This window comes from Marinobacterium litorale DSM 23545 (genome assembly GCF_000428985.1).
Lineage (GTDB): Bacteria > Pseudomonadota > Gammaproteobacteria > Pseudomonadales > Balneatricaceae > Marinobacterium_D > Marinobacterium_D litorale.
Window position 1 is genome coordinate 57,672 of record NZ_AUAZ01000018.1, and the last position, 41,996, is coordinate 99,667.

42 protein-coding genes and 1 pseudogene (1 of these 43 only partly in view) are annotated in these 41,996 nt (G+C 56.8%); 16 read left to right on the forward strand and 27 right to left on the reverse strand.

All coding sequences use genetic code 11. The features are described from left to right. Nucleotides 1-1,126: the 3' portion of a sigma 54-interacting transcriptional regulator gene (locus G403_RS23365; protein WP_036233851.1), read on the forward strand. 260 nt of this gene lie to the left of the window's left edge; only the last 1,126 of its 1,386 coding nucleotides appear in the window; its start codon lies beyond the left edge, outside the window; its stop codon occupies nt 1,124-1,126. Here the strand turns inward: G403_RS23365 and ybaK are convergent. From ybaK to G403_RS0113785, 3 genes are read right to left on the reverse strand one after another with little or no spacing between them, the layout of a single operon-like run. After that, nucleotides 1,123-1,596: a Cys-tRNA(Pro) deacylase gene (gene ybaK / locus G403_RS0113775; protein ID WP_027854498.1), complete on the reverse strand. Its 474-nt coding sequence runs from the start codon at nt 1,594-1,596 to the stop codon at nt 1,123-1,125. The two genes, G403_RS23365 and ybaK, sit on opposite strands and share 4 nt — an antisense overlap. A gap of 10 nt (nt 1,597-1,606) precedes the next feature. Continuing rightward, the gene (locus G403_RS24570; protein ID WP_051299028.1) at nt 1,607-2,134 is read right to left on the reverse strand and encodes a hypothetical protein; all 528 of its coding nucleotides are present in this window, start codon (nt 2,132-2,134) and stop codon (nt 1,607-1,609) included. Between the two features lie 38 nt (nt 2,135-2,172). After that, nucleotides 2,173-2,385, reverse strand: a complete 213-nt coding sequence (locus tag G403_RS0113785) for a DUF3820 family protein (RefSeq protein ID WP_027854499.1) — start codon at nt 2,383-2,385, stop codon at nt 2,173-2,175. A gap of 89 nt (nt 2,386-2,474) precedes the next feature. Between G403_RS0113785 and G403_RS0113790 the strand changes: the two genes are divergently transcribed. Both G403_RS0113790 and G403_RS23375 read left to right on the forward strand, forming a co-directional pair. Further along, nucleotides 2,475-3,875, forward strand: coding sequence for a tetratricopeptide repeat protein (locus G403_RS0113790; protein ID WP_027854500.1), 1,401 nt, complete (start codon nt 2,475-2,477; stop codon nt 3,873-3,875). Then, nucleotides 3,872-4,672, forward strand: coding sequence for an MOSC domain-containing protein (locus G403_RS23375; protein WP_036233878.1), 801 nt, complete (start codon nt 3,872-3,874; stop codon nt 4,670-4,672). The genes G403_RS0113790 and G403_RS23375 overlap by 4 nt, the downstream gene beginning before the upstream one ends. Here G403_RS23375 and G403_RS23380 read toward each other — a convergent pair. The 3 genes from G403_RS23380 to smrA form a co-directional block, all read right to left on the reverse strand. Beyond that, a complete protein-coding gene (locus G403_RS23380) occupies nt 4,662-6,779 on the reverse strand; it encodes a tRNA(Met) cytidine acetyltransferase TmcA (RefSeq protein WP_051299030.1) in 2,118 nt (705 codons plus the stop codon). The genes G403_RS23375 and G403_RS23380 overlap by 11 nt on opposite strands. After that, a complete protein-coding gene (locus G403_RS0113805) occupies nt 6,776-7,507 on the reverse strand; it encodes a hypothetical protein (RefSeq protein WP_027854501.1) in 732 nt (243 codons plus the stop codon). Before G403_RS0113805 ends, G403_RS23380 begins: the two co-directional genes overlap by 4 nt. 126 nt (nt 7,508-7,633) lie before the next feature. Next, nucleotides 7,634-8,230 carry a DNA endonuclease SmrA gene (gene smrA, locus G403_RS0113810; protein WP_084404038.1) on the reverse strand — a complete coding sequence of 199 codons (597 nt, stop codon included), beginning with the start codon at nt 8,228-8,230 and terminating at the stop codon, nt 7,634-7,636. A gap of 175 nt (nt 8,231-8,405) precedes the next feature. Here smrA and G403_RS24575 point away from each other — a divergent pair, with 175 nt between their 5' ends. The 3 genes from G403_RS24575 (at nt 8,406) to G403_RS0113825 (ending at nt 11,685) form a co-directional block, all read left to right on the forward strand. After that, on the forward strand, nt 8,406-9,152 hold the full coding sequence (locus tag G403_RS24575; RefSeq protein WP_027854503.1) for a hypothetical protein: 747 nt from the start codon (nt 8,406-8,408) through the stop codon (nt 9,150-9,152). A 40-nt stretch (nt 9,153-9,192) separates the two neighbouring features. After that, entirely contained in the window at nt 9,193-9,810 is a 618-nt protein-coding gene (locus G403_RS0113820) for a glutathione S-transferase family protein (protein ID WP_027854504.1), read from the forward strand. Nucleotides 9,811-9,960: 150 nt separating this feature from the next. Next, nucleotides 9,961-11,685 carry a DEAD/DEAH box helicase gene (locus G403_RS0113825; protein WP_027854505.1) on the forward strand — a complete coding sequence of 575 codons (1,725 nt, stop codon included), beginning with the start codon at nt 9,961-9,963 and terminating at the stop codon, nt 11,683-11,685. A 203-nt stretch (nt 11,686-11,888) separates the two neighbouring features. On the opposite strand, the gene G403_RS0113830 is transcribed toward G403_RS0113825, so the two are convergent. The 9 genes from G403_RS0113830 to G403_RS0113870 form a co-directional block, all read right to left on the reverse strand. Next, nucleotides 11,889-12,164, reverse strand: a complete 276-nt coding sequence (locus G403_RS0113830) for a hypothetical protein (protein ID WP_027854506.1) — start codon at nt 12,162-12,164, stop codon at nt 11,889-11,891. Nucleotides 12,165-12,372: 208 nt separating this feature from the next. Beyond that, nucleotides 12,373-13,557: an acetyl-CoA C-acyltransferase gene (locus G403_RS0113835; protein ID WP_027854507.1), complete on the reverse strand. Its 1,185-nt coding sequence runs from the start codon at nt 13,555-13,557 to the stop codon at nt 12,373-12,375. Beyond that, complete coding sequence (locus G403_RS0113840; RefSeq protein ID WP_027854508.1) at nt 13,554-14,828, reverse strand: ArgE/DapE family deacylase; 1,275 nt, start codon at nt 14,826-14,828, stop codon at nt 13,554-13,556. The genes G403_RS0113835 and G403_RS0113840 overlap by 4 nt, the downstream gene beginning before the upstream one ends. Continuing rightward, entirely contained in the window at nt 14,825-15,472 is a 648-nt protein-coding gene (locus G403_RS0113845; protein WP_027854509.1) for a 3-oxoacid CoA-transferase subunit B, read from the reverse strand. Before G403_RS0113845 ends, G403_RS0113840 begins: the two co-directional genes overlap by 4 nt. Beyond that, nucleotides 15,459-16,154: a CoA transferase subunit A gene (locus G403_RS0113850; protein ID WP_036233854.1), complete on the reverse strand. Its 696-nt coding sequence runs from the start codon at nt 16,152-16,154 to the stop codon at nt 15,459-15,461. The genes G403_RS0113845 and G403_RS0113850 overlap by 14 nt, the downstream gene beginning before the upstream one ends. Further along, nucleotides 16,154-16,909 carry an amino acid ABC transporter ATP-binding protein gene (locus G403_RS0113855; protein ID WP_027854511.1) on the reverse strand — a complete coding sequence of 252 codons (756 nt, stop codon included), beginning with the start codon at nt 16,907-16,909 and terminating at the stop codon, nt 16,154-16,156. Before G403_RS0113855 ends, G403_RS0113850 begins: the two co-directional genes overlap by 1 nt. A 2-nt stretch (nt 16,910-16,911) precedes the next feature. Next, nucleotides 16,912-17,574 (reverse strand): amino acid ABC transporter permease, encoded by a 663-nt coding sequence (locus tag G403_RS0113860; RefSeq protein ID WP_027854512.1) that lies wholly within the window; start codon nt 17,572-17,574, stop codon nt 16,912-16,914. A gap of 12 nt (nt 17,575-17,586) precedes the next feature. After that, nucleotides 17,587-18,351: an ABC transporter substrate-binding protein gene (locus tag G403_RS0113865; protein ID WP_051299032.1), complete on the reverse strand. Its 765-nt coding sequence runs from the start codon at nt 18,349-18,351 to the stop codon at nt 17,587-17,589. Nucleotides 18,352-18,380: 29 nt separating this feature from the next. Beyond that, entirely contained in the window at nt 18,381-19,697 is a 1,317-nt protein-coding gene (locus G403_RS0113870) for an aminotransferase family protein (RefSeq protein ID WP_027854514.1), read from the reverse strand. Between the two features lie 196 nt (nt 19,698-19,893). Here G403_RS0113870 and G403_RS0113875 point away from each other — a divergent pair, with 196 nt between their 5' ends. Beyond that, on the forward strand, nt 19,894-20,796 hold the full coding sequence (locus tag G403_RS0113875; RefSeq protein ID WP_027854515.1) for a LysR family transcriptional regulator: 903 nt from the start codon (nt 19,894-19,896) through the stop codon (nt 20,794-20,796). Here the strand turns inward: G403_RS0113875 and G403_RS0113880 are convergent. Next, nucleotides 20,782-21,105 (reverse strand): GIY-YIG nuclease family protein, encoded by a 324-nt coding sequence (locus G403_RS0113880; RefSeq protein WP_245578335.1) that lies wholly within the window; start codon nt 21,103-21,105, stop codon nt 20,782-20,784. The two genes, G403_RS0113875 and G403_RS0113880, sit on opposite strands and share 15 nt — an antisense overlap. A gap of 33 nt (nt 21,106-21,138) precedes the next feature. On the opposite strand from G403_RS0113880, the gene G403_RS23390 reads away from it, so the two are divergent. Continuing rightward, entirely contained in the window at nt 21,139-21,891 is a 753-nt protein-coding gene (locus G403_RS23390; RefSeq protein WP_051299035.1) for a tRNA1(Val) (adenine(37)-N6)-methyltransferase, read from the forward strand. 212 nt (nt 21,892-22,103) lie between these two features. Continuing rightward, complete coding sequence (gene nhaD, locus G403_RS0113890; RefSeq protein ID WP_027854517.1) at nt 22,104-23,345, forward strand: sodium:proton antiporter NhaD; 1,242 nt, start codon at nt 22,104-22,106, stop codon at nt 23,343-23,345. A gap of 38 nt (nt 23,346-23,383) precedes the next feature. Here the strand turns inward: nhaD and G403_RS0113895 are convergent, their stop codons facing one another. Next, nucleotides 23,384-24,274, reverse strand: a complete 891-nt coding sequence (locus G403_RS0113895; RefSeq protein WP_027854518.1) for a LysR family transcriptional regulator — start codon at nt 24,272-24,274, stop codon at nt 23,384-23,386. A 137-nt stretch (nt 24,275-24,411) separates the two neighbouring features. On the opposite strand from G403_RS0113895, the gene G403_RS23395 reads away from it, so the two are divergent. The 3 genes from G403_RS23395 to G403_RS0113910 all read left to right on the forward strand — a co-directional run bounded on the left by G403_RS23395 (nt 24,412) and on the right by G403_RS0113910 (nt 26,507). After that, nucleotides 24,412-25,620: a YbfB/YjiJ family MFS transporter gene (locus G403_RS23395; RefSeq protein WP_051299037.1), complete on the forward strand. Its 1,209-nt coding sequence runs from the start codon at nt 24,412-24,414 to the stop codon at nt 25,618-25,620. Beyond that, nucleotides 25,617-26,219 carry a glutathione S-transferase family protein gene (locus G403_RS0113905; RefSeq protein WP_027854519.1) on the forward strand — a complete coding sequence of 201 codons (603 nt, stop codon included), beginning with the start codon at nt 25,617-25,619 and terminating at the stop codon, nt 26,217-26,219. Before G403_RS23395 ends, G403_RS0113905 begins: the two co-directional genes overlap by 4 nt. An 81-nt stretch (nt 26,220-26,300) precedes the next feature. After that, entirely contained in the window at nt 26,301-26,507 is a 207-nt protein-coding gene (locus G403_RS0113910; protein WP_027854520.1) for a heavy-metal-associated domain-containing protein, read from the forward strand. Here G403_RS0113910 and cueR read toward each other — a convergent pair. The 3 genes from cueR to G403_RS0113925 all read right to left on the reverse strand — a co-directional run bounded on the left by cueR (nt 26,497) and on the right by G403_RS0113925 (nt 31,355). After that, nucleotides 26,497-27,015, reverse strand: coding sequence for a Cu(I)-responsive transcriptional regulator (gene cueR, locus G403_RS23400; protein ID WP_051299039.1), 519 nt, complete (start codon nt 27,013-27,015; stop codon nt 26,497-26,499). The two genes, G403_RS0113910 and cueR, sit on opposite strands and share 11 nt — an antisense overlap. Nucleotides 27,016-27,056: 41 nt before the next feature. Then, nucleotides 27,057-29,540, reverse strand: a complete 2,484-nt coding sequence (locus G403_RS0113920) for a heavy metal translocating P-type ATPase (protein ID WP_027854521.1) — start codon at nt 29,538-29,540, stop codon at nt 27,057-27,059. A 144-nt stretch (nt 29,541-29,684) separates the two neighbouring features. Next, nucleotides 29,685-31,355: a flagellar assembly protein A gene (locus tag G403_RS0113925; RefSeq protein WP_027854522.1), complete on the reverse strand. Its 1,671-nt coding sequence runs from the start codon at nt 31,353-31,355 to the stop codon at nt 29,685-29,687. Between the two features lie 377 nt (nt 31,356-31,732). Between G403_RS0113925 and G403_RS0113930 the strand changes: the two genes are divergently transcribed. From G403_RS0113930 to G403_RS24990, 3 genes are all read left to right on the forward strand, one after another. Next, nucleotides 31,733-32,377, forward strand: a complete 645-nt coding sequence (locus tag G403_RS0113930; RefSeq protein WP_051299041.1) for a HupE/UreJ family protein — start codon at nt 31,733-31,735, stop codon at nt 32,375-32,377. A 19-nt stretch (nt 32,378-32,396) separates the two neighbouring features. Continuing rightward, entirely contained in the window at nt 32,397-32,987 is a 591-nt protein-coding gene (locus G403_RS0113935; protein ID WP_027854524.1) for a hypothetical protein, read from the forward strand. A gap of 213 nt (nt 32,988-33,200) precedes the next feature. Then, nucleotides 33,201-33,605 carry a VOC family protein gene (locus G403_RS24990; protein ID WP_084404040.1) on the forward strand — a complete coding sequence of 135 codons (405 nt, stop codon included), beginning with the start codon at nt 33,201-33,203 and terminating at the stop codon, nt 33,603-33,605. Here the strand turns inward: G403_RS24990 and G403_RS0113945 are convergent. From G403_RS0113945 to G403_RS0113960, 4 genes are all read right to left on the reverse strand, one after another. Beyond that, nucleotides 33,602-34,303: a helix-turn-helix domain-containing protein gene (locus tag G403_RS0113945; RefSeq protein ID WP_027854526.1), complete on the reverse strand. Its 702-nt coding sequence runs from the start codon at nt 34,301-34,303 to the stop codon at nt 33,602-33,604. The genes G403_RS24990 and G403_RS0113945 overlap by 4 nt on opposite strands. Before the next feature lie 92 nt (nt 34,304-34,395). Beyond that, nucleotides 34,396-35,046, reverse strand: a complete 651-nt coding sequence (locus G403_RS0113950; RefSeq protein ID WP_027854527.1) for a LysE family translocator — start codon at nt 35,044-35,046, stop codon at nt 34,396-34,398. A 68-nt stretch (nt 35,047-35,114) separates the two neighbouring features. Next, a complete protein-coding gene (locus G403_RS0113955) occupies nt 35,115-35,918 on the reverse strand; it encodes a class I SAM-dependent methyltransferase (RefSeq protein ID WP_027854528.1) in 804 nt (267 codons plus the stop codon). An 89-nt stretch (nt 35,919-36,007) separates the two neighbouring features. Beyond that, nucleotides 36,008-36,613: a transglycosylase SLT domain-containing protein gene (locus tag G403_RS0113960; RefSeq protein WP_027854529.1), complete on the reverse strand. Its 606-nt coding sequence runs from the start codon at nt 36,611-36,613 to the stop codon at nt 36,008-36,010. 340 nt (nt 36,614-36,953) lie between these two features. Here G403_RS0113960 and rsgA point away from each other — a divergent pair, with 340 nt between their 5' ends. Continuing rightward, nucleotides 36,954-38,024 (forward strand): ribosome small subunit-dependent GTPase A, encoded by a 1,071-nt coding sequence (gene rsgA, locus G403_RS0113970; protein ID WP_027854530.1) that lies wholly within the window; start codon nt 36,954-36,956, stop codon nt 38,022-38,024. Nucleotides 38,025-38,035: 11 nt separating this feature from the next. On the opposite strand, the gene cysG is transcribed toward rsgA, so the two are convergent. From cysG to G403_RS25480, 3 genes and pseudogenes are all read right to left on the reverse strand, one after another. Further along, a complete protein-coding gene (gene cysG / locus G403_RS0113975) occupies nt 38,036-39,442 on the reverse strand; it encodes a siroheme synthase CysG (protein WP_027854531.1) in 1,407 nt (468 codons plus the stop codon). 49 nt (nt 39,443-39,491) lie between these two features. Beyond that, nucleotides 39,492-41,618 carry a hypothetical protein gene (locus G403_RS0113980; protein WP_027854532.1) on the reverse strand — a complete coding sequence of 709 codons (2,127 nt, stop codon included), beginning with the start codon at nt 41,616-41,618 and terminating at the stop codon, nt 39,492-39,494. Nucleotides 41,619-41,734: 116 nt separating this feature from the next. Then, nucleotides 41,735-41,996: pseudogene (locus tag G403_RS25480) on the reverse strand (group II intron reverse transcriptase/maturase); the annotation flags it as partial.

Below are 41,996 nucleotides of genomic sequence, written 5' to 3' on the forward strand. Positions count from 1 at the left end.
GATGCCTGAAGCACTGGAGGCAACGGCCCAGGGCGCCTTCGGTATTCTGGCGCCCCCTTATGATCCGGCTCACCTGCTGGACACGGTGCGGGCAGCGCTGGATACCGCCCATCAGAGACGCGACCAGCGTTGGCGCGAGCGTATTGTTGGCCGCAGTGCGTCCATGGAACACCTGCTAGACCAAGCACGCCGAGTGGCGGTATCCGATGTTAACCTGACTATTTCCGGCCCTCTGGGCAGCGGCAAGGAGCTGCTGGCGGAGGCCGTTCATCGCGCCAGTCGCCGTTCCGAAGGCCCTCTGGAAGTAATCAGCTGCAGTGAACTGCCCCAGCAGATGCTGGAAGCCGAACTCTTTGGCCATACGTCGGGCGCGATCAGTGGGTCCAGCAGCCAACAGCCCGGATTACTGACCCGAACCCGGGGCGGAACACTGATTCTCAACGAAATCTGCGACCTGTCACCGGCGCTGCAAAGCAAGCTGCTGATGGCGCTGCAAACAGCACGCAGCCGCGCTCTGGGTGCTGACCGGGAGGAATCCCTCGATGTCCGTATTATTGCCACATCGAGCCGAAACCTGGAGCACGCCATGCTCGGTGGTGAGCTGAATGACGAACTTTACTACGAACTCAGTGGAGTCAGCCTGGAGATACCCGCGCTGCAGGAGCGCGCAGAGGATATACCGGTGCTGGCACGCCACTTTCTGAAAGAAGCGGCCCTGCGTCATAACCGCCGGGTAAGAAACCTCTCCCCCGGTGCTATTCACCTGCTGGGCCTGTCGGCCTGGCCCGGTAATGTGACCCAGCTTAAGGGCGTCATTGAACAGGTTGTTGCTCAGAGTGGATCACCGGTGGTTTCGGAAGCGCTGGTAGCCAAGGCGCTGGATAATCAGGAACGGGTCATCCCATCGTTCAATGAAGCCCGCGCCGAGTTTGAGCGCCGTTACCTGATCAAGCTTCTGCAGATCACTGAAGGGAATGTGACCCATGCAGCCCGTATCGCGCAGCGTAACCGGACCGACCTGTACAAGCTTCTGGGCAAGCACGATCTGGAACCGGCACGTTTCAAAGTAAGACGCAGCCGCACCAGCCGTAAACAGAATGCAGGCCGTACCGGCACCAGCGGCTAACGCGTCAATTGAGCATAGTGAGCGCCGGTCAGCTCGCACAGAGCTGTCGGCGCTAACTCCAGATCCAGCCCGCGCCGGCCGCCGCTAATCAGTATCGTCTCCTGGGGTTCTGCAGAACTGTGCAGCAGCGTCGGGAGCCGTTTCTTCTGTCCCAGCGGGCTGATGCCGCCGACAATATAACCGGTGATACGCTCTGCATCAGCCGGTTGCGCCATCGCCACCTTCTTCACCGATAGCGCCGCCGCTACGGCTTTTAAATCAAGCATCTCCGCCACCGGGATAATCGCAACAGCCAGACGGCGGTTATCCCCCTCCAATGCCACCAACAGCGTTTTGAACACCTGCTCTGCGGGAAAGCCAAGCTTCTCTGCGGCTTCCAGCCCGTAGGCCGGAGCCGCCGGGTCGTGCTCATATTCATGGATGGAAAAAGAAACTTTCTTGCGCTCCAGCGCTTTAATTGCCGGTGTCATCCCCAGGCGCTCACTCCATCAAATCGATAACTTTATCGGTTAACACAACCACATCCAACACCGTTCCTCGCCCCTCCATGACACGAACAATACGGTCCCCCAGACGCAACAGCTCTATACCATCATCCCGTCCGGTAATTTTGTTCAACAGGTCAGAGGGCAGATGCTCCGCTTCGCGGTAAAGGTCGTAATCCATATCCCGTCCGCGCGCCAGCTTATCCTGCCAACCCGGCGGCAACGAGCCGCCCCGGGCCAGCTTTTTCTGCAACCCCGGCGGCAAACTCTTCACCCCGCTCCCCACGTGCGGCGCTTCAACGCCGTAATGCCTGAGTACTTCCAGCCGCAGACGTTCACGCTCAGAGTGAGTCAAGGCGTCCGGCAGGCTCTGGTGATTGTTACCACGTTCAGTGGTACCCGCTGTCTGTTCGGGCACTCGATCCTCGGCTTTCTGCTTCTGCTTTTGCTCCACCCACTGCGGTTTTTCCGCCTGTACGCTCGTTACTACCAGTAAAAGCAGTGCGCCCCATATCGATTTCATGATCACCTCCACCCGCTAGCCATTACGCTCACTGTCCATCACCGATTGCGTAGTGGATCAAGCAGGGATTCAAGTCCGTTTAACTTGATCTCATAGATCAGTGCCATCCGCTCTCCCAGCTTTCCTGCCGGAAATCCCTGACCCGCAAACCACACCAGGTAGGGCTCCGGCAGATCCGCCAGCACTCGCCCCTTGTACTTGCCAAAGGGCATCTCCATACGCACCAGATCAGCCAGTATTTCAGTATCCATCTCTATCCGTCTTACTCTGGAAATAACGCCCAACTTAGGGTTAGCATCCCGCGTTCTAACGGTAAAGTATACGCACCGGGAACAATTCGATGACAGCCTCTCCCTTACAATACGCGCTGCAGCTGATGCAGCGGCAATCATTCGACCAGGCCGCGGCACTTTGCCAACAGGTGCTGAAAGCCAACCCAAAGGATTTTAACGCACAACACCTGCTCGGCGTAATTCAGATGCAGTCGGGCAACCTTGATGAGGCCTGCGCCTCATTAAAAGTCGCCAGCCAGATGAGTGTTGCTTCAAGGTATAAGGCGCAGGCGCTGAGCAATCTATCCCTGGCACTGAAACAGAACGATGCTTTGGGAGACGCATTGATCGCGGTGGAGCAGGCGATTACGCTGTTGCCTGATGAGCTGGCATTTCGCGTAAATCGCCTGAACATTCTGGAGCTCGAGCAACAGTGGGACTTGATTGTAAAGGCGACCGCTGAAACGCCGGCGCTTAACCAGGAACCTGAACTCCAGTGCCTGCTGACCAGAGCTGAGCGACACAGTGGCAAAGCTCAGGCTGCACTCAAACGCATCGAACAATATCTGCAACAGACACCGGGCGATCTGGAGGCGCTGGGTGAGTGGGCTCTTTTGCGGGCGGCCCTCGGAGATCAAGCCATTCTGGAGCAAGCACTTGAATTGGCGCCGGCCGAAACGCTGGAGTGGATCGCCGACTATCTGGCCGAGGAGGGTTGGCTGACTCAGGCGCTCCCGCTGTATCGAAGCCTGCTCCGGAACGACCCCGGCCACACCGGCGCGCGGCATATGCTGGATGCGGCTGAAGGTCGGCTGACCGAAGCCGCCCCGGCCGCGTATATTGAGTCACTGTACGACGCGCATGCCCATCGCTTCGAGCAACATCTGGTGAAGCGCCTGGAGTACCGGGCGCCCACGCGGCTGGCAGAACGGCTTGCGAAACATATTCAGGGGCCGCTTGATCAGGTCGCTGACCTGGGGTGTGGCAGCGGGTTGATGGGTGAAGCATTACGCGCCCGATTCGAAATCAGCCGGTTATCCGGGTGTGATCTGTCCGGTGGCATGCTCAGTATCGCCGAACAGAACGGCTATTACGACCAGCTGGCGCAAGGCCAGGTGACGGAGTGGCTTGCTCAACACCCCAGGCACTTTGAGGTGATTTGTGCGACTGATCTGTTGATCTACTTCGGTGACCTTGCACCGCTCATGGAGTTGGCGGCACAGGCGCTGATTCCCGATGGGCTGTTCGCATTCACCGTGGAGCATGCCGACCAGGGACTGGCCCTCACGGCAAGCGGACGCTATCGCCATAGCCTTGACCATATCCAGACACGCTGTGATCAGGCCGGACTGGCTTTGATTGAGCAGGAAACCTTTGCGCTGCGCAAGGAACAGGGCAAGATAATAACCGGAACTCTGGTTATCGCCCGTCTCCATCCCCAACAGACTCAATCTGGAGAAGACGCATGAACGCGCCCGTTGTCAGCGGACTGTTTATCTACCCGGTTAAGTCCGGCGCCCCCATCAGCCTGCCCACGGCCTGGGCTGAGCCCCGCGGGCTGGCGTTTGATCGCCGCTTCATGATCTGTGATCCGGAGGGGTGTTTTATCACGGCACGGGAGGAGCCCAGGCTGCTGCGTCTGGCCGGCACGTTGGTTCATGACGGTATGATCTTCAGCGCGCCGGGCTGTCTACCCTTCTACCTGCACTACGATCAGATCGAGGAAAACCGCCGGGAAGTGAAAGTCTGGAATGATATTCTAGCCGCTCGACGCGCGCCGCAGACGCTCGACCACTGGCTGAGTGAGTACCTCGGCCGCACCGTTCACATGGTGTATAACGACCCTGAAAGCCATCGAATCGCCGGACGAGCGGCTGAACGGCCCATTCTCTTCGCTGACGGTTATCCGTTACTGCTGACCAGTGAAGCCTCATTGCAGGCGGTACGCGACGCGGGGCCTACCGAGACTGAAATGGCGCGCTTCAGGCCAAATCTGGTTGTCTCCGGCAGCGCTGCCTGGGATGAAGATCACTGGCGTCATATCCGTATTGGCGAGGTCGAGCTGGAGCTGGTCAAACCCTGCGAGCGCTGCGTTCTGATCACCCGCGACCCGGTCAGCGGCGAGAAAGCGCCGAGGGGTGAACCGCTGCGCACGCTGGCCCAGATACACCGCGACGAGCGCGGTCGGGTCTGTTTCGGTCACAATCTGATGGTAAGAAAAGCCGGCTTACTGGAAGTTGGCAGTCGCGTCGAAATTATTGACTGACCGCCTGTAGCAGACCACCGATCAGCGCCCTCAGACGCGCCAGCTGTGCACGACGCCCACCCGGCTCGGACAGCTCGCCCGCGGGCTGCTGGCGCCATATTCTGTTCACCAGCAGCTCCATATCCGCATCGCTCAGCCCCAGCTCCGACCAGCGCGGCACACTGGCTGTCAAGAGGGCGTCAAGCTCCAGCAGGCAGCTCTCCAGCGACCGATGGGTCTGCGCAAAACCCTGTAGCAGGTGGCGCTGCCTCGCATCCAGGCTCGGCGGTTTAACACCACCCAGCAGCACTGGCAACAACGGGGCGGGCAGCTGCATCAAGGTGCCACTCAAACGGTATTTAACGCTTTGACAATAGCGCTGTTCAAGCAGATCAACGGCCTCACAGGCCGGCCTGGAAAGTGGATGCAAGACCAGCGTTGCGAAGCTGGACGATACCGGGTCACGCTGATCACCAACCCGGACCGGCCGAAACCCCTGTCGACGCCAGAACTGAACAAGCCCCGCCGTAGTCCCGAAACTGGCTCCGAGATAGTCGATTCCCGCCTGCCGGGCACGCTCACCCAGACGTGATACCAGAGCCGCACCCAGCCCCTGGCTCTGGATACGGGGATGAACGGCAATACGCATAATCCGCCATGCACTCATGGGCGCGAACTCAAGCGCACCTTCGTGAGCAATGAGCGCCTGGGGTAACAGATGGCCAGTGGGCCTTCGCACTCCCGCCCAGACACCCTCGGCCAGGGCGCGAGACAAGCCACCTTCAGCCGCAACCGCGGCACACCCCACCAGCGACCCGCCCCGGTAGAGCAGCTCAAAGTGGATGTTAGGACTGTCCAGCAGCACCCTCAGATCGCCCGGGGTGGTTCGGTAATGCGCCAACACGAGCAAGCCGAAAAGCGCTCTCAACAGCGACTCATCAGCGGCCAGCTCGGCCCGCGACAGCGTCCGATACTCGAGGTTTTCAGCGGCTGATACCACCGGCTCTGCCGGCTCAGCATCCAGCAGGAGTAAGCGGTTGGAAACAGCTTCCAGTGGATCGCCCGCTCCCCACCGTATCGGCGTCTGCATGTATAACTGTGTAAGCTCAGGAACGATGCGCTTCAGCTCGGACAGAAACCGCAGCGTAAACCCACGCCCGTTTCCTTCGTAGCCGTGCTGCGTGGTCGAGAAGATCAAGTGACGAAAACGACGGGCATAGGCCGAAAGCAGCGGCGTAGCGATGGCGGCTGCCTCGTCCACGATCAGCAGGTCGGCTTCATGCTCCAACACCTCAGCGGGCTGCACAAACCGAAGCTCCAGCCCATCCAGACAAACCCGGTTGTCATGCCAGTCGAGCGCCCCGTAAGCCTCCTCGATCCGGTCAAAAGCACTGCTGAGTGAGGCACGCTTTGGTGCCGTCAGAATAACCCGCTGTGGACCGCGACGGGCAGCCAATTGACTGAGCAATATGCCAAGTGCCGATGACTTTCCCCGGCCTCGGTCTGCGTCGATCACAGCAGCGCTGCAGCGTTTATCGAGCACGGCAATCAGCCCTTCGACCACGGCCTGTTGATCAACGCTTCGATAGGGTGAGGGCAACGCGGCGGTTGATTCGGGCAACGGGATAGTGGATGGGATATGTACGCCTTGCTCATCGAATACCACAAGCTCGGTTTGCGCCTGTAGCTGCCGTACAAAACGCCGCAGGTAAACGGGTTCGAGCTGATCCGCACGCCAGGGCTCGACACACAGACGCCGATACTCCGGATCCTTATAGTTGACCCACTGATCGTCAGGTGGCGTCAGCAGAAACAGCCAGCCACCGGCGGCCACGGTACCGCAGACCTGAGCAAACGCGTTGGGATTAAAGCCTGCGTAGGCATCAATCGCGACCCAGGGTACCGTTTGTCCCAGCAGGTCGGCAGCCCGGCGCGGATCCAGGCAGGGGATTCCCGGTTCAGGCTCATCGGTCAACAGCCTCCCCTCTTCCATGCGCACAGACTCTGTGTGGAGGAAGTTGCGAAGCGTCTCCAGAGTCCATGGGCGCGAACCCTGAATCCAGACCAGTCCGCGCGTCCGGCTTTCAGCCAAGCCGCGAACCCAGCGCTTAAGGCCAGGTTCGGTCATAGGGTAAAGGTGGGGTTGAAACTATCCGCCTCGACAGATTCCGCGCGGTAGCAGACCTGCCCGGAGGGCTGTGACTGCGCTTCTTCGACCAGCAGATCCAGGTACTGCCGCACTTTCTGAACGCTAAGATCCGCTTTGGGCTGCAACGTGCAGGCGACCAGGCGAACCTCAGCACCCGCTGCAAGTACAGCCTGTGCCCGTTCTACACAACGCTCTGCCAGCGCACCTGCATTCTCATTGGTACTGGGGAGCAAAACCTGCAGCCCTCCAACACTGTCCATGCCCACAAGATCGCCCGGCCGTGATACCTCTTCGGTCAGGTGCTCTGCCAACGCCTGACGGGATGCGGAAACAGCCGCCGCATCACCTGTGATCAAGAATTGCATCACGGTCAATGGTGTGAACTCACGCACCGCACGGCGGCACTCGGTATCCATCGCCTTGTCAAACCATTCCGGCAGCGCTGCACCGGTCAGGGGATCTGTTACCTGCTGTCCGATCAGCGCGTCCTGAAGCTCGCCGACCTGCGCCTGCCAGCAACAACGCTCGCGCTTTACCGTCATCAGGCCGGCTACGACCAGCAACGCGCCGAGAAGGCAGAGTGTACCCACCCAGAGTGAGGAGAACCCGGTAAAAGCCAGAACTGCTGCCACAACCACCAATGCCGCCGCGGATCCTAAAATGGGCAGCTCGGGCTTGCGATCACACTGGGGGCCGTTAATCTCCATCGTTTCTTATCGTTACCACCGCATCTGAAAATAGAAATGCCCGCAGCGCGGCGCGCTCACGGGCGTTGGGTGACAGTTAAACGTTTTTTTCCGATGCCTGCAATCGCCTGCCTGTGGAATTAAACGCTAGCGCCCATGATGTTGATGGCGCTCAAGATTCTGCATCCTCTGCTGAGCGTTCTTGCGCAACAGCACGTAAACGGCTCCGCTGCCCCCATGCTGAGGCTGAGCACCATGAAAGGCCATCACCTCTTCGAGGGCCGGCAGCCAGAGGTTAAGACAGCTTTTTACCTGATTGGAATGCGCGTCGGCCCGACGTGAACGCCCAAAGTTAATCAATACAGTGCGGATACCCAGCCCTACACACTGTTGAACAAAGTCGACTACTTCATCCGCGCACTCTGACAGGGGTCTATGAAGAAGGTCGAGCCGCGCATCCACCGTGTATCGCCCCAGCCTCAGGTTGCGATACACGCCTTCCTGAACACCATCCCGCTTCCACTCGATCGGATCCAGCGGATTGAGCAGCTCAGCAGGCTCCGGCGTCAGCCGGTCATCGCTGCCCCCCATGGCCGCCAGCCGATTGGCACGACGTCGTGGATCAAGCCGCGGACGCGCCGAGCGGTTGTGTTCAATCCGGTCCTTTCCCTTAATGGGACGTACGCCGTCTGCTTCCATCCATTCGAAGAACTCTTCATCTTCACGCATTTCATCGTCACGCATCGATAGCTCTCCGTCTCCCCCGGGAGTCAGACGCGCCCTTTTCCTGCGCCCCCGACTCCACTATTGTAAAACCAGTCGACCTGTTTAAGTGTCTTAATCAGGTCCGAACAACTGGTTTGATTCTGCTTGCACAGCACTGGTTCCGTCCAGCCTTGCAGCCACATCGAGGTATCCGATGCAAAAACTTGCCACCGTGGTTATTATCGGCATATTCGCTATAGCCGCTTACCTGTTCTGGTCAAGCAGCGCCAAACCACCGGTCGAGCCCACCGCAGAAGTCGATTCGGTGACCGAGCAGGCCGCCCGCAAACATATCGAAACGCTCACCACGGAAAGCGCGCGCCATACCATCGATATCGATCAGGCCGATAACTTTGTCACCGGTGAACAGCTGCTATCACTGCCGGAAACCCAGGGCGAAACGGCAGGGGTTACCTCGGTTGAAGGAGGTACCGCTATCGCCGGTGATACTTCGACTCCCACGACCTCCGATCAACCGGCGCTGCCGGACCTTAACCGGGTACGCCTGGAGGAACTACTGAACAACCCCGAAGCCAACCCCGGTGATGTATTCTATATTCACGCCGTGGCTCCGCTGGATGAGCAAGGCCTGTGGGGCATCATGCAGCGCGGGCTTACCGAAACCTTTGCCAAAGGTATCCGTGTGGGCGAAGCGGAGCGGCTTTTGACCACCGAAATCCCTCAGGATGCGGATGAACGTCTGGCCGATCGCTCCAGCTCCTTCCTGGGCCAGCTGTTGGATCGCAAGGTACAGGAAACCCTGGTCTACAATTACCGTCAGGGCTTATTGGGTCAGAATCCAGACCTGATTCAGCCAGGCCAGCAGTTGCTGATCGTCCGTTTTAGCGAAGCGGAGCTGATATCGATCTACAATCATTTCGCCCGGAACAGTTCGCCCTGATCGCCGGGCAGTCCCGGGCACACACCGGCAGGAGAACCACATGATCCAACTCTATACCTGGGGTACCCCCAACGGCCGCAAAGTATCGATCATGCTTGAGGCCTGCCACCTGCACTATCAGGTCCATCCGGTGGATATTACCCGGGACGAGCAATACAGTGATGCGTTTCTCACCCTGTCACCCAACAATAAAATCCCGGCGCTTGTCGATGACGATGGTCCCAATGGTGAGCCCATTACGCTGTTCGAGAGCGGCGCTATTCTGCTCTATCTGGCCGAGAAAACCGGTGAGTTCCTGCCCAGCGATCCTCGCCGACGCTATGAGGTTATCCAGTGGCTGATGTGGCAGATGGGTGGTTTCGGGCCATTCCTCGGTCAGGCGCACCACTTCAATCGCTTTGCGCCGGAACAGGTTCCCTACGCGATCGAACGTTACCAAAAAGAGGCGCGGCGCCTCTGGGGTGTTCTCAACAAGCAACTTGAGGGACGTCAATTCGTGGCCGACGAACTCAGTATCGCCGACTTCGCCATCTACCCCTGGGCAGCCCGTTATGAGTGGCAGCGTATCGAGCCAGAGACGCAGTTCCCGGCGGCCTGGGCCTGGATGGAACGGATGGCCGGACTGGAGTTCGTTAAATGGGGCATGCAGGTTCCCTGACCCGCTCTGTTTATTTTTTAACCACTTTTTACAGTCTGCATTGGACAATCACTCGATCGATGCGTAGTATGTGCGCCTTTCCCACTGGCAACGCTGCCTGATTGTTCCTGCAGCAAAGCCACATCTCGACTCAGGTATACAATCTAAAGCATGTCCAATACTGACGCTCCCACCTCTTTTGGTGATCTGGGACTTTCTGCTCCTATTCTTCAAGCCCTTTCCGAAGTCGGTTACGAAACCCCTTCTCCCATCCAGGCCGGCGCTATTCCGCCGCTGCTGGAAGGACGCGATATCCTTGGTCAGGCACAGACCGGCACCGGTAAAACCGCGGCCTTTGCCCTGCCCCTGCTGCAACGGATAGATACGACCAAACAGCACCCTCAACTGCTGATACTGGCTCCGACCCGTGAACTGGCGCTGCAGGTCGCAGAGGCCTGTGAAAAGTACGCTCGCCACCTGACCGATCTGCGCACCCTCTCCATCTATGGTGGCCAGGGCTACGATAGCCAGCTGCGCGCACTGCGCCGCGGTGTTCAGGTTATTATCGGTACACCGGGACGGGTCATGGACCACGTCCGCCGTGGTACCCTGGAACTCGACAAACTGCAGACTCTGGTGCTCGACGAAGCGGACGAAATGCTGCGTATGGGCTTCATCGATGACGTGGAGTGGATACTCCAGCACACGCCGCCCAAGCGCCAGATCGCTCTGTTCTCGGCCACTATGCCGTCGGCCATTCGCCGTATTGCGGATAACTATCTGCAGGAACCGGCACTGATCAAGATTGCCGCGCAGACCGCCACCGCCAGCACCATTCGTCAGCGCGTCTGGACGGTGCGTGGTATGAGCAAGATGGCCGCACTGACCCGCCTGCTGGAACTGCAGGAGCATGATGCCAGCCTGATCTTCGTGCGCACCAAAACCGCCACCGAAGAGCTGGCTGAAGCGCTGAACAACGCCGGTTTCCCGGCTGCAGCCCTGCATGGTGACATCGCTCAGCAGCAACGCGAACGCGTGGTAGAGAAGCTCAAGCGCGGTGAACTGGATATCGTCATCGCCACCGACGTGGTCGCGCGTGGTCTGGACGTTGAGCGTATCAGCCACGTTATTAACTATGACATCCCCTACGATGCGGAATCCTATATTCACCGTATCGGCCGTACCGGTCGTGCCGGTCGTGAGGGTGATGCGATCCTGTTTGTAGCGCCTCGCGAGCAGCGCCTGCTGAGTCAGATCGAGCGCACCACGCGTCAGCCGCTGGAGCAGCTCCAGCTGCCTACCGCTAAAGAGATCAACGCGCTGCGGATCGAGCGCCTCAAGGCACGTGTTCGTGATGCGGCAGAAAGCGAAAAAATCGCGGCCTTTGCGCCGTTGGTCAGCGCACTGACCGACGGTGAAGAGGCATTGAGCGCTGAACAGGCGATCGCCGCTGCGCTGTCCCTGCTTTACAGCGACCAGCCATTCCTGCTCGACGAGAATGAACCGGATCCCAATGCGATTCGTCCGCGCCGTGAGCGTCGCGATAGCCGTGATGAGGGTGGAGCTCGCCGTAAACCGGTGCGCAGCGGTCCGCCCGCTTCAGGCATGGAGCGCTTCTGGATTGGCGTCGGCTATCAGCACGGCGTTAAGCCGGGCAACATTGTCGGAGCGATCGCCAATGAAGGCGGTATTGAGAGCCGCAGTATCGGGCGCATCAATATCAGCGATGAGTTCAGTACCGTAGACCTGCCCAGCGGTGTTTCCAGCGATACGCTGCAGACCCTGCGCCGGGCACGTATCTGTGGTCAGCGCCTGGATATTCGTCCCTGGGTGGAAAACCGGGGCTCGGAAGGACGTCGCAACAACAAGCGCCCTCCGCAAAAACGCGCCAGCTAACACCGGGCCATAAAAGGGGGGAACCCGATTTGGGTTCCCCCTTCTCTGCCGGAATGATTCCGGCTAAGGACCATGCAAAAAGCATGGAGGTGATGGATGCCTGCTGCGCACTCCCTGTGACCACTCCAGTATAGCCCGCCACCACCTCTTCGCCAGGCGACTTGGCGCCTGAGCACCTGAAACATTTTCATTCGAAGCCGGGGTTAGCGGTCTTCAAACCAGGGCACGCGCAATCGCCCCTGAGGATGCCCCACATCCGGGTAATAACGCCCATCCCGCAACACGTACCAGGCACCGCCCTCGAAAGCCGATTTTTCACCATCGATCCGAATCAGGCGGCCTCCGCCGATCACTTTAAAGATAGCCGCATGACTGGGCCCTTTGGGATGCCCATAAGCACGAAATATCAGGTCGCCCCGACGTTGGTACCAGGGTCGGGAGTTTGGACCATCGGGATGAGACGGCGTTGTATAAATCATGGGTTCCTCTTACAGCCAAGATCAGGAACGCTCGAGCCTGTCGGCGACTCAGAGTCGCTAATTGGTCAGGAACACACCTGTTCGGTTAGAGCACAACCTTAACCAATTAGTTCAAGAATCCCATAATCTTTTTATAAAAGAAACACTTAGATAACTATCGAGATAAACGGCCGTTTGACAGCAACGCAACCAAATAGCCGTCTCTGAGTTAAAATTCCAGATCGATCAACATAGCGATACCCTGCCCGCCCCCGATACAGGCGGCCGCAACGCCATAGCGCCCCCCGGTCTGTTTCAGGTTGTGTGCCAGCGTACCCACGAGCCGGACACCGGTGGCACCGAGAGGGTGGCCCAGCGCCAGCGCGCCGCCGTGAATATTGACCCGATCTATCTCCAGACCGAGGCGGTCAATGGCATAGAGAGGCACCACACTGAACGCTTCGTTGATTTCCCAGAGATCAATCTGGTCGGCACGCAGGCCCGCATTATTCAGCAACCGCTCCACCGCAGGCACAACCCCCTGCCCCATCAGCTCCGGCTTGACCCCACGATCCACACATCCCAGGACTTTGGCGAGGGGCTCACTGCCGGAGTTTTTCAAAGCGGATTCTGACATCAGCACCGCCAACGCAGCCCCACTGGTCAGCGGTGAACTGTTACCGGCGCTGACTTGACCGGTTTCTGAAAACGCGGGCTTCAGCTCGGCGAGACGCTCCAGACTGGTGTCTCCCCTGACATTGGCATCTGTACTGATGCGACTCCCATCAAGACGTTCAATCGGCAGAATTTCCCGGTGAAAAAGCCCCTCATCCCGTGCCCGGGCCGCCCGCTGGTGAGATCGTAATGCAAATCGATCCATACGCTCACGACCAATCCCGGCCTCAGCGGCCAGACGCTCGGCTGTCAGTCCCATATTCATCACCGTATCCATGGCGTAGGACTTTCCGTTGTCGGCGGGAATCGGTGGGACCGTCAGTGTCCCGTCCTGGAACAGACTGGGGCCCATCGGGATCCGCGTCATATTTTCATAACCACCTGCAAAGGCGATATCGCAGGCACCCGAGGCAATGTTTAGCATCGAAAAGCGAATCGCTGCCATGCCGGATCCGCACTGCTGATCGATCTGCCTGGATGCGCACTGGTCGCCCAGACGGCTCTCAAGCACCGGGTAGCGCCCACCAAAGCTCCACTGTTCACGCACCGCCAGCGCACAGCCAATGCTCAGATCGTCCACCTGTGACGGATCCAGACTGTTACGCTCGAGCGCATTATCAATCAAGCGTGCCAGCAGATGATCCGCCGGCAGCTCCGCAAAGTCGTCCAGTTCGGTCTTCTTGGGATGCGCACGAGTAAATGCGGTACGTTTGTAATCGGTGAGATAAACAGGGTTCATAGCTTTTCCAGTTGGCACCAACGGCTGATAAACAACGCATAGGCTTTCAGAACATGGCGGATGGATTCGATATCAACGCTTTCGTCGATACCATGAATATTGCGCGCAACCGGGCCGTAGCAGGTACCCGCAGTACGGCTGTAAAAATGGAAAGCACGCAGATCCGTGGTACAGGTAGACAAGTACTCTTTCGGTAGTTCATTGGTCAGTGATTGGTGGCAACCGCTGAGTAGTTCGATACCTGGATCACCCAGGTCCACCAGATGCCCTTCAGAGCGGAACCCATGAAAGCGCAGAATCGGCTTCTCGTTGGTAAACGCCTTATCGGTGCGCGCCGCCTGCTCAACGCAGTCGCTGACCCGCTGCATGATCTCGTTGGCGGACATACCCGGCGGAAAGCCGATACGCCCCTCCATCTGGGCATGGGAGGGCACACTGGAGGGCCAGTTACCGCCGCTGATGGTACCGATATTGAGGTTGAACGGGCTCGCGATGCGGTCATACGGCGGCTGACGGTGATGCGTATTGAGCTCATCCGCCAGCGACTTCAGCCAGGGGATCAGTGACTGGAGCTTCTCAATGGCGTTTTGCCCGGCCGAGGTATCCAACACATGAGCGGGCTTGCCACGCACGCTGACCTTGAACCAGAGCACACCCACCTGCCCCGAGTAAATCTGAGGCCCGAACGGCTCAGGTATCAGCACGAAATCACCACCGAACCCCTGTTGCAGGCAGGCCAGCGCACCGTTGCCGGAGCACTCCTCCTCCACCACGGTCTGAATCGTCAGCGGCGATTTGATCTCGAACCCGGCATGACGGACCGCGTGGACGGCGTAGATCATCGCGGCCACGCCGGACTGCATATCACCGGCGCCGCGACCGTACAGCCAGCCATCTTTGCGCCAGGGCTCGTTGGGTGCCTGCGTCCACATATCGGGCGGATCGGCACTGACCACATCCAGATGGCCATTCAGCACCAGCGTCTTACCCTGTGCGCCCGGGTTCAGCTGTGAGACCAGGTTATATTTGTTCTCGTGATCCCACTCCACCGGCGCGTACAGCGCATGGCCACAGAGGGCGTCATGCTTCATCTCGACCCGCCGCACCGGCAGATTCAGACCCTCCAACTGGCGCTCAACCACATCGAGTACACCCTGCTCACGGTTCAGCACGGCATACTGACGAACCATCTCTTCTGTGAAGTTCAGCGCGTCATCGAAGACCCGGTCGCAGCTTTCGAGAATCCGCTGCTCGTGACTGGCAATCGTCATACTGCCTCCACTGATGCTGGAATGATCAGATCAGCTTCGGTAATCGCGCGCAGCGCCTCATCGCTGATCGCCTCGAGCTTTTCGCGCACCACGAGCCCATCGTCGGTTACATCAATCACCGCTTTCTCGGTGATGATCCGCGATACGCAGCCGGCAGCCGTCAGTGGCAAGCGGCACTGCTTGAGAATCTTGGGGTTGCCCTTCTTGTCACAGTGCGTTGTCAGCACAACGATACGGGGCGTTTTCTGCGCCAGTTCCATCGCCCCGCCGATGCCGGGCGAGAACTTGCCCGGAATCTTCCAGTTAGCCAGATTGCCGTGCTGATCCACCTCGAAAGCGCCGATCATGGTCAGATCGATCTTACCGCGACGGATCATGGCGAATGAGACCGCACTGTCAAAGAAAGCGCTGCCGGGCCGTGTGGCGACATAAGCACCAGCGGAATCGATCAGAAAAGGGTCCATCAGCTCTGGCTCAGCCTGTTTCCAGGCGCCAAGCACGCCATTCTCGGCATGGATCAGCACATCCATCCGTTCCGGCAGCTCGTGGATCACCTGGGTGGGCAGACCGATCCCCAGATTGACAATGCTGCCGGGAACAATCTCCTGGGCGGCTCTGGCGATAATACGATCAGTGGCGGACATGATGCTCCATGATTCCATAGTCATTGGTCAGCGCAGGCAGCAGTACCAGACTGCTGACAAAGGCGCTGGGTGTGTGAATCATCGCCGGCTCCAGACGCCCCGGAGGCTGGCAGTCGGCCGTTTCAGCAATCACCTGGTCAGCGGCCATCGCCATCAGCGGACTGAAGTTGATGGCGGTGCCGCGATAGATCAGGTTGCCGTAGTTGTCAGCGTGGGCCGCATGTATCAGGGCGAAATCAGCGCGCAGCGCCATCTCCACCTTGTAGCGTTGGCCCTGCCATTCCAGCAGCTGCTCCGGGCGGGTGATCTCGGACTCCATCCCGATATCGGACAGAAATCCAAAGCTGCCGGCCCCGGCGGTGCGAATCTTTTCCGCGAAGATCCCCTGCGGGTGAAATTCCACCTCCAGTGCCCCGCTGTTCATCATCTCGATCACACTGCGGTTCAGGCCGATATGGGTCGCGATGAGCCGATCCACCTGACCGTTCTCGATCAGCTTGCTGATACCGATACCCGCTTCATTGGCGTCGTTCTTGATCAGCGTCAGGTTGCGCTGCCCCTGCCTCAGGAGCTCGTCTATCAGGCTGAAGGGTGTGCCCGGGCTGCCGAAGCCACCCACCATGATGCTGGCGCCATCGGGAATCTGCCCGATCGCCTCTTCGATTGTCTGCTGTTTATTCATCAGTGAATGCTGGCCAGAAACTGCTGTGTACGTTGATGCTGGGGGTTGCCGAACACTTCATCCGGCGAACCCTCTTCGACAATAAAGCCGCCATCCATGAAGATGACCCGATCAGCCACTTTGCGGGCGAACTCCATCTCATGGGTGACGATCAGCATCGTCATTCCCTCCTTGGCCAGCTTCTCCATAACGCTGAGCACTTCGCCGACCAGCTCCGGGTCCAGCGCTGAGGTGGGCTCATCAAAGAGCATCACGCTGGGGTTCATGGCCAGCGCGCGCACGATAGCCACGCGCTGTTTCTGGCCGCCGGAGAGCATATCCGGATAAGCATCCCGCTTGTCCGCAAGCCCGACACTGGTCAGCAGCTCCATCGCTTTATCGGTGGCTTCCTGCTTGTTCTGCTTGAGCACCTGTACTGGCCCTTCAATCACGTTTTCCAGAATCGACATATGGGGGAACAGATGGAAGTGCTGGAACACCATCCCCAGGTTCGCCCGCACCTTGCACAGGTGTTTATCAAACGCCTTGCCCTTCAGCGAGGTATCGTTGATAAACATGCCGTTCACATGGATCTCGCCCGCCGTGGGCTCCTCCAGGTGATTGATGGTGCGCAGCAGGGTGCTCTTACCGGAGCCACTGGGGCCGATAATGCAGATCACCTCACCGGCTTCCACCTTCAGATCCACCGAACGCAGCACCTCAAGATCGCCGTAGCACTTCTTTAGCGCATCGATTCTGACGATATAGTCACTCATTGTTATCTCCTTGAAGTCTTCAGGTGCATACGCTTTTCAACCACCCGCAGCGCCATGGCCGTGGCCGTGGTCATCACCGCGTAGAGCATGGTGGCGGCAAGATAAAGCTCGAAAGGCTTATAGGTAGTGCCTACCAGCTGCTGAGTCTTCATGGTCAGCTCCACCAGCGTGATGGTGGAAACCAGTGAGGTGTCCTTGATCAGAATGATGAAGTTATTCCCCAGCGGCGGAATGATGTTGCGTACCGCCTGCGGCAGAATAATCCGGCGCATGGTCTGCGCGTGGTTCATGCCGATTGAGAGCGCCGCCTCAGTCTGGCCGTGACTGATCGATTGAATACCACCACGGATGGTTTCCGCGTTATAGGCACCCACGTTCAGCGCCAGACCCAGCACACCGGAAACAAAGGGAGACAGATCCAGTCCGAACTGAGGCAACCCGTAGTAGATCAGGAACAGCTGCACCAGCAGCGGCGTTGAACGGATCAACCAGATATAGAAACTGGCGATACCGTAGAACAGTCGGTTTCTGGAGAGCCGTGCCAGCGCGGCCGCCAACCCGAATACCAACCCCAGCACCAGCGAGATGACGGAGATGTAGAGGGTCAGCAGAGCCGCTTCCGACAGAATCGGCAAATACTTGACGATGATTGCCCAGTCGAACATCGGTAGCGCTCCTTATCGGATGTCGGTGCCGAACCACTTCTCGCTGATCTGCTGATAGGTACCATCAGCCTGCATGTCAGCGATCGCCTTGTTGATGGCGGCCAGCAGTTCCGGGTTTTCTTTCTGAAGCGCGATACCGATCAACTCCGGGTAGAGCAGATCACCGGCCATCTGGATATTCATACCCTTATCCTTGATCGCCATAATCCCGGTGAGACGGTCGGTAACAAAGCCGGAGATGCGACCGGACTGGGTTTCCATCATCATCTGCGGAACACCCTTGTAGGTGCGGATTTCCACTTCCGGAGCGTTCTTGCGCAGCCACTCTTCAAAGGTGGTACCCAGGGTCACGCCGATTTTCTTACCGGACATATCCTGGATATCGCCGATATCCGAGTCTTTTTTGACAAACAGCTGAGCACCGGAGCGGTAGTAAGGATCGGAGAAGTCGATGGTTTTCAGGCGCTCATCGGTGATCGCCATGGAACCGATAATGGTGTCGTAGCGATTGGCCAGGAGACCGGCGATGATGCCATCCCAGGCGGTGGCGATGGGCGTACCCTCAACACCGATCCGCTTGGCGATCTCCTTGCCGATCTCCACGTCAAACCCGGCCAGATCACCCTGCTCGTCAACAAAGTTGAACGGAGGATAGGCACCAGACATGGCAAAGGTGATTTCGTTTTCAGACTTAACGGTATCCAGCCCATCAGCCGCCTGAGCCCCGGTGGTCAGTGCCAGCCCCAGGCAGGCACCCATCAGCATTTTCTTCAGCATGGTTATTTCCTCTTCTTGTTTCCTTGGATTTAGAGCGCGCCCAGATCGGACAGACTCTGATCAAACAGGGACAGGATCTCGTCGATCTCCCCACGACTAACGGTCAGCGGCGGCGTAATTAATACGTGATCGCCGCGGACCCCATCCAGGCAGCGCCGCGGGTAGATCAGAAGACCTCGCTCCTTGGCAAGCCGGGTAATTTCGTTGAACATATTGCGCTCGGCGGGCCAGGGTTCGCGGCTATCGCGATCGGCCACCAGCTCAACGCCCTGCAGCAGTCCAATCCCACGCACATTGCCGATGCAGGCGTATTTTTCAGCCAGCTTTTCCAGCCCTTGGCGTAGATAGCCCCCCTGCTCGGCCGCATTAGCCACCAGGTTCTGCTCTTTGGTTGCGCGTATAACGGCGAGCCCCGTAGCGCAGGCCAGCGGGTTACCGGCGTAGGTATGGCCGTGCATAAACCCTCCGCTGGCCATAACGCTGTCCACCAGCTCCTGACGGGCCAGCATGGCAGCCACCGGGTAGTAGCCGGCACCAAGCCCCTTCGCCAACGCCAGCAGATCGGGTTTCACGCCCCAGTGCTGGTAGGCGAACCACTGTCCGGTGCGGCCCATACCGGAAAGCACCTCATCAAGAATCAGCAGGCAGCCATGCCGATCACAGATCTCGCGAATACCCTCCATGTACTGTTTATTCAGCATCCGCGCACCGGTACTGGCACCGCCCACCGGCTCCAGCGCAATCGCGATAATGCGATCGCCGCCGACACTGGCGATGGCCGCTTCGGTTTCTGCCAGTACCGCAGCAACATGGCTTTCAATAGAGTCTTCGCTGTAACGGTAAAAGTCGGGAGACGGAACTTTGAGCGAGCCCAGGGTGATATCGGTAAACGGCGCTTCCAAGGGTTGGTAGCCGGTCAGACTCAAAGCGCCCAGGGTACTGCCGTGGTAGGAGGGACGCAGAGAAACAAAATGGCTGCGCCGAGATTCGCCGATGCTGACAAAATATTGCCGCGCCAGCTTCATCGCACTCTCCACGGCCTCGGACCCACTACCAACAAAAAACACCTTATCCAGGTCACCCTCGCTCAGGCCCACCAGCTCCTCGGCCAGATCAACAGCCACCTGACTTTCGAACTGGGTCCGGTAACTGAACGCAACCTTATCGAGCTGTGCGGTCATCGCCGCCTTCACCGCCGGGTGGTTGTGCCCGAGGTTACAGGTAATGGCGCCGGAGCAGGCGTCGATATAACGCTTACCGTCGGTATCCCAGATATAAACACCATCGGCATGAGAAACCAGCGGCAACTGACCACTGGCCTGATAGAACAGAGCATTTCCGGCCATCTAACCCAACCACTCCACTACGGTGAAAAAAGAAACAATTTTGTGTTGGGGGGATTATAGGAACAGAAAATTTTTTATTTCAACGCATAATGTTTTTTCATTAAAATATGATTTTTAGTCATCAACTTTATCGCAAAACCTCTGCCTTCATCAGCATACATAAATATTTATAAATCAATTAATTAGGGTTAAATAAGTGGCTGATATCAATCTTAGTTCGCTCAAGGCGCTCATCATTTTCAAAACACTCTATGAGCAGGGCACGGCTACCCGAACAGCCAGAGAGCTGGGGATCACTCAATCCGGGGTCAGCCGCTCACTGGGCCAACTGGAAGAAAATATCGGTATGGCGTTGTTTATGCGTCATAAGAAACGTCTGGTGCCGATGCCGGAAGCCGATGAACTGTATGGCGAGATACTGCGTCTGACCGGCAACCTGGAGGAGATGAAGCACACGATCGTTGCGCTACGAGAATTTGGCGCTTCAAGGATGCGATTGGCGTCAGCACCTGCGTTGGGGTTCGCGTATGTTCCCCGCCTGATCGCCAATATTCTGCGAATCAACCCGAAGTACAGCATTTATTTCGATATTATGCCGAGCCCCGATGTGACCCGCGCTGTCGAATCAGGGTCTTTTGATGCCGGCTTCGTCACTCTACCGGTAAACACCCAGACACTGGTGGTCGAGGAGCTGTTTTCGGTCAAGGCGGTCTGTCTGGTGCCCAAGAATCACCCACTGGCAGATGCCGATGTTATCGACGTAAAAGATCTCAGGGGACAACACCTGGTAATCCCGAACCAACCCAACCTGGCCGCGGACCAGCTCCTGGCGCTGATTAATGAAAAAAGGATCCGCATCGCGGGTAAAACGGAAGCGAACATCGCAGCGATCTGCTCGCTGGTGGCCAACGGTGTCGGTATCAGCCTGATCAATCCGATCACCGCATTTGATAACCTGGCGGCGACAAAAGACTTCCTGATCAAGCCTTTTGAGCCCACCTTCCACTATAGCTTCGGGCTGGTTTATCGACAGAGCTGGGCCGGCAACCAGCTGATCGATCACTTGAAGAAACACCTGCCGGACTTACCCAACCTCTAGTTCGGAAGCCGCATCTGTCGGCACAGAGGCGATCAGCCTGAGCTTGGCGCTGCGGCTAAGCTGCTTGATCGCCCACTCCCGTTTCGACGCAGCGGCGCGATCCGGGTGACACTCGCACCAGACCCGTTGTACCGGCCGCCTGGCCCGGGTATAACGGGCACCCAGGCGCCCGCCGGCATTGTGCTCGCGCTCCCGGCGCTCAAGGTCGGTGGTTATGCCGGTATAGAAACTGCCATCGGCACAGCGCAAAATATAGACATACCACTGCTGCATGGACAGAAGTGTGCCACAGCCTTTTGTACGGCGCACTGAGAACGCGCACCGCGAGGGATAATCGATAACGTGACCCGCCGAACCCGTAATCGCTATTTTCAGTGCCAAAAGTTCCGAATCGAACAGGGCGATTCCGCCATGAAAGTGACGACCGACGCCTGCGCTCTGGGGGCCTGGGCACCACTGCCAACCCAGGGGCATTTGCTCGATATCGGAACCGGCACCGGGCTGCTGGCACTGTTCGCCGCCCAGCGATCGCCTGAGCTGATTATCGATGCGGTAGAGCTGGATTCCGCCGCTGCGGCCCAGGCCAGAGCTAACTTTGGCCAAAGCCCGTTCAGTGAACGCCTTCAAGTTATCGAGCAGGATATCCGCCAATACCGTCCCGACATCCGATACGACTGCATACTGTCGAACCCGCCCTTCTTTTCAGACTCCACACCCAATCGCTGTGATCGGCTCAGCCAGGCCCGACATGACAGCCATCTGCCTTTGGCTGATTTGGTCGTTAGCGTAAGCGAGCTCCTTGCCAGCGAGGGACGTGCGTATCTGCTTTTACCCTGCGAAAGTCAGCCCCGGTTGCGGACGCTGCTTGAGCAGAACGGCCTCTACCTGCGCCACCAGTTGTCACTGATCAGCCAGCCCGGCGATGCGCCCCACCGCCATATTCTGACACTGGCACGTCAGCCAGGCGACTGTGAACATGAGACCCTGACCCTCTACCGTGCGCACCCGGTGCATAGCCGAGAGGCCGGCCGTCTGTTTTATCCGTTTTACACCCGGCTGCGCTGTGAAGATCCCCGATTTGAACGCCAGCACTAAAGTCTCTACTGCCCAAGTGCCGATTAACCTCGCCACTGTGCGCCTTTTGCTGCGTGCGCGTAAGGAGTAGAATTGCTGCCATCCTCTTGCAGCCTACGCACTGACCCTCTGCCTCGCTCAGGGACCGGCCCGAATACTGGCACTTTTGCGCCCTTTCAGCCTCGCATGATCGACGTCGTCAATGCTGCACTTTCACTTACTGGAGCATTTCGATGCACACTCTTCTACTTCTGATCGCGGGAGCGGCGTTTCTATCGATCGTCCTTGAGGACGTGATACACGTAAACAAAGCCAAAACCACCCTGTTTTTCGGCACTCTGGCCTGGCTATTGATCTTTCTGTTTCCTGAAGCAGGCATGAGCCAGGCCGGCATCCGGGAAAAGCTGGATGAAAACCTGCTGGAGATCGCCAGCCTCTGGCTCTTCCTGATGGCGGCCATGACCTTTGTGGCATTCCTCAACCACCAGGGGTTAATTGAAACACTGATCTATAAGGTGCTTCCGCGGCGAATTGGCGAACGTAAACTGATGTTTATGGTGGCGGGTTTTGCATTTCTGTTTTCCTCTCTTTCGGACAATATCACCGCCACGCTGGTATCCATCGCGTTAGTGCTATCGCTGCGTATGGAAGCGCGAAAAACGCTGAGGTTTGCGGTGATGGTGGTGTTCGCCGTCAACTCCGGTGGGGTGGCCCTGATTACCGGCGATGTCACAACACTGATGATTTTTATGGCCGAAAAGGTGGCGATCCAGGACCTGCTATTCCTCTCTCTACCGGCCCTGTTCAGTGTAATGCTGTTGGCTACCATGCTGGCCCTGCCGCTGAAGGGGGAAGTTGAGATCATCCCCACGGAACGTCGTGACGACCGGGTGGGTAAGGTGATCGCGGTTACCTTTCTGCTGACGATCATCGGCACCATCATCCTTAACGTGATCGCTGGAATCCCGCCGGTGCTGACGTTCCTGTTCGGCCTGTCGATCATGTTCCTGATCGGCCACCTCGGCTACAAGGATGACGAACGTGAAAGCCTGCTCGATTACATCCGCGTCATCGAATACGACACCCTGCTATTCTTCCTCGGTATCCTGCTGCTGGTGGGCATGCTCAAGGAGATCGGCGTGCTGAATTCGCTGGTGGGTATCTACGAACTGATGCCAACGACCGCGGCCAACTTCGTCATGGGCCTGCTTTCGTCATTGGTGGATAACGTACCGCTGACCGCGGCCATGCTGAAAGCGGATATCGCCATGAGTCCCAGTCAGTGGCTGTCACTGACCTACTCTGTTGGTGTCGGCGGTTCACTGCTGGTGATCGGTTCGGCCGCGGGTATCGTGGCCATGAGCAAGGTTGAGGCGGTTACCTTTGGCAGCTTCGCCCGCTACTCACTGTTTCTGCTGATTGCGTTTTCGGTTGGCTTCGCCGGCAGCTACACCGTGGGCAACCTGCTGCATTGAGGCCTCATCGTTAAATGCCGGAATCTGCGGCGAACGGATCAGGGGGCCTGGAGCGCCAGGCTCTCTGACTCATCCGCAGTGAGCGCTGAAACAAACTGTTTCAGAGCCGGACTCCAGGTATCCGGCGCGCCCGTCACAAAGTAAGTATCGAGCTCACTGATTGCCGGAGGCAGTTCCAGGATGCCGACATTGAAGCGCTGACGATACGCTTCAACCGTCGCACGAGGCATCAACGCGTACCCCATGCCAGCCGCGACGCAACCCAAGATGCCATCGATACTGCCAAACTCAAAGATCCGGGTAGCCGTTACGCCCTGTGACGACAAAAACAGCTCTATCCGCTGCCGATAGCTACAGCCCTGTCGAAAGGCCAGGAATGCATTTTCCAAGAGCTGCTCTGGCGAGGGTAACGCGTTGAGCGGTTCAGGCCCGACCAGTACAAGTCGCTCCGTAAACGCTTTGATTCGATGAAATCGATCATGCTCTGGAGCCCCCGCGACGAAAACTCCATCCACGCCGCCGTCGATGAGTCGGGCAATCAGTTCGGCTGTTGGGCCGGTTTCTAGCCTCAGCTCCACGTCGGGATGGCTCTGGTGATATTTTGCCAATACAGGGGGCAATCGCACCGCTGTCGTGGTTTCCATGGCACCCAGTCTCAGCGTGCTTGGGCCCTCTTTTCGGCCATCAAAAAGCGCCAGCACTTCATCATGATCATGCAATATCCGCCGTGCGTAATCGGCCACTGTACGTCCTGCGCTCGTCAGTCTGGCTCCACCTTTACGATGAAAAAGCCGAGCCCCTAACTCCGTCTCCAGCTTCTTCACATGGGCGGTCACATTGGATTGCACGGTATGGCGCCGTTCTGCAGCCGATACAAAGCTCCCGGTTTCAACCACATCCAAAAACAGCTGCAACGATTTAAATTGCATCACACGGCCCCCAATAATTCACTATTTATGATCTTATACATCATCATAAATCATTATCTATGACCTTCACTATCCATTAGCCTGATAGTCAGGATTTATCACCCAATACACCTCCACTACCCAGGACGCCAAGACCGATGATCACGCGCGACGATTTACCGGCTCTACTGACCGGTGTCTCCACCACGCTTGCGGGTATAGGCGTTGCGCGTTTTGCCTACACGCCATTGCTGCCTGAGCTGATTCAGGCCGGTTGGTTTAGCGATAGCAAAGCGGTGTATTTGGGCGCGGCGAATCTGATGGGCTACCTGATCGGCGCTTTATCTGCACACCGGCTTTCAGAGCATATTCCACTGCGGGTTTTGCTATGCCTGTGCTTTAGCGCCATAGCGCTGAGCTTTCTGCTTTGTGCTCAACCGGCCAGCTTCGGATGGTTCTTTAGTTGGCGATTCATCGCCGGTATCTGTGGCGCGATTCTGATGGTGGTGGGCCCGGCAACGGCTTTAACACGCACACCGCCGGTTCGTCGGACGGGAGTGGGGGCATTGGTGTTTACCGGTATCGGGCTGGGCGCCATTTTATCCGCATCGGTCGTGCCCCTGCTTATTCAGGTCAGCCTGTCCGTGACCTGGTTGACCCTGGCAGCACTCACACTCCTGATTGGATGGATCTGTGATCACAACCTGGTCCGTCTCGCGAAGACAGCCCCGCAGGGAGAAAGCGGTTTAAAGCCTTGTTCAGCCCCGGGAAACCGCATTGGGCTGGTGCTACTGTTAGTGCTGCTGGCCTATGCGCTGGATGCCATCGGATTTGTTCCCCACACCGTTTTCTGGGTCGACTATCTGGCACGCGAGCAACGCCTCGGTACCGAGTCTGCTTCTTTGCAGTGGGCGGTGTTTGGCGTTGGTGCCGTTTGCGGTCCGCTCACGGCCGCCTGGATCGTTCAACGGCTGGGCTGGAGTAATAGCCTGACCCTTGCCTTCATCATCAAAACACTGGCTGTGGGTTTACCGCTGCTTTCGATCACACTGGTGAGCCGGACCCTGTCCTCCTTTATCGTTGGAGCCCTGGTTCCGGCTGTTGTGGCCCTGACTTCAGGGCGCATCGCTGAACTGGTCGGCCCAATCGAGCATAAACGCTACTGGGGCTATGCAACGGCCATCTTTGCGGTTGCTCAGGCGATTGCCGGCTATGTCATGTCCGCGTTTTATGAGACTGCGGGGAGTTATCACCTGCTCTTCTATGTCGGCAGCGCCGCGTTGGCGGTTGGGGCGGTACTTATCGTTTTCAGTCACCACCTGGGTAAAACAGACCCGATACCCTCTAAAGCCAAGGAGCAATCATGAAACTCTTTCTGAATAAAACCTCCCCTTACGCCCGCATGACACGGATAGTCGTGCTGGAGAAGGGATTGGAGAAACGTGTGGCTCTGTACTGGTGCGACCCTTGGAACGATGATGAGCAGTTGCTTGCGGAAAACCCCGTTGGCCGCATTCCAGTGCTGATTACAGACCAAGGCACTGCGCTGAGTGAATCACTGCTGATAGCCGGCTACCTAAACGAGCAACAGCCTACTCCCTCACTTGTTCCGGAAGACAGAAAAGAGCAGGTACTTCATCGGGTCGGTTTGGGTCAGGGGCTGATGGATGCGTCCTTCACCACGGTCATTTCCAGAAAGCACCTCGACGCACAAGCCAATGGCTCTGTTCTGAGCCAGCGCCGGTCTCGCGCTATCGATCGAACACTTGAGCAACTGGACAGATGCATTAACCGCTATTCATCGGATATTGATATAACGCTGGGGGATATATCGGTTGCCGTCGCGCTGGAGTACCTCGCGTTCCGCCTTCCTGAAACAGCCGTAGCAGACAGATATCCCAACCTTGAAGCCTGGCGAAACGCTATCACTCAACGCACCAGTTTCATGACCACGGCATTTTCGTAAGAGCCCGGTGTTTGATCCGCTTGACCTTACCAGAGTTGGAACGTTTATCTTTCCCCTATCCAACTAAACAAGGAGTTTGCGATGAATCACCAACTGAAAGTCACAGGCATGTCTTGCGGTCACTGTGTCGCGGCGATTGAGAAAGCGGTCAAAGGCCTGGACGCGCAGGCTGAAGTCTCCGCCGACCTTGAAAAAGGCGAAGTAGCTGTAAGCAGTGATGTTGAATTGGCATCGATCAGCGAAGCGATTAAAGAAGCGGGCTACGAAAACCAGGCGATCAACGCCTGATACCGCCCCCCTTGCTATCGGACACTGTTGAGTCGGATGACGCTCGCCGTTTGCGATCCGGCTCAATCCCGGTCTTACCGAAGCGCGGCTGAGCATGTTCGTGACAGGATTCAAAGCCGTCCTGCTCAGACAGTACATTGATAATCGGACAGTCCGGTCGATCATCACCCTGGCAGTTACCGGCCAAGTGCGACAGCGTCTCGCTCATCTCCATCAGCTCACGAGCCTTGCGCTCCAGCTCAGCCACATGTTCCAGCGCTATGCGCTTCACGTCCGCGCTGGCCCGGCCCCGGTCCTGCCAGAGCGCGAGCAGTTCCGCCATCTGATCCACGGAAAAGCCAAGGTCGCGTGCGCGCCGGATAAAGCGCAGCCGGTGTACGTCTTTATCGGAGTAATCCCGGTAGCCCGCTTCAGTTCGGGCCACCTCAGGGATCAGACCGATCGATTCATAATAGCGGATCATCTTCGCCGAAACGCCGGATGCCGCCGCCGCTTTGCCAATATTCATCTTACCGCCCTCTTTACCAATGCGATCTGCCGTTACCGGGCTCAGGCCGCCTGAGTCGGGGCCTGAAAACGGCGTAGCCTGAGCGCGTTGGTCAGTACGAAGACCGACGAGAGCGCCATCGCGCCCGCCGCGAATATAGGTGACAGTAAAAGCCCGAACGCCGGATAGAGCACGCCGGCCGCCAGCGGAATCAGTGCCGTGTTATAAGCAAACGCCCAGAACAGGTTCTGCTTGATGTTGCGGATCGTCTCCTGCGAAAGCGCAATTGCACTCGGGATGCCCCCCAGGCTGCCGGACATCAGCACCACGTCCGCCGCTTCGATGGCGATGTCGGTACCGGTGCCGATGGCCATACCCACGTCGGCTTCCGCCAGCGCCGGCGCATCATTGATACCATCGCCCACAAAGGCTAATTTGCCGTGCTGCGACTTGAGCTTCTTCACGGCTTCAACCTTGCCTTCCGGCAGAACCTCTGCTTCCACCTCATCGATACCCAGCTGCCGGGCGATCGCCTCAGCCGTGCGACGGTTGTCACCGGTGATCATAGCGACTTTGAGCCCCAGCGCATGCAGCGCGGCTATTGCCTCGGGGGTAGACTCCTTGACCGGGTCGGACACCGCGATAATCGCGGCCAGTTTACCGCCAATAGCCGCGTACAAGGGGGATTTACCCTCATCGCCAAGACGTTCGGAAGTCTCGGCAAACTCAGCCACATCCAGACCCAGCTTACTCATATAGCGGTCCGCGCCGATGTCGATCGACACGCCCTCAGACTGTGCCTTGACACCAAAACCGGTGACGGACTCGAAACTCTCAACAGAGGGAATACTGATCCCTTCGGCTTCTGCCGCCTCAGCAATGGCGCGACCGATTGGATGCTCTGAACGGGACTCCACCGCCGCGATCTTCGCCAGTACATCCTTGCGCTCAAACCCTTGCGCAACCTGCAGATCGGTCAGCGCCGGTTTGCCTTCAGTGAGCGTACCCGTCTTGTCGAGCGCAACGACTTTGGCGTCCCTCAGCAACTGGAGCGCCTCCCCTTTACGGAAGAGCACACCCATTTCGGCGCCACGACCGGTGCCGACCATAATCGAGGTGGGTGTCGCCAGCCCCATGGCACAGGGGCAGGCGATAATCAGTACTGCCACCGCATTAACCAGAGCCAGGCTCAAAGCCGGCTCAGGCCCTGCAAAGAACCAGACCAGGAAGGTCATCAGCGCCGCTGTCATCACCGCGGGCACAAACCACAGGGTTACCTTGTCCACCATGCCCTGGATCGGCAGCTTTGAGCCCTGGGCTTCTTCAACCATTCGGATGATCTGGGCCAGAACCGTCGTACCGCCCACAGCCGTTGCCGTGAACGTCAGCGCGCCTTTCTGGTTGACGGTACCGCCCACCACCTGGTCGCCAACGGCTTTAGACACCGGCACCGGCTCACCGGTGATCATCGATTCGTCGACATAACTCTCGCCTTCGGTCACATCGCCATCAACCGGTATGCGCTCACCGGGACGCACCTCCAGGATGTCCCCCGGCTGCACCTCGCCAATGCCGATCTCTACCGTTTTTCCGTCACGTTGCACACGGGCCGTCTTTGCCTGTAGGCCAACCAGACGTTTAATCGCCTGAGACGTGCGCCCCTTCGCCCGGGCTTCAAAGAAGCGCCCAAGCAGGATCAGCGTGACGATCACCGCCGCCGCCTCGTAGTAAACGTTGGCCGTCCCGGCAGGCAGCAGGCCGGAGGCAAAGGTTGCAATGACCGAATACCCCCAGGCAGCCGAGGTCCCGAGCACCACCAGCGAGTTCATATCCGGTGCCGCCCGCATCAGCGCCGGTATACCCTTTTTGAAGAAACGCAGCCCCGGCCCGAACAGTGTCAGCGTCGCCAGTACAAACTGGATATACCAGCTCATCTGAAGACCAATGGTGTCAGCAACCAGGTGATGAATCGCCGGGATCAGGTGAGACCCCATCTCAATCAGGAACACGGGCAGGGAGAGCAGCGCGGCGATGGTCAAATCCCGTTTAAGGCCGGCAAGCTCCGCATCTTTTTTCTCGGAAGAGTCATCGGCAACCGCACCGCCCTGATCAACCTCACTGGCTTCATAGCCTGCATCGGCCACTGCGGCAATCAGCGTATCGGCGCTGGTGTTCCCACGTATGCTGGCCCGCTCGGTGGCCAAATTGACGTTTGCCTCAATGACACCGGGCACCGCCTGCAAAGCGCGCTCAACCCGACCGACACAGGAGGCGCAGCTCATCCCTTCGATGGATAGCTCGGTGGTCGTTGCAGGCACCGAATAGCCCGCTTTCTCCACCGCCTCGATCAGAGCCTGACGATCGAGCCCGGAACTGGAACGTATATCGGCGCGCTCGGTGGCCAGGTTGACCGCAACCTCATCAACGTTATCGACCTTCTTCAGCGCCGCTTCCACGCGCCCAACACAGGAGGCACAACTCATACCTTCAATGGGCAGACTTACCGACGACGCGGACGATTGCTTCTGCTGTACCCGGGTATCCATCAGCGGCCTCCTTACAAGCATCTTATGATGATACTCAAAGACTATAAACCTTCCAACAATGGGAAGGTCAAGCAGCAGACAGGGAGGATTTCAACATCAAGTGTAGGGCTGAGCACCGGTGGACTGTGCAGGTGAGTGACTCACTCAGCGTGAGATAACCTCGTGCTCCTCTCGCACAAAAGAGCAGCCGGTTTTCGAGTCATGATTGTGCAAGCCAGCACTATCGATGCCGATAAAGACGTTGGGATGAATCGTCCCCTTAACGGTAACGATAGCGTCGCTTTTGGCGTGTTTACGCTCGTTCAAGCGCGCCTGGATAGACTTGATTCGCAGGATTTTCTGCTCATAGGACTGAAGGGTCGCCTTGATTTTACGGATCATATCCTTGTTAGTGGGCGCCTTGTGCGTGGGGTTTTCAGAGACTTTTAGAACCTGTTCCAGCTTCTCACAGTTTTCCATACAGTGTTTGTATTCCTGGCGAAGCTCCTCCTCCAGCTTGGGCTTGGCGGTAATTTTACCGGCTCGGATCACGGTGGGAACATTTGCATCACTGCCCAGGCTGTTAACGACAATTTCGTGTCTGGCCCGGGTTTTGCCGCCGATAATGCAGCTCTTGCTGCCGGGGTGAGTCAGATAAATATTCCCACGGGCGGATATATCACTCTGCAACACGAAATCAGCAATGATGATATTGCCGGACGCATGCAGATAAGCGAGGTTGGCAAATTTCGCTTTGATATCACCGCCGGCCAGGACACATGCCTTATAAATCAGCTTCTGATTCTGGTCGCGCTGCTCTTCTCCGGCGATACCGCCGACAATGGTCAGATCCCGGCCGGCACGGACTGTCGCTTTCTCGACCATGCCGTGAATATAGATATTCCCGCTCGCCTTGAGCGAAAAGCCGCTGCTGACATCCCCTTTCACTTCAACGGAGCCATCAAAATCGATGTCGCCACTTTGAATATCAACCGCATCAAGCCTTAGCGTTGGATCGACGAAAACTCCATTCTCAATCAGTATGGGATGCCCTTTCACCGCTGCGATTAACTGGTCGGGATTATCGGGATCGATAACCGCGCCATCCACATCGGGATTAAAGTCGACCGAAGACCCCGGCTCAGCAGGGAGCGTCTCGCCCACCACATTGACCCCCGGTACACCAACGGCCGGAGGGGAGCGGCGCATCAGGACATCACCCTTCTCAACAACAACAAAGTCATGCAGCTGGTGAAAATCGACCTTATCCTTTGCCGAGTAGTCCCTAAACAGGTTCTTGTACTCTTCAACCAGCGATACGAACTGACTGTCTGCACCGTGCTCAGGCTCAATACCCCGGGCAACACACAGACGCTTAGACTGACCGGCTTTTACCACTCCTTCCAGCGCCGCATCATCAATGCATTTCTGTACCACCCCCTGTGCGTGCAGCGCTTCAAGCAGCCAGTCACGGGTGATTTTCTTGCCGCCATAGGCGGGCATTGCGGTGAGATAAACGGCCATTTTATCGGGCTGAACCGCCCACTTCAGCTCCGCATCACGCCGGTACGCAATCGTTACACTGCACTCTTCACTCTGACTAGCCTTTTTAATCAACGCCTGCATACCGGAATCCGATATCTGAAACTCTCCATAGCCCTGTTCGTTCAGCAATGCCTGGAGCGCAGGGAGATCGAGTTTCAGAGGAGCCGAAGAAGACGCCAGCACTGCCAGTACAGACTGGGAGCCCGAATCAAACGTAAGACTGACGGCTGAAACCGTGGATTGGTTTACAGCACCATCGCCAGTGGGAGGTTCCGCCGAGCGTGTAGACATAAGGCCTTATAATTCTTGTAAGTGGCAGAAGCAGGCTACCTCAAACGAGGTAACCGTTATTCGTTGCAGATTTCATACACGATTATAGGACAAGCACACGGGAACGGTGCCCATAAACGTGAGCATATCCTAGTAAATGGGCAAATTTTTCAATTCCCCAAACCAGCAACCACAATACTTTCGTCCCGCTTACACACATCAATCTGCTTCCCAAGCACAATATCTCTGTACGAGCCGATGCGATAGCGTGGCCACTATGAAAAACTGGTTGGGCTTCTTATATGTGTACTGACTCCATCAGCTCCTGCGACAGCAGACACTTGGCGAGGATATTAAGACCGTGCCGCTGGATTGGGCTGGTCTCCCTTTTTGCCATTATGTCCTCAAACACCGCTTTCGCCCATGGCGTTGCCGAAGCCGATGCATCGTTTATAGAAAGTGTATCCGGCCAACAATTGCTTCCTTTTATGTACCTGGGCGCCAAGCATATGGTCACCGGCTATGACCACCTCCTGTTTCTGCTGGGCGTAATTTTCTTTCTCTACCACGCGAGGGATGTCACTCGTTATGTCACCTTGTTTGCCATCGGCCACAGCAGCACCTTGCTCTATGGCGTGCTCAGCGGGACCGAGGTTAACCCCTATCTGGTGGATGCCATCATCGGGTTTTCCGTGGTTTACAAGGCGCTCGATAATATCGGCGCTTACCGCCAATGGTTTGGGTTTCAGCCTGATACGCGTGCAGCTGTCCTTATTTTTGGCTTTTTTCATGGTTTTGGCCTGGCCACCAAACTTCAGGATTTCACCCTGTCGGAAGATGGGCTGGTTGCCAATATCCTAGCGTTCAACGTAGGTGTCGAGATCGGCCAGATGCTGGCCTTGAGCGTAATTCTGATCCTAATGAACCTATGGCGTCGGTCAGCGTCCTTTGAGCGCCATGCATTCTCCACCAATGCCGCCCTGATGACCGCAGGCTTCCTGCTGATCGGCTATCAGTTAACGGGCTACTGGCTCACCGCATAAGACCAAAGGAACGAGCACCATGTCTGATACGCCCTATATCGATCCGAACAATGCTCCATCATCTGGACGCCTGATCAAAGCCACTATCGGCTCCGCAACCCTGGCCGGTGCTTTACTGGTAACCGCAATCCTTCCTGCCGAATTCGGCATTGACCCGACTGGGCTGGGCCGAGCCCTGGGGCTGGACCGTTTATACCAGAGCAAAGGCGAGATACAGAGCGGTAATGAATCGCCTATTACCGCCCCTGCACAAGCTCGGGCCAGCACCTTGTTAAAATCAACAACCACGCTCAGATCAGATACGTTGAAAATACCACTGATGCCCGGGCAGGGTGCCGAAATTAAATCAATGATGAACCCGGGCGACAGCTTTGTATTCCACTGGCAGGTAGAAGGCGGGGCTGTTTCATTCGATATGCATGGTGAGCGTCCCAACGCCAACGGCACCTTCACCAGCTATTGGCTGGGAGAAAACCAGCAGGAGGCCAGCGGCACCTTTGCGGCGCCTTTCACAGGAACACACGGCTGGTATTGGGAAAATAAAGGTGATTCAACCATCACGGTCGTGCTTCAAACCCACGGGTTCTACAACGCGTTATATATGCCTTAGCCAACTCGTATCGGTGTTCCTTTTGGGGGAACTCTACTCAGACGAACGTCCCGTAGAACGCTCATACGTAACCAGCCGATTTGAAGCGCTATCGGAAAAGGCGTCCGGGGTTGACCCCGCTTTGGCCGAATTGTTCAAAACAACACTTCCCAGCCGAGTTAAGCTGATGATGTTCGCCTATATCGCGCCAGGATACATAAATTGGAGACATTTATGTCGATAAAATCCGCAAGCATCACCATCGTCACGCAAAACCTCCCGGATACTCGGAAGTTCTACGAATCCCACTTCAATGCGCGTCCCATTTTTGACTGCGGCTGGTATGTCGTCCTTAAACTGACCACTTCTTATCAGGCACCGGAAATATGCCTGATGAGCCCACAAGAAGGTATGCAATCGTTCACGGGCGGTGCCTATCTCAACCTGCGCGTGGAAGATGCCGATACACTTCACTCCCAGCTAACCCGGGCGGGACTTACACCCGCGGTACCACTGGAGGATCACCCATGGGGCGACAGGGGATTCGGGGTGCTTGACCCGTCCGGAGTAATGGTTTACTGCTACCATCCTATTGCACCGAGCGCCGAATTCGAACAGTACTTTGTCAAAGAGGACTAAACGCTCACGAAGGCATCGGGAGCAGACAATCGGTCAATAACGTCCTCCCGATTGCTTCGCACCATCAACGGTGTGATTCCAAACCAGCGCCGTATCTCGCGGCTCATATGCGCCTGATCCGAAAATCCATGTTTGGTCGCTATGGATACCAGGGGAGCGTCAGACCGCACAATCTCCATTACGGTCTGTCGAACGCGGGCCAATGACTTCCAGTAACGCGGCGGAGCGCCGGTCGTGTCTGCAAGCTTTCTCCGTATGCTGCGTTCACTCAACGGCATTGACCATCGCTCCTCTCGGCGCTCCAGTTCCTGAATGTATTCCGCTACCCATGAAGGCGCAGGACGTGCGAAGTCATTGACCACACTAACCAGCTTTGCGAGCGTTTCATCGAGATCGTTTTCAATTTCCCATCCATGGCAACCGGAAAGCGGAATATGTGAAAACATCTGATCATCGTGTTTTGAGCCTGGACTCTCCCCCTCCCACGGAAAGGTCACACCTGCGGCTAACCTAACTCCAGCGAAAAACGTGTCCTCATCACATATCACCTCCCGAGGGGCCGCATCCAAGCCACTACAAACAACAGTTGATGGATTATTCTTTGAGGCAATCACTACCAGATCACGGCAGCCATCCGGCCAGACTGAAAAGCGTCCTTTGGGTAACATCATGGACCATGTACACACAATCAAGCTCATACCCTCTCCACGGTATACGCTGCGCAATGCCCGAAACGGAGTTTGACCCGTTGAACACTTTTCACAGTGAAGCACTCATATATGTTCCATGTTTACTTGGACAACGCGGATTTAACGATTGTAAAACCCACCATGCCAAGGATTGCACCTGTTACCTTATCTATGTAGAAAGAAAGCTTTGTGAACTTGTTTCTGATTTTATTTGTTGAGAGCAGGAATATAATTGCGGTATCCCAGAAAAAAACCACAAGTGTCATCCAAATACCTAATGTTATCTTGAATGAAAGACTGACATCATTGGTTAGAACAACTGTAAAAAGACTTAGATAAAACAGGAGATTTTTTGGGTTTAAAATCCCAGACATAAATCCTGTTATAAATTCTCTTAGAAAACTCGCTTTTGTGCTTTCACCAGGATCCGTCTCTATTGACAAGGAAACATAATCCTCTCTTTTTGCCCGCAAAGCCTGAAATGCCAAGAACATTAAGAACAACCCACCGATAATCTTCAGAGCGATCATCAGTGTTACGGAACTGGCCAATATTGCCCCAACCCCAACCAGGCATAGAGCAATATAAAGTGCGTTTGCAACTGAAATACCTGCCGCTACACCAACCGCTTTATTCCTATCATTCTTGATCGCGCTTTTCACAACGAGAACGAAATCGGGACCCGGGCTCAGCAATGCCAAGAAATGCGCAAGGGCTACCGTTAAAAACATCAATATTAAATCAGGTTCCATAATCTCTCCTCCATATGAAATTTTATACCGTGCTTATTCATAATGTAACGATACTGCTGGTTAGGCATTCAGACGGCCTGAGCCACCAGGGTGTAACAAAGCGGTAACTGCCCTGACTGGTTCTCATAGATAGCGTACTCCTCTTCACGATTTGAGTGGGCATGTTCCTCAAGTCGCTGAATCTGAAAACCATTACCGACGCAAGCGGTCACAATGTCTCCAAGTGTATGCACAAACCAATATCCAGTTTCTCCCGCCCCACCGGAGGTACCGTCGTAAGTAATAGCCTCCTCAATTTTAACAGGGGATTTGTCAAAGTAACTCATTTCCGGCAGAAATGGATTTGTGCCAGCCGGGTCGAAAACTTCCAGAATCGGATGGGTTTCATAGATGACTAAACGACCACCTTTACTGACCAGCCCTCGGACAGCTTTAAAAAAGCCTTGCAAATCGGGCATCCAATTAATCACGCCAATGGTGATAAGCGCCAAGTCGTAGCGACCTAGCCCCGTGGGCAGTTGGTAGATATTCGCCTCAAGCAAGCGGGGATTAAGTTTGGTCTTTGACGCCAGCTCCGCTCCTTGGGCCAAAAACCGGGAGGACTGATCAATGCCCAGCGATGGCTTGAAACCCAACGCGGCCAGAGACAACAGCTCACGAGCGTTATTACAGCCAATCTGCACAGCGTTTCGCCCAGCCAGTCCAAGATGAGTCAAAGTAGCCGTAAGGCAGTCATCCAGCACATTAAAGTCCGGGTGACTGGCAGCTTGTAAGAGCTCGTCCCATGAGCGGCCTTGAGCATGAAGATGAGCGGATGCATCCCATGCAGCTTTATTGGCTTTTGTGTAGATGATTGTAGAGGACTCTTTCATTGCTGAGCTTCCTGCATCGTTGATAACGCCACTCTGCCTGCACGACTAAGCAATGAAAGCGAATTCGCGTTGCAGGGCTTCCCAATGACTTAAAACGGCCACCACCAAGGCGATGATCCAAGGCTGCTCCTGCAGTCTTTGAGCTGCGCCCCATACATCCGGGCGTTCGCATCAACTTTTCGCGCCACGTTGATCAACCAGCCTTTGCTGTTAAAGGTTTTCCTTTTCCAGCCCGTGTGGCCTTCATGGTAGGCCAGATACTGGTTGTAGGCGTCCCATTTGGAGATACCCAGCGTCCGGTGAGATACATCGGTATACCATCCCATGAAATCGACCGCGTCGTCATAGTCGTCCCGGTCGGCACCCCAGTTGCCCGTTTGGTCCTTGTACCAGTCCCAGGTGCCGTCTTTCACCTGCGCGTAGCCGTAGGCGCTGGATACGCGCCACCACATGGGGATTCCCAGAAAGGTATCTCTGGGCGGGGCAGCGTTGTGCTTAAAGCTGGATTCCTGCCGCATGATCGCCAGCTGCACCTGAACCGGTAAACCGTATCGCTTTTCCACATCTTCGGATGCATCAAACCAGTCGGGTTTCTCCCGAAATATCCGGCAGGCGTTTTCCACGTTGGACGGTGGTGAAGTCGCGCAGGCCGCTAACAGGAGGGATGACGCTAGGAGTAACACTTTTTTCTGCATAACCACATCGGAAACCAAATTTAATCGGGTGCTCGCTTGGACTAGCCTCCCATGTTATCGGATATGCCCCAACCGTTCTCGGCAAATTCATCCGCCTCTGCACTTCTGGCGAAGAGTTGGCTTATGGCCCCCAGCCTCATATACTCCAGATTCATTCCTATAATTCCGCAGGGGGCGTTTGCATGATTGTTATCCGTGATTCACAGGCCTGGAATCAGCAAGGTTAAGTAACGCGCCTGTCATTCCCCGGCCTGTCGCCGGGATTCACGAGAATCCCAATTTTTCGCGCATACAGCAGCTTGCGCGCGTGCTCGATTGTTCTATTTTTTGGGATAACAATATGCAAACTAATATCCTTTCTGATTTGGGCTGGAATCACTTTTTCCAGTCTCAGTTAGACCTGAGCGCCTTAGATACACAACTCCCCTTTCGCGTGATCAGCGTCCAACGCAACCTGATCGAATGCCTGGGTCTGGATGGTGATAACCAGAGTCGGCAGGTACAGCTTTCCACCTATCATTGGCGTGATGATGCACCTGAGGATCACCCCACGGTTGGCGATTGGCTGATGCTGGACAGGGAACTCCACCCGGTAAAGCTGCTGGAGCGCAAAACTCAAATCCAGCGCAGAGCGGCGGGCCGGGAGTCTTACCTTCAGTTGATAGCCGCCAATCTCGATACGCTGTTTATTACCAGCTCCTGCAATGAGGAGTTCAGCCTCAACCGCATTGAACGGTATCTTGCCATAGCTGCGGAGTCCCATATCCAGTGCGTGGTGGTGCTAACCAAGAAAGATCTGTGCGTTGATCCTTACGTCTACCTCGATGAGCTGGCAAAAAGTCATCCTCAGCTGCCTGTTGAGCTGGTGGATGCGACCGATACGGATTCGGCTTCGGTGCTCAGACAGTGGATTGGCAAAGGTCAGACCGTTGCGCTGGTGGGTTCTTCCGGGGTCGGTAAATCGACGCTGACCAATCTGCTGACTAACGCACAGGATCAAGCGACGGCGGCTATACGTGAGAGTGATAGCAAAGGACGTCATACCACCACATCACGGAGCCTGCATATGCTACCGGAGGGTGGATTGCTACTGGATACACCGGGGATGCGCGAGCTGCAGATTGTTGATAGTGAAGAGGGTATTCATGCCACTTTCCAGGATATCAGCGAGCTCGCTCAGCGCTGTCGCTTTGCTGACTGCTCGCACCAAAGCGAACCGGGATGTGCAGTACGGGCAGAAGTGGAAGCACAAAGGCTGGACCCGCGCCGCCTTGAGAACTATCTGAAGCTACTGGCCGAACAGGAGCGCAACAACGCCTCAGTTGCTGAGCGCCGTCAGAGTGACAGAGCTTTGGGTAAGTTCTACAAACAGACCAAATTGAGCGCTAACCGGTTTAAGTCCAGGGAGTAAGGAAAGGGAGCTCAGGCGTCAGCCTGGGCTCCCTCTGTCTGACCAAACCAGGCGAGACGGGATTGCAGCTCGACAACCTCGCCCATAATAACGACGGCCGGCGCCGGTAGTTGAGCCTCGGCCTGACGCGCAACAATATCATCCAGGCGACCGGTCAACACGCGCTGATCCGGTGATGTACCCTGGGAGACGATCGCCACCGGCGTATCGCCCGGTTTGCCGTGCTCCATCAATCCACTGCAAAGCCGTTCCAGCGTATGCAGCCCCATATAGAAGACGATGGTCTGATTGGGATGAACCAGCTCATCGAACTTCAGATCGGAGGTGCGGTTCTTGAGCTGGCCGGTGACAAACTTCACCGACTGCGCATAGTCACGGTGAGTCAGCGGGATACCGGCATAGGTTGAACAGGCACTGGCCGCGGTGATACCAGGCACCACCTGAAACGGTATGCCATGCGCCTTGAGCTCTTCTATCTCTTCCCCACCCCGCCCAAAGATGAACGGATCACCGCCTTTGAGACGCACGACCCGATGCCCTTTGCGGGCATGTTCAACCAGCAGTGCATTAATCCCCGGTTGAGGAACGCTGTGATTATCCCGCGCCTTGCCCACATAGATCAGGTCCGCATCCCGACGGCATAGATCCAGCACCTGGGGTGATACGAGTCGGTCGTAGACCACCACATCCGCCTGCTGCATCAGGCGCAGAGCCTTAAACGTCAGCAGTTCAGGATCACCGGGACCGGCACCGACCAGGTAAACTTCGCCGACTTCACGACCGGGCGTCTCCGACTCCAGCTGCGCTTCCAGCAGTTGCGCGGCCTCCTCATCACGCCCTGCAAAGACGCGCTCGGCCACCTCGCCCTGAAGGATCTTTTCCCAGAACTTGCGGCGCTCATTGACGTTGTTAAACCGCGCTTTGACGCGATCACGGAAACCGCCGACCAGCTGGCCGAGGCGGCTGTAGCCGCTGGGGATCCAGGTCTCAAGCTTGGCACGCAGCAAACGCGCCAAAACCGGAGATTGACCGCCTGAGCTGATGCCTATCACAATGGGTGAACGATCAACGATCGCAGGAAATACGAAGGTACACAGCGGCGGATTATCGACCACGTTGACCGGTAATGAGCGCGCTACTGCATCAAAGTGGACACGCTCATTGAGCGCCTCATCATCAGTGGCGGCGATCACCAACGCCATATCATCCAGCAACGCTGGATGATATTCGCCGATCACTACCTGGCCGCCGTGCGCGTCAACCAGCTCATCCAGTTCAGCATGCACCTCCCTGGATACAACACGAACCCTGGCACCGGCTCGCACCAGCAGCCGCGCCTTGCGCAACGCCACATCGCCACCACCAATCAGCAGTGCCTGTCGGCCCTTGAGATTAAAAAACAGCGGTAGATAATCCACCGATTACTCCTCTTGGCTAGGATCGCACTGCGACGGTTCCCGACAGAACTCAGGGCAGACGGTGATAGCGATACAACCCCTGACCTTCTTCATCAGTGTAGATGCAGTCGAACCCGTTTTCCGTGGGGATCAGTTCGCAGCTGGCCTGATGGGCCTGAAGGGTACCCCAGGGTGACTGGCAACCATCACGGTACTGCCCTTCAGCCACATCAAACTCCAGGCTGGACCCATTCAGCGCCCAGCCATATTGGTAGTTCAGGGTTTCGCACTGGCCGGTGGCATCATATTCCACGTAGCTGCCGGTCCCGTCGGCATTAATGGTCTCATGACCGATCAACGGCGGCTGGCCGCAGTTCTGATCCAGGTCGCGCAGTTCGTAGCGCCCACTGATCGCATCGGCGGTCAGGCGCTGGCCTTGAGACGGTAGCATCTGCACGCGGGTATACCCGGACAAACCACCTTTTTCGATATCACTGAGGTACTGCATCCGCATCGGCTGTGAGCGGATAGTCTGACGCATCTTCGCGTGGATCATACAGAACTCGCTTTCACCGGATGCGATCTGGCTCAGGATAGAATTGGGAATCTCAGAGACCCACTGTTCGATCCGGGGATAATCCACCGACATAGCCATCATACCGTTCGCCGTCAGCGTTTCGGATGCCAGCGCTTGCGCCGCTTCCGTACCCTTCTCGCCGGAGTACACCACCAGATGCTCTCCCTGTTTACCCAGGGTTGCACTTAGCCCCGGGGAGAGAAAACCGAGGTCGACCTCGGTCAATGCGCCATCCAGCGGCAATTTGGGTACGCGGCCGCCGGCCTTGGGAACAACAGTGGTATTAAACATGGAGATCACCAGTTCAGGGTTGCTGGTCGCCAGGCTGAACAGGAAATCAACGGACTCGGGCAACCCGCTTGCCTGGGAGAAGGTCAGGTCGTACAGAGAAACACCCGCCCCCTGTATGCCCTGTGCCATTCCCGTAAACACACCAAGCATTGCCGGGCTGGTGCCCGCCATCTGCTGCTGTGCCTGTTGCAGACGCGGGCACTGGAACGAGAGCTGGCCGAATCGGTTCCAAAGCTCCGTTAATGTTGGAACCAACGTATCCATGTTGAGGCCGAAACCAAAACCTACCATCTGCTCACCCTGCAGATGAGATGGCAGATGTCCGCGCAGCTTCATCAGCGAGTCACCGACACCGGGTGCTGCAACTTCAACCAGGGAACGGGCTTCGATGGTAATCGCATCACCTTGAGTCGACGCGTTGGTGTAACCCAGCAACATGCGCGGGGCGGCGCCAAACAGTCCGGCGATTTCATCGCGACAAACGGGCTCAAGCTCTCCAGTCAGAGGGTTGGGTTGACCTAGAGCGCGGTTCAGCGCCGCCCAGTCATTGGCCAGCGTCGAGGATGAAGTTTCCAGCAGCCCTTCTGCCAGGCGGCGAATGTGCAGGAAGCCGGCAAAGGTCTCGCTGAACCCCTGCGTCTTAATGATCTCACGCAGCTCTCCGCTGTCCGCCAGCGACGTTTCAGGTGCACTCAGGCCGAGCCGTTCAAGCTGCGCCTGCTCTGTGTCAAACGATGAAAAAAAAGTGATAGTGGCCAGGGAGTCTTGAGTCGCCACAACCAACTCAACACTTTGCGGCGCGCCTGCTGGCGTTAGCGGCCAACGCTGAACCCGCGTCTGCTCACGCATCTCCTCTTTAGGGCTGACGCCTGAACGTTCGGAAACGCTCTGCCAGACCCGGTCAAACGCCGCCTGATCCGCGACCGGCAGTCGAATCACCGGGAACAAACCATGCATGTAGATCGCCTGTGGCTGATTCAGGCTTATCCCGTAGTGATCGAACAGCTCCCCGTAGGTAGCGCCGTGGTTGACGAAATCAAGCACCCAGGCTTCCAGCAAAGCGCGTCCCGGCTGCGACCTGTTGCCGCCTTCCTGACGCGCCAGCTCGCTGAACAGATTCTCCAGTTGCGCAGGTTCAACGGCCGCCACCGGGTAATCGCGCATCTGCTCGACCACTTTGGGATCAGGCGTACCACCAAAGTAAACCACGGTATCGGCCGGTACATAGCTGGTTAGCCCTTTAGCCCCTCCTGCTCCCTGCGTGAACCAATAGCCACCCGCAGCGGCCAGAACAACCAGAACAAAAACCGGTAGTGCCAGTTTTTTCATCTCAATCTCTCCCTGAGTACCCGATCTTTAGATCCGCATACTGTAATCGAGTAGGAGGAGGTCTTGCGACCTCCGTCCTCTCACACCACCGTACGTGCGGTTCCGCATACGGCGGTTCATGATACACATTTAAGCCGATGATACTGATCCATCAGCGATACCAGTCCGATGCGATCAAACACCTTCTTCGGCAACGCCTGATTCAAATGAGAGGCGCACGAGTTCCACCAAGGACCACGCCCATTGGTCGCACTGCGCCAAGCCCTGTCTTCAGACAGACCCAGTCGCATCAGCATCTTGACCCGGGTGAACGGCCGCTTCCATTGACGCCAGAGGATTTTGCGCAGATGCCGGCGGATCCACCCATCCAGCGCCTCG

Coding starts and splice junctions, on each gene's coding strand:
- ybaK (WP_027854498.1), bottom strand. CDS start 1,596: ATGACACCGGCAATTAAAGCGCTGGAGCGCAAGAAAGTTTCTTTTTCC.
- G403_RS24570 (WP_051299028.1), bottom strand. CDS start 2,134: ATGAAATCGATATGGGGCGCACTGCTTTTACTGGTAGTAACGAGCGTA.
- G403_RS0113785 (WP_027854499.1), bottom strand. CDS start 2,385: ATGGATACTGAAATACTGGCTGATCTGGTGCGTATGGAGATGCCCTTT.
- G403_RS0113790 (WP_027854500.1), top strand. CDS start 2,475: ATGACAGCCTCTCCCTTACAATACGCGCTGCAGCTGATGCAGCGGCAA.
- G403_RS23375 (WP_036233878.1), top strand. CDS start 3,872: ATGAACGCGCCCGTTGTCAGCGGACTGTTTATCTACCCGGTTAAGTCC.
- G403_RS23380 (WP_051299030.1), bottom strand. CDS start 6,779: ATGACCGAACCTGGCCTTAAGCGCTGGGTTCGCGGCTTGGCTGAAAGC.
- G403_RS0113805 (WP_027854501.1), bottom strand. CDS start 7,507: ATGGAGATTAACGGCCCCCAGTGTGATCGCAAGCCCGAGCTGCCCATT.
- smrA (WP_084404038.1), bottom strand. CDS start 8,230: ATGCGTGACGATGAAATGCGTGAAGATGAAGAGTTCTTCGAATGGATG.
- G403_RS24575 (WP_027854503.1), top strand. CDS start 8,406: ATGCAAAAACTTGCCACCGTGGTTATTATCGGCATATTCGCTATAGCC.
- G403_RS0113820 (WP_027854504.1), top strand. CDS start 9,193: ATGATCCAACTCTATACCTGGGGTACCCCCAACGGCCGCAAAGTATCG.
- G403_RS0113825 (WP_027854505.1), top strand. CDS start 9,961: ATGTCCAATACTGACGCTCCCACCTCTTTTGGTGATCTGGGACTTTCT.
- G403_RS0113830 (WP_027854506.1), bottom strand. CDS start 12,164: ATGATTTATACAACGCCGTCTCATCCCGATGGTCCAAACTCCCGACCC.
- G403_RS0113835 (WP_027854507.1), bottom strand. CDS start 13,557: ATGAACCCTGTTTATCTCACCGATTACAAACGTACCGCATTTACTCGT.
- G403_RS0113840 (WP_027854508.1), bottom strand. CDS start 14,828: ATGACGATTGCCAGTCACGAGCAGCGGATTCTCGAAAGCTGCGACCGG.
- G403_RS0113845 (WP_027854509.1), bottom strand. CDS start 15,472: ATGTCCGCCACTGATCGTATTATCGCCAGAGCCGCCCAGGAGATTGTT.
- G403_RS0113850 (WP_036233854.1), bottom strand. CDS start 16,154: ATGAATAAACAGCAGACAATCGAAGAGGCGATCGGGCAGATTCCCGAT.
- G403_RS0113855 (WP_027854511.1), bottom strand. CDS start 16,909: ATGAGTGACTATATCGTCAGAATCGATGCGCTAAAGAAGTGCTACGGC.
- G403_RS0113860 (WP_027854512.1), bottom strand. CDS start 17,574: ATGTTCGACTGGGCAATCATCGTCAAGTATTTGCCGATTCTGTCGGAA.
- G403_RS0113865 (WP_051299032.1), bottom strand. CDS start 18,351: ATGCTGAAGAAAATGCTGATGGGTGCCTGCCTGGGGCTGGCACTGACC.
- G403_RS0113870 (WP_027854514.1), bottom strand. CDS start 19,697: ATGGCCGGAAATGCTCTGTTCTATCAGGCCAGTGGTCAGTTGCCGCTG.
- nhaD (WP_027854517.1), top strand. CDS start 22,104: ATGCACACTCTTCTACTTCTGATCGCGGGAGCGGCGTTTCTATCGATC.
- G403_RS0113895 (WP_027854518.1), bottom strand. CDS start 24,274: ATGCAATTTAAATCGTTGCAGCTGTTTTTGGATGTGGTTGAAACCGGG.
- G403_RS23395 (WP_051299037.1), top strand. CDS start 24,412: ATGATCACGCGCGACGATTTACCGGCTCTACTGACCGGTGTCTCCACC.
- G403_RS0113905 (WP_027854519.1), top strand. CDS start 25,617: ATGAAACTCTTTCTGAATAAAACCTCCCCTTACGCCCGCATGACACGG.
- G403_RS0113910 (WP_027854520.1), top strand. CDS start 26,301: ATGAATCACCAACTGAAAGTCACAGGCATGTCTTGCGGTCACTGTGTC.
- cueR (WP_051299039.1), bottom strand. CDS start 27,015: ATGAATATTGGCAAAGCGGCGGCGGCATCCGGCGTTTCGGCGAAGATG.
- G403_RS0113920 (WP_027854521.1), bottom strand. CDS start 29,540: ATGGATACCCGGGTACAGCAGAAGCAATCGTCCGCGTCGTCGGTAAGT.
- G403_RS0113925 (WP_027854522.1), bottom strand. CDS start 31,355: ATGTCTACACGCTCGGCGGAACCTCCCACTGGCGATGGTGCTGTAAAC.
- G403_RS0113930 (WP_051299041.1), top strand. CDS start 31,733: ATGTCCTCAAACACCGCTTTCGCCCATGGCGTTGCCGAAGCCGATGCA.
- G403_RS0113935 (WP_027854524.1), top strand. CDS start 32,397: ATGTCTGATACGCCCTATATCGATCCGAACAATGCTCCATCATCTGGA.
- G403_RS24990 (WP_084404040.1), top strand. CDS start 33,201: ATGTCGATAAAATCCGCAAGCATCACCATCGTCACGCAAAACCTCCCG.
- G403_RS0113945 (WP_027854526.1), bottom strand. CDS start 34,303: ATGAGCTTGATTGTGTGTACATGGTCCATGATGTTACCCAAAGGACGC.
- G403_RS0113950 (WP_027854527.1), bottom strand. CDS start 35,046: ATGGAACCTGATTTAATATTGATGTTTTTAACGGTAGCCCTTGCGCAT.
- G403_RS0113955 (WP_027854528.1), bottom strand. CDS start 35,918: ATGAAAGAGTCCTCTACAATCATCTACACAAAAGCCAATAAAGCTGCA.
- G403_RS0113960 (WP_027854529.1), bottom strand. CDS start 36,613: ATGCAGAAAAAAGTGTTACTCCTAGCGTCATCCCTCCTGTTAGCGGCC.
- rsgA (WP_027854530.1), top strand. CDS start 36,954: ATGCAAACTAATATCCTTTCTGATTTGGGCTGGAATCACTTTTTCCAG.
- G403_RS0113980 (WP_027854532.1), bottom strand. CDS start 41,618: ATGAAAAAACTGGCACTACCGGTTTTTGTTCTGGTTGTTCTGGCCGCT.